The 48,620-nt window shown below is 70.9% G+C and carries 59 protein-coding genes (1 of these 59 running past the window's edge); 56 read left to right on the top strand and 3 right to left on the bottom strand.

Annotated features, from left to right (window positions below; translation table 11 throughout):
• Positions 1–261 precede the first annotated feature (261 nt).
• The 16 genes from AC3RKB_RS01375 to tuf all read left to right on the top strand — a co-directional run bounded on the left by AC3RKB_RS01375 (position 262) and on the right by tuf (position 17,925).
• Positions 262–936, top strand: a complete 675-nt coding sequence (locus AC3RKB_RS01375; RefSeq protein WP_491434184.1) for a hypothetical protein — start codon at positions 262–264, stop codon at positions 934–936.
• Between the two features lie 90 nt (positions 937–1,026).
• On the top strand, positions 1,027–2,127 hold the full coding sequence (locus AC3RKB_RS01370) for a hypothetical protein (protein WP_491434183.1): 1,101 nt from the start codon (positions 1,027–1,029) through the stop codon (positions 2,125–2,127).
• 120 nt (positions 2,128–2,247) lie between these two features.
• Positions 2,248–3,372, top strand: a complete 1,125-nt coding sequence (locus tag AC3RKB_RS01365; protein ID WP_491434182.1) for an RDD family protein — start codon at positions 2,248–2,250, stop codon at positions 3,370–3,372.
• Positions 3,369–7,850 (top strand): type VII secretion EssC family protein, encoded by a 4,482-nt coding sequence (locus AC3RKB_RS01360; protein WP_491434181.1) that lies wholly within the window; start codon positions 3,369–3,371, stop codon positions 7,848–7,850. The genes AC3RKB_RS01365 and AC3RKB_RS01360 overlap by 4 nt, the downstream gene beginning before the upstream one ends.
• Positions 7,851–7,929: 79 nt before the next feature.
• The gene (locus AC3RKB_RS01355; protein ID WP_491434180.1) at positions 7,930–8,235 is read left to right on the top strand and encodes a hypothetical protein; all 306 of its coding nucleotides are present in this window, start codon (positions 7,930–7,932) and stop codon (positions 8,233–8,235) included.
• Between the two features lie 7 nt (positions 8,236–8,242).
• The gene (locus AC3RKB_RS01350) at positions 8,243–9,505 is read left to right on the top strand and encodes a hypothetical protein (protein WP_491434179.1); all 1,263 of its coding nucleotides are present in this window, start codon (positions 8,243–8,245) and stop codon (positions 9,503–9,505) included.
• On the top strand, positions 9,502–10,122 hold the full coding sequence (locus AC3RKB_RS01345; RefSeq protein WP_491434178.1) for a hypothetical protein: 621 nt from the start codon (positions 9,502–9,504) through the stop codon (positions 10,120–10,122). Before AC3RKB_RS01350 ends, AC3RKB_RS01345 begins: the two co-directional genes overlap by 4 nt.
• Positions 10,119–10,679: a hypothetical protein gene (locus AC3RKB_RS01340; RefSeq protein WP_491434177.1), complete on the top strand. Its 561-nt coding sequence runs from the start codon at positions 10,119–10,121 to the stop codon at positions 10,677–10,679. Before AC3RKB_RS01345 ends, AC3RKB_RS01340 begins: the two co-directional genes overlap by 4 nt.
• Positions 10,676–11,566: a hypothetical protein gene (locus AC3RKB_RS01335; RefSeq protein ID WP_491434176.1), complete on the top strand. Its 891-nt coding sequence runs from the start codon at positions 10,676–10,678 to the stop codon at positions 11,564–11,566. The genes AC3RKB_RS01340 and AC3RKB_RS01335 overlap by 4 nt, the downstream gene beginning before the upstream one ends.
• A gap of 108 nt (positions 11,567–11,674) precedes the next feature.
• Positions 11,675–11,965, top strand: coding sequence for a WXG100 family type VII secretion target (locus tag AC3RKB_RS01330; RefSeq protein ID WP_229724797.1), 291 nt, complete (start codon positions 11,675–11,677; stop codon positions 11,963–11,965).
• An 83-nt stretch (positions 11,966–12,048) separates the two neighbouring features.
• Entirely contained in the window at positions 12,049–12,525 is a 477-nt protein-coding gene (locus AC3RKB_RS01325; protein ID WP_491434175.1) for a DUF6121 family protein, read from the top strand.
• Positions 12,526–12,599: 74 nt separating this feature from the next.
• Complete coding sequence (locus AC3RKB_RS01320; RefSeq protein WP_491434174.1) at positions 12,600–13,247, top strand: spermidine/putrescine ABC transporter substrate-binding protein; 648 nt, start codon at positions 12,600–12,602, stop codon at positions 13,245–13,247.
• A gap of 316 nt (positions 13,248–13,563) precedes the next feature.
• Positions 13,564–13,938, top strand: a complete 375-nt coding sequence (rpsL, locus tag AC3RKB_RS01315) for a 30S ribosomal protein S12 (protein WP_022889720.1) — start codon at positions 13,564–13,566, stop codon at positions 13,936–13,938.
• Positions 13,938–14,408, top strand: a complete 471-nt coding sequence (rpsG, locus tag AC3RKB_RS01310) for a 30S ribosomal protein S7 (protein ID WP_121477586.1) — start codon at positions 13,938–13,940, stop codon at positions 14,406–14,408. The genes rpsL and rpsG overlap by 1 nt, the downstream gene beginning before the upstream one ends.
• A 95-nt stretch (positions 14,409–14,503) precedes the next feature.
• Positions 14,504–16,618 carry an elongation factor G gene (gene fusA / locus AC3RKB_RS01305; protein WP_491434173.1) on the top strand — a complete coding sequence of 705 codons (2,115 nt, stop codon included), beginning with the start codon at positions 14,504–14,506 and terminating at the stop codon, positions 16,616–16,618.
• 113 nt (positions 16,619–16,731) lie between these two features.
• Positions 16,732–17,925 (top strand): elongation factor Tu, encoded by a 1,194-nt coding sequence (gene tuf, locus AC3RKB_RS01300; protein ID WP_491434171.1) that lies wholly within the window; start codon positions 16,732–16,734, stop codon positions 17,923–17,925.
• Between the two features lie 65 nt (positions 17,926–17,990).
• On the opposite strand, the gene AC3RKB_RS01295 is transcribed toward tuf, so the two are convergent.
• Complete coding sequence (locus AC3RKB_RS01295; protein ID WP_491434169.1) at positions 17,991–18,467, bottom strand: OsmC family protein; 477 nt, start codon at positions 18,465–18,467, stop codon at positions 17,991–17,993.
• Between the two features lie 505 nt (positions 18,468–18,972).
• On the opposite strand from AC3RKB_RS01295, the gene rpsJ reads away from it, so the two are divergent.
• From rpsJ to map, 23 genes are all read left to right on the top strand, one after another.
• Complete coding sequence (gene rpsJ / locus AC3RKB_RS01290) at positions 18,973–19,281, top strand: 30S ribosomal protein S10 (RefSeq protein WP_017201594.1); 309 nt, start codon at positions 18,973–18,975, stop codon at positions 19,279–19,281.
• 8 nt (positions 19,282–19,289) lie between these two features.
• Entirely contained in the window at positions 19,290–19,946 is a 657-nt protein-coding gene (gene rplC / locus AC3RKB_RS01285) for a 50S ribosomal protein L3 (RefSeq protein ID WP_491434168.1), read from the top strand.
• A gap of 3 nt (positions 19,947–19,949) precedes the next feature.
• Positions 19,950–20,609: a 50S ribosomal protein L4 gene (gene rplD, locus AC3RKB_RS01280; protein WP_491434167.1), complete on the top strand. Its 660-nt coding sequence runs from the start codon at positions 19,950–19,952 to the stop codon at positions 20,607–20,609.
• The gene (rplW, locus tag AC3RKB_RS01275; RefSeq protein WP_491434166.1) at positions 20,606–20,908 is read left to right on the top strand and encodes a 50S ribosomal protein L23; all 303 of its coding nucleotides are present in this window, start codon (positions 20,606–20,608) and stop codon (positions 20,906–20,908) included. The genes rplD and rplW overlap by 4 nt, the downstream gene beginning before the upstream one ends.
• Positions 20,909–20,927: 19 nt before the next feature.
• Positions 20,928–21,767 (top strand): 50S ribosomal protein L2, encoded by an 840-nt coding sequence (rplB, locus tag AC3RKB_RS01270; protein ID WP_491434165.1) that lies wholly within the window; start codon positions 20,928–20,930, stop codon positions 21,765–21,767.
• A 12-nt stretch (positions 21,768–21,779) separates the two neighbouring features.
• Complete coding sequence (rpsS, locus tag AC3RKB_RS01265; protein ID WP_135063327.1) at positions 21,780–22,061, top strand: 30S ribosomal protein S19; 282 nt, start codon at positions 21,780–21,782, stop codon at positions 22,059–22,061.
• 25 nt (positions 22,062–22,086) lie between these two features.
• Positions 22,087–22,452 carry a 50S ribosomal protein L22 gene (gene rplV / locus AC3RKB_RS01260; protein WP_092668524.1) on the top strand — a complete coding sequence of 122 codons (366 nt, stop codon included), beginning with the start codon at positions 22,087–22,089 and terminating at the stop codon, positions 22,450–22,452.
• Positions 22,452–23,201: a 30S ribosomal protein S3 gene (rpsC, locus tag AC3RKB_RS01255; RefSeq protein ID WP_491434164.1), complete on the top strand. Its 750-nt coding sequence runs from the start codon at positions 22,452–22,454 to the stop codon at positions 23,199–23,201. Before rplV ends, rpsC begins: the two co-directional genes overlap by 1 nt.
• Before the next feature lie 2 nt (positions 23,202–23,203).
• Positions 23,204–23,623 (top strand): 50S ribosomal protein L16, encoded by a 420-nt coding sequence (rplP, locus tag AC3RKB_RS01250; RefSeq protein ID WP_491434163.1) that lies wholly within the window; start codon positions 23,204–23,206, stop codon positions 23,621–23,623.
• A complete protein-coding gene (gene rpmC, locus AC3RKB_RS01245; protein ID WP_491434162.1) occupies positions 23,623–23,946 on the top strand; it encodes a 50S ribosomal protein L29 in 324 nt (107 codons plus the stop codon). Before rplP ends, rpmC begins: the two co-directional genes overlap by 1 nt.
• A gap of 2 nt (positions 23,947–23,948) precedes the next feature.
• Positions 23,949–24,263 (top strand): 30S ribosomal protein S17, encoded by a 315-nt coding sequence (gene rpsQ, locus AC3RKB_RS01240; RefSeq protein WP_491434161.1) that lies wholly within the window; start codon positions 23,949–23,951, stop codon positions 24,261–24,263.
• 33 nt (positions 24,264–24,296) lie between these two features.
• Entirely contained in the window at positions 24,297–24,665 is a 369-nt protein-coding gene (gene rplN / locus AC3RKB_RS01235) for a 50S ribosomal protein L14 (RefSeq protein WP_129233339.1), read from the top strand.
• 2 nt (positions 24,666–24,667) lie between these two features.
• Positions 24,668–25,027, top strand: coding sequence for a 50S ribosomal protein L24 (rplX, locus tag AC3RKB_RS01230; protein ID WP_491434160.1), 360 nt, complete (start codon positions 24,668–24,670; stop codon positions 25,025–25,027).
• Positions 25,027–25,617, top strand: coding sequence for a 50S ribosomal protein L5 (rplE, locus tag AC3RKB_RS01225; RefSeq protein ID WP_491434159.1), 591 nt, complete (start codon positions 25,027–25,029; stop codon positions 25,615–25,617). Before rplX ends, rplE begins: the two co-directional genes overlap by 1 nt.
• A 157-nt stretch (positions 25,618–25,774) precedes the next feature.
• Positions 25,775–26,173 (top strand): 30S ribosomal protein S8, encoded by a 399-nt coding sequence (rpsH, locus tag AC3RKB_RS01220; protein WP_491434158.1) that lies wholly within the window; start codon positions 25,775–25,777, stop codon positions 26,171–26,173.
• Positions 26,174–26,177: 4 nt separating this feature from the next.
• Entirely contained in the window at positions 26,178–26,714 is a 537-nt protein-coding gene (rplF, locus tag AC3RKB_RS01215; RefSeq protein ID WP_491434157.1) for a 50S ribosomal protein L6, read from the top strand.
• A 2-nt stretch (positions 26,715–26,716) separates the two neighbouring features.
• On the top strand, positions 26,717–27,076 hold the full coding sequence (gene rplR / locus AC3RKB_RS01210; RefSeq protein WP_491434155.1) for a 50S ribosomal protein L18: 360 nt from the start codon (positions 26,717–26,719) through the stop codon (positions 27,074–27,076).
• Positions 27,073–27,786 (top strand): 30S ribosomal protein S5, encoded by a 714-nt coding sequence (gene rpsE, locus AC3RKB_RS01205; protein ID WP_491434154.1) that lies wholly within the window; start codon positions 27,073–27,075, stop codon positions 27,784–27,786. Before rplR ends, rpsE begins: the two co-directional genes overlap by 4 nt.
• Entirely contained in the window at positions 27,786–27,971 is a 186-nt protein-coding gene (gene rpmD, locus AC3RKB_RS01200) for a 50S ribosomal protein L30 (RefSeq protein WP_491434153.1), read from the top strand. Before rpsE ends, rpmD begins: the two co-directional genes overlap by 1 nt.
• A complete protein-coding gene (gene rplO, locus AC3RKB_RS01195; RefSeq protein WP_491434152.1) occupies positions 27,971–28,624 on the top strand; it encodes a 50S ribosomal protein L15 in 654 nt (217 codons plus the stop codon). The genes rpmD and rplO overlap by 1 nt, the downstream gene beginning before the upstream one ends.
• Positions 28,625–28,739: 115 nt before the next feature.
• Positions 28,740–30,062, top strand: a complete 1,323-nt coding sequence (gene secY / locus AC3RKB_RS01190) for a preprotein translocase subunit SecY (protein WP_491434151.1) — start codon at positions 28,740–28,742, stop codon at positions 30,060–30,062.
• Positions 30,059–30,694 (top strand): adenylate kinase, encoded by a 636-nt coding sequence (locus AC3RKB_RS01185; RefSeq protein WP_491434150.1) that lies wholly within the window; start codon positions 30,059–30,061, stop codon positions 30,692–30,694. Before secY ends, AC3RKB_RS01185 begins: the two co-directional genes overlap by 4 nt.
• Positions 30,695–30,709: 15 nt before the next feature.
• Positions 30,710–31,537 (top strand): type I methionyl aminopeptidase, encoded by an 828-nt coding sequence (gene map / locus AC3RKB_RS01180; protein ID WP_491434149.1) that lies wholly within the window; start codon positions 30,710–30,712, stop codon positions 31,535–31,537.
• 18 nt (positions 31,538–31,555) lie between these two features.
• On the opposite strand, the gene AC3RKB_RS01175 is transcribed toward map, so the two are convergent.
• Positions 31,556–33,433, bottom strand: a complete 1,878-nt coding sequence (locus AC3RKB_RS01175) for a BglG family transcription antiterminator (RefSeq protein ID WP_491434148.1) — start codon at positions 33,431–33,433, stop codon at positions 31,556–31,558.
• A 239-nt stretch (positions 33,434–33,672) separates the two neighbouring features.
• Here AC3RKB_RS01175 and AC3RKB_RS01170 point away from each other — a divergent pair, with 239 nt between their 5' ends.
• The 16 genes from AC3RKB_RS01170 to glmM all read left to right on the top strand — a co-directional run bounded on the left by AC3RKB_RS01170 (position 33,673) and on the right by glmM (position 46,155).
• On the top strand, positions 33,673–33,981 hold the full coding sequence (locus tag AC3RKB_RS01170) for a PTS sugar transporter subunit IIB (protein WP_491434147.1): 309 nt from the start codon (positions 33,673–33,675) through the stop codon (positions 33,979–33,981).
• Between the two features lie 91 nt (positions 33,982–34,072).
• The gene (locus tag AC3RKB_RS01165) at positions 34,073–34,339 is read left to right on the top strand and encodes an HPr family phosphocarrier protein (RefSeq protein ID WP_204395448.1); all 267 of its coding nucleotides are present in this window, start codon (positions 34,073–34,075) and stop codon (positions 34,337–34,339) included.
• A 45-nt stretch (positions 34,340–34,384) separates the two neighbouring features.
• The gene (gene ptsP / locus AC3RKB_RS01160) at positions 34,385–36,067 is read left to right on the top strand and encodes a phosphoenolpyruvate--protein phosphotransferase (protein WP_491434146.1); all 1,683 of its coding nucleotides are present in this window, start codon (positions 34,385–34,387) and stop codon (positions 36,065–36,067) included.
• Positions 36,068–36,094: 27 nt separating this feature from the next.
• Complete coding sequence (locus AC3RKB_RS01155) at positions 36,095–37,648, top strand: PTS mannitol transporter subunit IIBC (protein WP_491434145.1); 1,554 nt, start codon at positions 36,095–36,097, stop codon at positions 37,646–37,648.
• Between the two features lie 150 nt (positions 37,649–37,798).
• On the top strand, positions 37,799–38,239 hold the full coding sequence (locus tag AC3RKB_RS01150) for a PTS mannitol transporter subunit IIA (RefSeq protein ID WP_491434144.1): 441 nt from the start codon (positions 37,799–37,801) through the stop codon (positions 38,237–38,239).
• A complete protein-coding gene (locus AC3RKB_RS01145) occupies positions 38,236–39,384 on the top strand; it encodes a mannitol-1-phosphate 5-dehydrogenase (protein WP_491434143.1) in 1,149 nt (382 codons plus the stop codon). Before AC3RKB_RS01150 ends, AC3RKB_RS01145 begins: the two co-directional genes overlap by 4 nt.
• Before the next feature lie 151 nt (positions 39,385–39,535).
• Complete coding sequence (gene infA / locus AC3RKB_RS01140) at positions 39,536–39,757, top strand: translation initiation factor IF-1 (protein ID WP_011186713.1); 222 nt, start codon at positions 39,536–39,538, stop codon at positions 39,755–39,757.
• Between the two features lie 70 nt (positions 39,758–39,827).
• Complete coding sequence (rpmJ, locus tag AC3RKB_RS01135) at positions 39,828–39,941, top strand: 50S ribosomal protein L36 (protein WP_056734976.1); 114 nt, start codon at positions 39,828–39,830, stop codon at positions 39,939–39,941.
• Between the two features lie 134 nt (positions 39,942–40,075).
• Positions 40,076–40,456 carry a 30S ribosomal protein S13 gene (rpsM, locus tag AC3RKB_RS01130; RefSeq protein WP_465542605.1) on the top strand — a complete coding sequence of 127 codons (381 nt, stop codon included), beginning with the start codon at positions 40,076–40,078 and terminating at the stop codon, positions 40,454–40,456.
• A gap of 32 nt (positions 40,457–40,488) precedes the next feature.
• Complete coding sequence (gene rpsK / locus AC3RKB_RS01125; protein ID WP_092668574.1) at positions 40,489–40,887, top strand: 30S ribosomal protein S11; 399 nt, start codon at positions 40,489–40,491, stop codon at positions 40,885–40,887.
• 176 nt (positions 40,888–41,063) lie between these two features.
• Complete coding sequence (locus tag AC3RKB_RS01120; protein ID WP_491434142.1) at positions 41,064–42,050, top strand: DNA-directed RNA polymerase subunit alpha; 987 nt, start codon at positions 41,064–41,066, stop codon at positions 42,048–42,050.
• Positions 42,051–42,095: 45 nt separating this feature from the next.
• Complete coding sequence (rplQ, locus tag AC3RKB_RS01115; RefSeq protein ID WP_491434141.1) at positions 42,096–42,647, top strand: 50S ribosomal protein L17; 552 nt, start codon at positions 42,096–42,098, stop codon at positions 42,645–42,647.
• 130 nt (positions 42,648–42,777) lie between these two features.
• Complete coding sequence (locus AC3RKB_RS01110; RefSeq protein WP_491436726.1) at positions 42,778–43,665, top strand: tRNA pseudouridine synthase A; 888 nt, start codon at positions 42,778–42,780, stop codon at positions 43,663–43,665.
• A gap of 139 nt (positions 43,666–43,804) precedes the next feature.
• Positions 43,805–44,251 carry a 50S ribosomal protein L13 gene (rplM, locus tag AC3RKB_RS01105; RefSeq protein ID WP_491434140.1) on the top strand — a complete coding sequence of 149 codons (447 nt, stop codon included), beginning with the start codon at positions 43,805–43,807 and terminating at the stop codon, positions 44,249–44,251.
• Between the two features lie 39 nt (positions 44,252–44,290).
• Entirely contained in the window at positions 44,291–44,776 is a 486-nt protein-coding gene (rpsI, locus tag AC3RKB_RS01100; protein ID WP_491434139.1) for a 30S ribosomal protein S9, read from the top strand.
• Between the two features lie 17 nt (positions 44,777–44,793).
• On the top strand, positions 44,794–46,155 hold the full coding sequence (gene glmM / locus AC3RKB_RS01095; protein ID WP_491434138.1) for a phosphoglucosamine mutase: 1,362 nt from the start codon (positions 44,794–44,796) through the stop codon (positions 46,153–46,155).
• Between the two features lie 61 nt (positions 46,156–46,216).
• Here glmM and coaA read toward each other — a convergent pair whose 3' ends face one another.
• Positions 46,217–47,173 carry a type I pantothenate kinase gene (coaA, locus tag AC3RKB_RS01090; protein WP_491434137.1) on the bottom strand — a complete coding sequence of 319 codons (957 nt, stop codon included), beginning with the start codon at positions 47,171–47,173 and terminating at the stop codon, positions 46,217–46,219.
• 67 nt (positions 47,174–47,240) lie between these two features.
• Here coaA and glmS point away from each other — a divergent pair, with 67 nt between their 5' ends.
• On the top strand, positions 47,241–48,620 hold the 5' portion of the coding sequence (glmS, locus tag AC3RKB_RS01085) for a glutamine--fructose-6-phosphate transaminase (isomerizing) (protein WP_491434136.1). The gene runs 471 nt beyond the window's last position; the window shows 1,380 of its 1,851 coding nt (coding positions 1–1,380); its start codon is at positions 47,241–47,243; its stop codon lies beyond the right edge, outside the window.

Here is a 48,620-nt window from a genome sequence, read left to right as displayed (position 1 = left end):
TTTTGATTTTTGCTTTTTTTGTGGGGGATCGCTCTCTTTTCGAAACCGAGAGGTTCTTCGTGGGTGCTCGCTCCCTCCTCCCCCCCCACGCCGCACCCCGACGGGCCCCGGGATTCCCGGGGCCCGTCGGCGTATCCGCTCATCCACCACACCACCCCACGGACGACGGCGTCCCGGCCCGCACGTGCCGACACTCAGGTCGGCGGGCTAGGATCGCGGCGGTCGTCACCTTGCTCACCGATCCCGCGACCCGGAGTCCACATGCCCGAGAGTGTCCCCGTCCTGCGCCGGCCCCTGACCTGGCTCATCGTCGCCGCGGTCGTCCTCGTGATCGCCGTCGGCGCGGTCCTCGTGGCGCTGCTCGCGCCGCCGTCCGCCGGCGGATCGGCGGAGCCGACCGCGCAGTCCCGGCCCTCGCCGTCCGAGCAGCTCGCCCCGTCGCCCGTCGTCGTGCCGGAGCCCGAGCCGGTGCGCGACCCCCGCATCCCGGCCGACTGCGCCGCGATCTACACGACGGACTGGTCGGGCGAGTTCGAGCCGGACTACGTGCTCAACCCCGAGTGGTCGAGCGCCGAGGGCGCGCCGGCGCTGTTCGGCACGAGCGATGCGACCGCACTGCCCGTGCTGCAGGAGACCTCGCAGCTCACGTGCGGCTGGCTCCCGCCAGAGGCCGGCGACGGCAGCATCGGCCTCGTCACGAACGTCGCCGCCGTCGACGAGGCGCAGGCGGCCGCCGCCATCGCCGCATTCCAGGCCGCCGGCCTCGAGTGCTACGAGGAGTCGAATGGCACGCGCTGCGTCGGCGAGTGGGAGGGCGCCGCGGGATCGGCCGGCGAGTCCCAGTTCATCCGCGAGGGCCTGTGGATCGCGACCCGCTGGGACGGCCCGGCGGTCACCGGATACACGGCCGACATCATCGCCCAGCTCTTCGCCTGAGCCGCGCCGCGGCGTTCCGCGTCGAGCGTCGGGCGCGTTGCTAGAGTGAGCGCACCACGGGCAGGAGGTGCTGCCCGGAAGGAGCGGACGATGAGCAGCACGACTCCCGGATCCGACCCCGACGCGCGCGACCTCGACGGCGACGGCGTGCCCGATTCGGCGGCGGAGCAGGAGACGCCGACGCCGGCCGAGGCGCAGGCCTCGGTCGACCCGACGGCCGACGACGCCGAGCGCGTGGACCGGCTCGAGCAGCCCGTGCCCCCGCCGAGCGATGCCGCCGGAGCGCCTCCGAGCGAGCCAGTGTTCACGGGCACCGACCAGGCCGCGGCGTCCGCTCCCGCCGAGGGCGATACCGTGGTGCACGACCGTTCCGAGCTCGACGCCGCGGTCGAGCGCGCGCGTGCGGAGCACCCGCCCGTCGTGGTCGAGAGCCCCGACCCCGCCGACCGCACCGACACCACCGCGATGCAGCGCGACGAACTCCTCGCCGGGAGCCCCGAGCCCGTGCGCGCCGAGGACGTGCGGCGCGAGACGGGGGTGCCCGAGACCGTCGGCGTCGCCGGCGCGGGTGCGGCCGGAGTGGCCGCCGCGTCCGCGCCCCCGACGGCGCCCGCCCCGCCGGCGCCGCAGGCGATCTACGTGCAGGCGCCCCCGGTGCCGCGGACCCGCGGCAACCGCGGCTTCGGCGTCCTCGTCGGACTCATCGCCACGGCGGCGTTCGCGTTCTTGTACGCGGGCGTCTCCTACCTCGCGATCAACGGCTACGGGGCCGGCCGGGGCGACGGTATCGGCGTGTTCACCGAGTTCCTCGCACAGCCCGTGTTCTGGATCCCCGTCATCTTCTTCTTCCTGGCCTTCGCCGTGCTCGCGCTCATCCTCAACCGCGCGGCGTGGTGGACCTGGGCCGTGTTCGGCCTCCTCGTCGGCGTGGTCGTCTACCTGTCCTACATCGGCGGCGCACTGCTCACGGTCGCCGCCTGGCAGTTCACGCCGGCCGACGCGGCCGACTTCGTCGCCCAGCGCTGGCTGGACCCGTTCGCCATCATCGCGTTCGTCGTCGCGCGCGAGCTGCCGATCTGGTTCGGCGGCTGGATCGCGGCGCGCGGTCGCACGGTCGGTGAGCGGAACCGGCAGGCGCGCGAGGAGTACGAGCGGCAGCTCGCGGCGGGACCGCAGCCGATCACGCGCTGAGGCGCGGCATCCGGTTCGCTACGCTCGAACACCGGGCGCGCATGGTGAGCGCTCCCCATCGACGTGGCACACCCGGCCTGCTTGGGTGGCTCCCTGACCCTGCATACCCGAGGAGCGCTGTTGAGCATCACGATGCACGCCGACGACCCGATCCACGGGGTCGGTCCCGACGGGCGGCCCGACTCGGCCTACGCCGAGGCGCTCGGGCTCGTTCCTGCGCCGTCGGGGCGCCGATCGGCGGCGTTCGCGCTCGATGCGGCCGCCTGGGCGGTCGCCTCCCTGCCGGCGATCCTCGGCTGGGTGCAGCTCGTGCCGGCCGTGCTCGCCGGCGGCGGGCAGCTGCGGGCGGCGGATGTCGCGGCGCTCGCCGGCCCGCTCATGCTCGTCGCCGTCGGCCAGGGCCTGGTCGCCGTGCTCGGGATCACGCAGCTCGCGCTGCACGGGCGGCGCGGCGTCACGATCGGCAAGGCGGCCTTCGGCCTCCGTTCGGTCGGCGTCGCCACGTTCGCGCGGCCCGGCTTCTGGCGCGTGGTGCTGCGCGCCCTCGTGCTGTGGGCGTCGCAGGTCGTGCTCCCCGTGGCCGGACCGGCACTGTGCTTCGCGTCGGGGCTGTGGGATCCGGAGGGACGGGGGAGGAGCTGGCTCGACCGCGTGGGCCGGTGCTGGGTCGTCGACGTGCGGCGCGGGCTCGACCCGTTCGACGCGAAGGCGCTCCGCCATGCCCGCCGCCGGGTCGAGGCCGAACCCTTCGCCGAGCGGCCGGCCCTGCCGTCGCTCGCGACCGACCGTGCGATCGACGAGCGCACGTTCATCCCGGCCGCCCGGTCGAGCTGGGGCGTGGTCGCCGCGCCGGCCGGCGCTCCGGCGCCCGCGCCGACCCCCGCTCCGACTCCCGCCCCCGCGCCGACCTCGGCCACGCTCGTGTTCGCCGACGGCGCCCGGCTCGCGGCATCCGGCACCACCCTGCTCGGGCGCAGCCCCGCACTCGCCGAGGGCGACCCCGGCGACGCCGCGCTGCTGCCGCTGGTCGACGCCTCGATGGGCCTGTCGAAGACGCACGCCGCGGTCGAGGTCGACGCGCGCGGCGTGCGCGTGACCGATCGGTGGTCGAGCAACGGCACCGAAGTCGTCGGCCCCGACGGCGCGGTGCAGGTGCTCGAGCCGGGCGTGCCCCACGCCGTCCCGGTCGGCGCGTCGGTGCGCTTGGGCGGCATCGAGTTCCGGGTCGAGGAGGTCGGCGCGTGAAGCTCAAGCTCGGCCTGCGCCGCCAGAGCGGCCCCGGTGTCGACGTGGTTGTGACCGCCGACGCCACCGCGACCGTGGGCGACGTGGCCCGCGCCGTCGCCGAGACCGACCCCGCCGCGGCGCACCTGCCGCGCCACGACGGCCCGCTCACGCTGGCCGTCGCGCCGCCGACCTCGTCGGAGCCCGTCGTGCTCGATCCCGGCACGCTGGCGGCCGACGCGCCGATCGGCTCCGGGTTCAACGCGGCCGTCGTCTCGCCGGCGGCCCGCACGGCAGCCGGCGACGCGCCAGTCGCGACCATGCACGTGCACTCGGGCCCCGACGCGGGCCGCGAGTTCCCGCTGCGCCGGGGCCACGGGGTGATCGGCCGTGCGGCCGACGCCGACGTGGTGCTCGCCGACCCGCTCGTGTCGAAGCGGCACGCACGGGTCGAGGTCGACCAGGCGGTCGAGGTCGTCGACCTCAACTCCGCGAACGGCCTGCTCGTCGACGGCGGCCCCGTCGCCCGCGTGCGGGCGCTCCCAGGGGTGCGCGTCACGATCGGCGACACGGTCGTCTCGTTCAGCATGCTCGCGGGCACGGATGCCGCGTCCGACCCGGTGCTCGAGCGCGGCGGCGCGCTCATGTTCAACCGGTCGCCGCGCGTCGAGGCGCGCTACCCCGGCACGGCCCATCCGGAGCCGCGGGTGCCGAGCGAGGAGAACCCGCGCCTGTTCCCGTGGCCGATGATCGCGTCGCCCGTGCTGATGGGGCTCGGCATCTTCGCGATCACGCAGCGTCCGGCGTCGCTGCTCATCGTCGCGCTCACGCCGATCATGCTGCTCGCCAACTACCTGGGCCAGCGCATGGGCAGCGGCAAGAAGCTGCAGCGCGAGATCGAGACCTTCGAGGTGCAGCTCGAGCAGCTCGAGGAGACCCTCGAGCGCGAGCGTCGCGTCGAGCGCGAGCGCCGGCACGAGGAGACCCCGCCGGTCGCGACGGTCTACGAGCAGGCGATGCGGCTCGGTCCGCTGCTGTGGACGCGGCGTCCCGAGCACTGGAACTTCCTCGCGCTGCGCCTCGGGGTGGGTCGCGCGCGCTCCCGCAACTCCGTGCGCGACTCCGACGGCTCCATGCCCGGCATCCCGAAGTACGCCCGGCAGGTCGACCTGCTGCGCGAGCGATACCGCGAGATCGACGACGTGCCCGTCATGGAGGTGCTCTCGAGCTCGGGCGCGCTCGGCATCGCCGGTCCGGCGAACCTCGCCGCCGACGCGCTGCGCGGCGTGGCCGTGCAGCTGTTCGGACTGCACGCCCCGAACGACGTGGTCGCCGCGGCGATCGTCGACCCCGCCTGGAGCCGCGAGCTCGACTGGCTCAAGTGGCTGCCGCACACCTCGGGCGAGCGCAACCCCGTCGCCGGCGCGGCCCTGGCCGACAGCCCCTCGGCGGGCGCCGCCCTGCTGAGCGCCCTCGAGGAGCTGATCCTCGCCCGCCTCCACGCGGCGCCCGTGCGCCGCGGTCCGCTCGCCGACGACGACACCTCGATGGCCCGCGGGTCGAGGGTGGGCGCCCCCGGCGGAATCCGCGAGGAGGCCCGCCCCGACTCGGCGCTCGTGCTCATCGTCTCGGCCGACGCGCCCGTCGACCGTCCGCGCCTCGTCCAGCTCATCGAGCGTGGCGCCGAGGTCGGCATCCACGCCGTGTTCGTCGCGCCGACGGTCGCGTCGCTGCCGGCGGCCTGCCGGACCTACGTCGACGTCACCGACGGGCTCGACCACGCATGCGTCGGCGTCGTGCGATCGGGCGTCGAGTACACGGAGGTCGCGGTCGAGGGCGTCTCCATGCGGTACGCAGAGGTGTTCGCGCGCCGGCTCGCCCCGGTCGTCGACGCGAGCACCGTGGTCGAGGACTCCAGCGACCTGCCGCGCAGCGTCTCGATGCTCTCGCTCATCGGCGACGACATGGCCCGCGACGCCGAGAGCGTCGTCGAGCGCTGGCGTCAGAACGCGTCGATCATCGACCGGTCGGGCGCGACGCTGCCGCGACTCAAGCGCGCCGGCTCGCTCAAGGCGTTCGTCGGGCAGGGCAGCCCCGACGCGATGACGCTCGACCTCCGCACGCAGGGCCCGCACGCCCTCGTCGGCGGTACCACGGGCGCCGGCAAGTCCGAGTTCCTGCAGGCGTGGGTGCTCGGGATGGCGGCCGAGTACAGCCCCGACCGCGTCACGTTCCTCTTCGTCGACTACAAGGGCGGCTCGGCGTTCGCCGACTGCGTCGAGCTCCCGCACTGCGTCGGGCTCGTCACCGACCTCAGCCCGCACCTCGTGCGCCGCGCGCTCACGAGCCTGCGGGCCGAGCTGCACCATCGCGAGCACCTGTTCAACCGCAAGAAGGCCAAGGACCTCCTCGAGCTCGAGAAGCGGCAGGATCCCGAGACCCCGCCCGCGCTGGTGATCGTGATCGACGAGTTCGCGGCGCTCGCGGGCGACGTGCCCGAGTTCGTCGACGGCGTCGTCGACATCGCCCAGCGCGGCCGCTCGCTCGGCATCCACCTCATCATGGCGACCCAGCGTCCGGCCGGCGTCATCAAGGACAACCTGCGCGCGAACACCAACCTGCGCGTCGCGCTGCGCATGGCCGACGAGTCCGACTCCCGCGACGTCGTCGGCGACGCGGTCGCGGCGGGCTTCGACCCGTCGATCCCGGGGCGCGGCATCGCGAAGACCGGTCCGGGGCGGCTCGTGCCGTTCCAGTCCGCCTACGCGGGCGGATGGACGAGCGACGAGCCCGAGACCGCCGACGTGCGCCTCGCCGAGCTCCGGTTCGGCTCCACGGTCGTCTGGGAGCGCGATGGCGGGCCCGACCGCGACGCGCTCGACGGCGACCCGGGACCGAACGACCAGAAGCGGATGGTCGACGCCTTCATCCGGGCGGCGGGCGCCGCCGCCATCCCGCCGCCCCGGCGCCCCTGGCTCGACGACCTCGCCGCCACGGTCGCGATCGAGGACCTGCCCATGCGCGGCGACGGTGAGATCGTCTTCGGTCTCGCCGACATCCCGGAGCGCCAGCTGCAGGCGCCCCTGTCGTTCGCACCCGACCGCGACGGCGCGATGCTGGTCTACGGCACGAGCGGCGCGGGGAAGTCGACGCTGCTGCGCACCCTCGCCGTGTCGATCGGCATGCGGCCCGAGGTCGGCCCGGCCGAGGTGTACGGGCTCGACTTCGGGTCGGGGGCGCTCCGCTCGCTCGAGGCGCTGCCCCACGTCGGCTCGATCGTCGCGGGCGACGATCCCGAACGCGTCCAGCGACTGCTGCGCACGCTCGACGAGCTCCTCGACCGCCGCGGGCGCGCGTTCAGCGCCGCGAACGCCGCGAGCCTGTCCGAGTACCGCGAACTCACCGGCATCCGGGAAGCCCGCGTGCTGCTGCTCATCGACGGCTTCGCGCAGTTCAAGGCCGACTGGGACTCGACGACCGTGCGCATGCCGTTCTACAACGTCGTCATGCGCATGCTCGCCGAGGGCCGGCCGCTCGGCGTGCACGTCGTCGCGACCGCCGACCGCGCCGGGGCCGTGCCGACCGCGGTGAGCGCCAACGTGACCCGGCGCATCGTGCTCCGGCTCTCCGACGAGAGCGGCTACCAGGTGCTCGGCGTCCCGAAGGACGTGCTCGACGAGCGCTCGGCGCCCGGGCGCGCGATCGTCGACGGGCTCGAGACGCAGGTCGGCGTGCTCGGCGGCACCGCGAACGTCGCCGAGCAGACGAAGGCGCTCGAGGCGCTCGCGGCACGGCTCCGCGGGGCGGGCGTGCTCGAGGCGGCGCCCGTCCGCGCGCTGCCGGCGTCGTTCGACCTCGCGCAGCTGCCGCCGTCGGTCGCGGGCGAACCCGCGCTCGGCCTCTCCGACGACACGCTCGCGCCGATCGGCTTCGAGCCGGTCGGCACGTTCGCGATCACGGGTCCGCCGCAGAGCGGCAAGACCACCGCGATGCGCGCGGTCATCGACGCGGTGCGCCGACACGACCCCGACGTGAAGCTGTTCCACCTCGCCGGGCGCCGCGCCGCGCTGACCGAGCATGCCGACTGGATGCGCAGCGCGACCAGCGTCGAGGAGGTCAAGGCGCTCGCGCGCGAGCTCGTCGACGTGATCGGCGACCCCGCGGTGCCCGGCCGCTACCTCATCGCGGTCGAGAACGTCACCCAGTTCGCCGATTCCGACGCCGAACGCCCCCTCAAGGAGCTGTTCCAGGCCGTCAACCGCAGCGAGCACTTCCTGGTGGGCGATGCGGATGTCGCGAACCTCTCGAGCGGCTTCGGCTTCGTCGGCGACTTCAAGGCGGGCCGACGCGGGGTCGCCCTGCGACCCGACGCGTACGACGGCGACGCGGTGTTCAAGACGCCGTTCCCGAAGGTCAAGCGCTCGGACTTCCCCGAGGGACGCGGCTTCTTCGTGCAGAACGGGCGCGCGACGCTCGTGCAGCTGCCGCAGGTCGGATGACCGGGCGGCCGGTGGGGAGCGCTCCCCATGTCGCGGCGGGGCCGACCGCCGTTAGCGTGACGGGGTCGAGAGGAGAACGATGAGCGACCAGGTGCTGATCCCGCTCGCGTCGATGGCCGAACTGGACCAGGCGCTGAAGGACATCGTGATCGAGTTCGAGGACGCCGGCTCGCGCACGGACTCCCTGCTCGACGCCATCGGGCGCCCGTTCGGGCGCACGGGCCTGCGACACGCGGCCGACGAGTTCGAGGGCGCGTGGGACGACAAGCGCGAGACCCTCAGGGGCCACCTCGTCGAGCTGCAGGAGCAGGTCGCGGGGGTCACGGACGCCTGGGAGCAGCTCGACCTCGAGCTGAAGTCCAGCCTCGAGCAGAACGGAGGCTGAGCCCGCCATGGGGAACACCGCCTACTTCCACCGCAGCATGCCCGAGTCGCCCAAGGGTCGCGACATCGACCGCATCGCCGACACCGGCTCGACGATCGTCGCGCGCGGCGACCAGATCGAGAGCCTGGGCGAGCGGATGCTGCGTGCCGCCGACACCCTGAAGATGATGGTCGACGGCCAGGTCGGGAAGGGCCTCTCGCTCGACGCCGTGCGCGAGCAGGGCGAGGAGGTGCACGCCGACCTGAAGAAGGCCGGCGAACGGTACTCGCCGAGCGGCACCGCGCTCAAGGCGTACGGGCAGGTCGTGGCCGAGGTCGCTCCCGGGCTGAACCGGGCCGCGGGCGAGTGCGAGTCGCTCTGGGAGGCCGTGCGCTCGCGTGCGTCCGACGTCGACGAGGCCGAGCAGACGCCCGAGGGGAGCGACGGCAGCACCGACGCGCGCGACACGGCCACCGCGGCGGCCGACTCGTCGCTCGCGACCGCGAAGGAGGAATGGGAGGAGGCCGCGCGCCGCTTCGACGGGTACTACGACACGTGGGATGCCGCGTACGACACCGCGCTCGCGGGCCTCCAGGGCGCCAACGAGGACGGCGTCGAGGATGGCTTCTGGGACGACGTGCTGCCCTTCGTCGAGGCGCTCGTCACCGTGCTCGAGTACGTCGGCATCGCGCTCGTGCTGGCGGCCCTCATCGTCGGCGGCCCGCTCATCGCGGCCCTCGCGACGATCGTCGCGATCCTCACGCTGCTCGGCACCGTCGTGCTCTTCGCCAAGGGCCGCAAGGACGGCAAGGACCTGACGATGGCGATCATCGGCGTCATCCCGTTCGGCAAGCTCGGCAAGCTCGCCGACCTCGGCTCGATCGCGAGCACGGGCTCGCGGTTCCCGCGCCTGTCCGGGTTCCGGAACATGATGCTCGCCGGTGAGGACTTCGCCGCGCTCCGCACGCACCTCGGCCGCATCGACGACCTCGCCCGGGCCGACTGGGGCAGCGCGGGCGTCGGCTTCGACGCCGCCACCGGCGGTTCCCGCTTGATCCAGCGGCTGATCTCGGGCGCGCCCTACATGCGGCAGCAGACGCAGTTCACCAACGGGGCCGACATGTTCTTCGGCCGCCTGCTCGGGGTCGGCGACTCCGCGACGAACGCCGGCGCGTGGGACCTCCACTGGGGATACCGGCAGGCGCAGGTCACCGCCTACTCCGTGTACGACTGGGCGAGCGACCAGGTGAGCACGTTCCAGCAGAACCGGACCGTAGACTCGTGGCGATGATCCCGAGCCTGCGCGACGAGCTGACCGGTGCATCGCGACCCGGACTCCCGCCGTTCGTGCTGCTGCTCCCGCGGGGCTGGGTCTCGGTCGCGCCCACGCGCGAGGCGTTCGCCGACCTCACCGCCCGGACCTCCGCGGTCCTCCGGTCCGCGCATCGGCCCGACCTCGACGTGCAGTTCCAGTCGATGCTCGACCGTGCCGCCGACGAGTTCCTCCGGCGCGAGCCGGTCCGCCTGATCTACCCGGCCGACGTCCCCGCCGACGAGCTCTTCCCGCTGTCGATCACCGCGGTCCGGCTCTCCGCGCCGGGCGGCGGCCCGCTCGACCCGCACGTGGCCGCGCTCCGGCGCGACCGGGGCGCGCGGACCCTCGGCGACGACGGCGTGATCCTCCGCTGGGAGGAGGAGCACGCGCATCGCGTGCCGGGCGGCGAGGTCGCGGTCCGCTCGTTCGACTACCTCGTCGCCGTGCCCGGGACCGAGCGGCGCGAGGCGCTGCTGTTCAGCGCGGTGATCCCGTCGGCCGCAGCAGGCGAGCGCCTCGACGACGAGACCGTGCGCGCCGCGGGCGTGCTCGCCGACGCGATCCTGTCGACCTTCCGCTGGAGCGGCGCATGAGGTTCGAGCTCGTCTACCCGGGCGACACGTGGTCGATCATGCCGGGCCCTGACGCCGAAGCCGACGGGCTCTGGCTGGCCGAGCAGCGCGCGGCGTACGCCCACGGGCCGCTCGCCGCCTACGGCGACGAGCTCGAGGCGGCGGCCCGGGAGGCGCTCGGCCGACGGCGCGCCGGGATCGACACGTCGCTGTACTTCCGGCCGACGACCATGCCGATGACCGGCGTGCTGCACGCGACGCTGCGGGCGCTGCCCGAGGGCGTCGACGCCGAGGCGATCGCGTCGGAGTCGATGGACTGGATGCTCCCGGAGGAGGAACTCCTCGGCGACCCCGTCGTCGAGGAGTTCGAGACCGAGTCGGTGCCGCACGGCTACCGCATCGCCTACGTGACGGAGCGACCCGACGGCGCGGGCGCGACGCTCGCGGGCATCTCGTACGGACTCGTGCTCCCCGGGCTCCTCGGCCTGGTCTTCTCCGAGCCCGCCCATCGGGAGGTGATCGGCACCATGCAGCGGTTCGCCGACCCGGTGGTGGGCTCGCTGCGGGTGGTCGCGTGACGGTCGACGGCCCGGCCGCGGCCTGGGCGGGCGCCGCACGCGGCGCCGACGTCGAGTATCGGCTGAGCGGGCTCGACCGAGCCGCCGTCGCCGCCGTCCCGCGGTACGCCGAGCAGGTCGACGCGCGCGTCGCCGCGACGGTGGCCGCCCTCCGCGCGTCACGCGCCGGCGGCCTCGCCGACCTCGGGAAGCGCGACGGCAGCGCGGCCGCCGAGCTCGGACGGTCGGGCGGGCGCACCGCCGCACTCATCGGCGGCGTGCTCGCGGCCTGCTTCGCTGCGGCGTTCCACCTCGGCCGCGCGGTGTTCGACGCCGTCGACGTGCTGCCGTGGATCACCGGCCTCGTCTGGGCCGCAGCCGTGCTCATCGCCCTCGCACTCCTGCCGCTGCGGCGCGACGCCGCGCCGACCACGGGCGTGATGGCGACCGTGTGGAGCGCCGCTGCGCTGTGCCTCGCCGCGCTCGCGATGAGCGCCGTGCTCGGCGGCGTCACCCTGGCCACCGTCGGCATGTTCGCCGTCGCGGTCGCCGGTCTCCTCGCGCTCGCGGGCGTCGCTGCGGCGGCCACGGTCGTCGCGCTGGGCGCCTCGCCCGAGCAGCGCGCGGCGACGCGGCGCCGCATGGAGCGGTTCGCCGAGACCCAGGCCGAGGCCGGCAACGAGATCCTCGCCGAGGCGATCGCGCAGCTCGGTGCCGCATGGGCCGAGGTCGACCCGGCCGAGCGCGAACGCGTCGAGACCGACCTCGCGGCCGCGTACCGCCTCCTCGAGGAGCGCGGGATCCCCGCGCCGCGCCGCGCGGCGCTCCCCGGCGAACTCGTCCTCACCCTGACCGCGGTCGCCGCCTCGCCAGGGCTCGAGGCCGCGCTCGCGTCGCGCCCGCGCTGAGCGCAGCGTGGGGAGCGCTCCCCATGTCCCCGTCGCGGCGCCGTCCGTAGGCTGGGGACACCGGCTCGCAGTCGCGGGCGACGATCCCGAACGAAGGAAGGTTCCACGATGGCCGCAGATTTCGGCGCCTCGTACGGCGAGATGGAGGCGATGGCGAGCAAGCTGTCCGACGCGCGCGACGACATCCAGTCGCAGCTCGACCAGCTGAAGAGCTCCGTCGACAACCTGCTCGGCAACGACTTCAAGACCCAGCACGCGTCCGGCAAGTTCGGCCAGGGCTACGAGGAGCTCACCACCGGCCTGAAGTCGGCCGTCGACGGCATCGGCGAGATGGGCGAGGCGCTGCGCGGCATGATGCAGGCGATCCAGGACCTCGACCAGCAGCTCGCCGGGCGCTGACCCCGAGCGAGGCACGACGGCGGGGCGGGACCACGAGGGTCCCGCCCCGCCGTCCGTCGTCTGCGGCGGCGTACGCTCGGAGGATGGCGTCGAACTCGGCCTCCGCGTGGACCGTCGCGGGATTCGCGGCCGCGCTGCACCTCGCGCTCATCGTCGCGGCGTTCGGGTTCGTGAGCCTGCTGGCCGAGGCCGATCCGATCGCCGATCCGGCGGCGGGGCGCCTCGTCGGTCCCATCACGGTCGGCGTCTCGGTGCTCGCCCTGCTCCTGCTGCTCGGGTTCGGGCTCACGCGCGGAGTGCGCCCGTGGAGCCTCGCCGGGCTCGCCCTGCTCGTCACCTGGGCCGCCGGGGTGCTCGCCGCGACCGTCGCGTACGCGGCATCCACCGGCACGATCCTCGCCGCCCTGCTGTTCGCCCTGTCGTTCATGACGGCCGGGTTCGGCGTGATCATCCCCGTCACGGGCGCGCTCGTCGCGCTCCTCGCCGCCGTCACCGCGCGGGCGCAGCAGGGCGGCGTCGAGCGCCCGCGCTGGCCGTGGGAGCGCGACGACGGGGAGTGACGCGACGCGGCGCATCGTGACATCCGTTCACCGCCTGCGCCCGGCCGAGGCGACCCGGCACTAGGGTGAACCGCGTGGAGGGATCGGTCGAGGCCCGTGTCAGCCACGAGGTCGACCGCTGGCTCGCGTGGCTGCCGCGCTGGCGTCCGGGCACGCACCGCGGTCGCGTGCGCCTCTGCACGCGGTGCTTCGGCTCGCCGATCCTCGCCGCCGCCGGCCTCGACGTCGACGTGCCGCACCCCGTGCAGCACGCCTTCTCGATGCGCATGAAGGGCATCATCGACGCCGCCGTCGACGATTACACGGCCCGCAACCTGCCCATGCTGCACCGCGAGATCCGGCTCGCCGAGGAACGCAAGGCGCGACGGCCGTATCGCGCGGGGGAGGGCCTCGACCCGGAGTTCCTGGGACTCGACCTGGACCCCGAGCCCGTGCCCGACCAGCCGTTCCTCTTCACGCTGCAGGGCCTCGAGGCCGATGCCGCGGCCGAGTCCGCCGAACCGGCGCCCCGACCGTTCACGCCGCAGGAGAAGGAGGCGCTGCGCGAGGAGGTGCGCATGGCCGACGAGTTCGCCAAGCAGCTCGGCCGCCGCATCTGCGTCGAACTCGCCCAGCACCGCGCCCGCATCGCCGCCGCGGTCGAGCGTCACGTCGAGCCGCAGGTTGCCGAGATGCTCGCCGACCTCGACCGCGAACTCGACGCGCCGGGCTGGCCGAACTAGGCTCGGCCGCGGTCGGGCGGGGCGGGCCGGCGTTCGCTCACGGCGTGCCCTCCGGGCCGGCGCCCATTTGACCGGGTGATGGCGCCGCATTACCATTGAGCGGGTGTGCGCCTTGCCGCGCGCTCGCACCATGCCCGCGGAGTTCCGCGGACGGGGAGCGGGTTCGGGCAGTCCGCACGCAGGGCGTCGGCTCGACATGACCCGGCCGCCCCCACGGCATACCCACCACCAACAGGCTCCGCCGCTCGGCGGTGCCGGTGGGTCGTGATGTGAAATCCATCAGAGCTGTCACCGTGCAGCACAACAAGGAGAAGCAGTGCCAACCATTCAGCAGTTGGTCCGCAAGGGTCGCTCGCCCAAGGTCACCAAGACCAAGGCGCCCGCCCTGAAGGCCAACCCCCAGCAGCGCGGCGTGTGCACGCGTGTGTACACCACCACCCCGAAGAAGCCGAACTCGGCCCTGCGCAAGGTCGCCCGCGTGAAGCTCTCGAACGGCACCGAGGTGACCGCCTACATCCCCGGTGAGGGCCACAACCTGCAGGAGCACTCGATGGTGCTCGTCCGCGGCGGTCGTGTGAAGGACCTCCCCGGTGTGCGCTACAAGATCATCCGCGGCGCGCTCGACACGCAGGCCGTGAAGAACCGCAAGCAGGCTCGTAGCCGCTACGGCGCGAAGATGGAGAAGAAGTAATGCCTCGCAAGGGTCCCGCTCCGAAGCGCCCCGTCGTCGCCGACCCGGTCTACGGTTCGCCGGTCGTCAGCCAGCTCGTCAACAAGATCCTCATCGACGGCAAGAAGGACCTCGCGCAGCGCATCGTCTACGAGGCGCTCGAGAACGTCGCGAACAAGTCCGGCCAGGACGCCGTCGCGGTCCTGAAGAAGGCCCTCGACAACGTGCGCCCCACGCTCGAGGTCCGGTCGCGCCGCGTCGGCGGCTCGACCTACCAGGTCCCCGTCGAGGTCAAGCCCCACCGCGCGAACACCCTGGCGCTGCGCTGGCTCACCAGCTACGCCAAGGCCCGCCGCGAGAAGACCATGACCGAGCGTCTCACCAACGAGATCCTCGACGCGTCGAACGGCCTCGGTGCCGCGGTCAAGCGCCGCGAGGACACCCACAAGATGGCCGAGTCGAACCGCGCCTTCGCCCACTACCGCTGGTAGCGGGCCGAGCGGATGCCGCGGGCCGACGTGCTCGCGGCGGCCACGCGGCATCCGCTCACCCCCCAACTCACCTTCCCGATCAACGGAGGAACCCCGTGGCACTTGACGTGCTCACCGACCTGAGCAAGGTCCGCAACATCGGCATCATGGCGCACATCGATGCCGGCAAGACCACCACCACCGAGCGCATCCTGTTCTACACGGGCGTCAACCACAAGATCGGCGAGACGCACGACGGCGCCTCGACCACCGACTGGATGGAGCAGGAGAAGGAGCGCGGCATCACGATCACGTCGGCCGCCGTCACCTGCTTCTGGAACAAGAACCAGGTCAACATCATCGACACGCCCGGCCACGTCGACTTCACCGTCGAGGTGGAGCGCTCGCTGCGCGTGCTCGACGGCGCGGTCGCCGTCTTCGACGGCAAGGAGGGCGTCGAGCCCCAGTCCGAGACCGTGTGGCGCCAGGCCGACAAGTACAACGTCCCCCGCATCTGCTTCGTCAACAAGATGGACAAGCTCGGCGCGGACTTCTACTTCACGGTCGACACGATCGTCAAGCGCCTCGGTGCCAAGCCGCTCGTGCTGCAGCTGCCGATCGGCGCCGAGAACGACTTCATCGGCGTCATCGACCTCATCGAGATGCGGGCCCTCGTGTGGCCCGGCGACGCCAAGGGCGACGTGACAATGGGCGCCAAGTACGAGGTGCAGGAGATCCCGGCCGACCTCAAGGACAAGGCCGAGGAGTACCGCCAGCAGCTGCTCGAGACCGTCGCCGAGACCGACGACGCGCTGCTCGAGAAGTTCTTCGGCGGCGAGGAGCTCACGGTCGCCGAGATCAAGGGCGCCATCCGCAAGCTCACGGTCAACTCCGAGATCTACCCCGTGCTCTGCGGCTCGGCGTTCAAGAACCGCGGCGTGCAGCCCATGCTCGACGCGGTCGTCGACTTCCTGCCGTCGCCGCTCGACGTGCCGGCCGTCGAAGGACGCAACCCGCGCAACGAGGACGAGGTCATCGAGCGCCACCCCGACGCGAACGACCCCTTCGCGGCGCTCGCGTTCAAGGTCGCGGTGCACCCGTTCTTCGGTCGCCTCACCTACATCCGCGTGTACTCGGGTCACCTCGACTCCGGCGGCCAGGTCATCAACTCGACCAAGGGCAAGAAGGAGCGCATCGGGAAGATCTTCCAGATGCACGCCAACAAGGAGAACCCGGTCGACTCGGTCACCGCGGGCAACATCTACGCCGTCATCGGCCTCAAGGACACGACCACGGGCGACACGCTGTGCGACCCCGACAACCAGGTCGTGCTCGAGTCGATGACGTTCCCGGCCCCGGTCATCGAGGTCGCGATCGAGCCGAAGACCAAGGCCGACCAGGAGAAGCTCGGCACGGCGATCCAGAAGCTCGCCGAGGAGGACCCCACCTTCCGCACCGAGCTCAACCAGGAGACCGGCCAGACGGTCATCAAGGGCATGGGCGAGCTGCACCTCGACATCCTCGTCGACCGCATGAAGCGCGAGTTCAAGGTCGAGGCCAACGTCGGCAAGCCGCAGGTGGCCTACCGCGAGACGATCAAGCGCGCGGTCGAGAAGCACGACTACACGCACAAGAAGCAGACGGGCGGCTCGGGCCAGTTCGCGAAGATCCAGTTCGCGCTGGAGCCCCTCGAGCTCGAGGGCGACAAGACGTACGAGTTCGAGAACAAGGTCACGGGTGGCCGCGTTCCGCGCGAGTACATCCCCTCGGTCGACGCCGGCTTCCAGGACGCGATGCAGTACGGCATCCTGGCCGGCTACCCGATGGTCGGCGTCAAGGGCATCCTGCTCGACGGCGCGGCCCACGACGTCGACTCCTCGGAGATGGCGTTCAAGATCGCCGGTTCGATGGGCTTCAAGGAGGCCGCTCGGAAGGCGAACCCCGTCCTGCTCGAGCCGCTGATGGCCGTCGAGGTCCGTACTCCCGAGGAGTACATGGGCGACGTCATCGGCGACCTGAACTCGCGTCGCGGCCAGATCCAGTCCATGGAGGACGCTGCCGGCGTGAAGGTCGTGCGTGCGCACGTCCCGCTCTCGGAGATGTTCGGCTACATCGGCGACCTGCGGTCCAAGACCTCGGGCCGCGCCGTGTACTCGATGGAGTTCGAGAGCTACGCGGAGGTCCCGAAGGCCGTGGCCGACGAGATCGTCCAGAAGAACAAGGGCGAGTAGCGCCCGAACGCACGAGCCGACAGGTTCGCGTAACATAACAACACAACCCCCGTAGCTCACCGGTCGCAATCCGGCGCCCGGTGCTGCTACACGGATCCTGAGGAGGACCCACAGTGGCTAAGGCCAAGTTCGAGCGGACCAAGCCGCACGTCAACATCGGTACGATCGGTCACGTCGACCACGGCAAGACGACGCTCACCGCGGCGATCTCGAAGGTGCTCGCCGACAAGTACCCGTCGGCCACCAACGTGCAGCGCGACTTCGCGTCGATCGACTCGGCTCCCGAGGAGCGCCAGCGCGGCATCACGATCAACATCTCGCACGTCGAGTACGAGACGCCGAAGCGCCACTACGCGCACGTCGACGCCCCGGGTCACGCCGACTACATCAAGAACATGATCACCGGTGCGGCTCAGATGGACGGCGCGATCCTCGTGGTCGCGGCGACCGACGGCCCCATGGCGCAGACGCGTGAGCACGTGCTGCTCGCCAAGCAGGTCGGCGTGCCCTACCTGCTCGTCGCGCTGAACAAGGCCGACATGGTCGACGACGAGGAGATCCTCGAGCTCGTCGAGCTCGAGGTCCGCGAGCTCCTCTCCTCGCAGGGCTTCCCCGGCGACGACGCTCCGGTCATCCGCGTCTCGGGCCTCAAGGCGCTCGAGGGCGACGAGAAGTGGACCCAGTCGATCCTCGACCTCATGGAGGCCGTCGACGAGTCGATCCCCGACCCGGTGCGCGACAAGGACAAGCCGTTCCTCATGCCCATCGAGGACGTCTTCACCATCACCGGTCGTGGCACGGTCGTCACGGGCCGCGCCGAGCGCGGCACGCTGAAGATCAACTCCGAGGTCGAGATCGTCGGCATCCGCCCGACGCAGAAGACCACGGTCACGGGCATCGAGATGTTCCACAAGCAGCTCGACGAGGCCTGGGCCGGCGAGAACTGCGGTCTCCTGCTCCGCGGCACCAAGCGCGAGGACGTCGAGCGCGGCCAGGTCGTCGTGGCCCCCGGCTCGGTCACCCCGCACACGAACTTCGAGGGCACCGCGTACATCCTCTCCAAGGAGGAGGGCGGGCGTCACAACCCGTTCTACGCGAACTACCGCCCGCAGTTCTACTTCCGCACCACCGACGTCACCGGCGTCATCACGCTGCCCGAGGGCACCGAGATGGTCATGCCCGGCGACACCACCGACATGACGGTCGAGCTCATCCAGCCGATCGCCATGGAGGAGGGCCTCGGCTTCGCCATCCGCGAGGGTGGCCGCACGGTCGGCGCCGGTACCGTCACGAAGATCATCAAGTAGTCTTCGCGATCGCGACATCGTGAGGGGGTCGGGCCTTCGGGCCCGGCCCCCTTCGTCGTCCCTGCTCAGTGCGCGTCGACGCGGGTGCCGTCGATGTCGGTGGCGACGTCGATCGCGCCCTCGACGCTGCGTCCGACGGTGCAGCCCTTCTCGATCGCCCGCGCCATGATGCCGACGAGCTTCTCGCGGTCCTCCTGGTCGAGGGACGACAGGTCGACGATGACCTCCTCGGCGATCTCCTGGTAGCGGTTGGACTCGCCGTCGGACCGGCCGTGCGCCCACACGGTCATGGCGTACTCGTCGCCGAGCCGCCGCGCGGCCACCCGATCGACGCTGAGCCCCACGCACCCGGCCAGCGCGAGCTTCAGGAGCTCGCCGGGCGAGAAGTGCTCGCCCTCGAGTTCGGCGCCGCCGATCTGCACGGTCGCGCCCCGTTCGTTCAGGCCCTCGTAGCGCCTCGGCCCGATCCTCGTGACCGAGACGCTGCCCGGTCCGATCCGCTCGCTCACGGCATGCGGGTGCTCGGTCGTCTGGTCGGTCATCGCGTCCTCCGATCGCCTCGGTCGTGCGTCGATTCCATCATCCCAGCGGATGGCGCGACATCCCGTTGACTGTGAGGATGCGGTGAGCACGACGGCCGCGACACGCCCGGGTTGCACGCGTCCCGCGCGTGTGGCAAACTCTTCTAGTTCAACATTTCGAACGGCGTGCCCTGCTGCGTGCCGTTCGAATCACTGCCAGGCAGTGCATAGCCACCCGGAGCGTGCTCCGGGGGTCAGGCTAGGCCGCGGGCAGCAGAACGCACACACCGACCTCCATTTCGAGCATGGGTCCGCCATGCCCGTTTCGCGAGTGCGACACGCCCGAGCGCGGGGGTCGGTGGGGCTCGAAGGTCGAGCGTGTCGAGGTCACCGCAGCGCGGGGTGGTTTCGACAGGCTCGATCACCGGCCTTTGACAGAAGAACAGTGGTGCTTCACACGAAGTGGCTACGCGGCGTCCGATGCCCTCGGAAGGGGTAAGACGCCTTGACAGAGAGAGAGTCAGCAATGGCGGGACAGAAGATCCGCATTCGACTGAAGTCGTATGACCACGAGGTCATCGACACCTCGGCGCGCAAGATCGTCGACACGGTGACCCGCGCGGGCGCCACGGTCGTCGGCCCCGTGCCGCTTCCGACCGAGAAGAACGTGGTGTGCGTCATCCGTTCGCCCCACAAGTACAAGGACAGCCGCGAGCACTTCGAGATGCGCACCCACAAGCGCCTCATCGACATCGTGGACCCGACGCCCAAGGCCGTCGACTCGCTCATGCGTCTCGACCTCCCGGCCGACGTCAACATCGAGATCAAGCTCTGAGGTACGACATGTCCACCACTGCCAAGAACGTGAAGGGCCTGCTCGGCACCAAGCTCGGCATGACCCAGGTGTGGGACGAGAACAACAAGCTCATCCCGGTCACCGTCATCGAGATCGCCCCCAACGTGGTCACCCAGCTCCGCATCGCCGAGAAGGACGGCTACTCGGCCGTCCAGATCGCCGCGGGCGCGATCGACCCGCGCAAGGTCACCAAGCCGCTCACCGGCCACTTCGACGCCGCCGGCGTGACCCCGCGCCGCCACGTCACCGAGGTCCGCACCGCGGATGCCGCCGAGTACGCGCTCGGCCAGGAGCTCACCGTTGACGGCACCTTCGAGGCCGGCCAGCTCGTCGACGTCGTCGGCACGAGCAAGGGCAAGGGCTTCGCCGGTGTCATGAAGCGCCACAACTTCGCGGGCGTCTCCGCCTCGCACGGTTCCCACCGCAACCACCGCAAGCCCGGTTCGATCGGCGCGTCGTCGACCCCGAGCCGCGTCTTCAAGGGCATGCGCATGGCCGGCCGCATGGGCGGCGAGCGCGTCACCGTCCTGAACCTCCGCGTGCACGCCGTCGACGCCGAGAAGGGCCTGCTGCTCGTCAAGGGCGCGGTTCCCGGTGCTCGCGGCCGTCTCGTGTTCGTCCGCAACGCTGTGAAGGGGGCGTAGTCCATGGCTACCGCCAACACCATCGACGTCCTCGACGTCGCCGGCAAGAAGTCCGGCTCGATCGAGCTGCCCGCCGAGCTCTTCGACGTGCAGACCAACGTCCCGCTGATCCACCAGGTCGTCGTCGCCCAGCTCGCCGCCGCGCGCCAGGGCACGCACAAGACCAAGACCCGCGGCGAGGTCTCCGGCGCCGGCCGCAAGCCCTTCAAGCAGAAGGGCACGGGCCGCGCCCGCCAGGGCTCGATCCGCGCGCCGCACATGACCGGCGGTGGCGTCGTCCACGGCCCGCAGCCGCGCGACTACTCGCAGCGCACCCCCAAGAAGATGATCGCCGCCGCCCTGCTCGGCGCGCTCTCCGACCGCGCTCGCGGCGGCCGCGTCCACGCGGTCGAGGCGTTCGCCGCCGGTGACGTCGCGAAGACCAAGGACGCCGTGGCGCTGCTCGCCGGCATCGCGCCGGCCAAGCACTTCCTGGTCGTGCTCACCCGCGACGAGGAGCTCTCGGAGCGCGCGGTGCGCAACATCGAGACCGTGCACGTGCTGCCGGTCGACCAGCTGAACGCCTACGACGTGCTCGTCTCCGACGACATCGTCTTCAGCCAGGCCGCGCTCGAGGCGTTCATCGCCGCCAAGCAGGCCAAGAAGGAAGAGGTCTCCGCATGAGCGCCGCGCACAACAAGGACCCCCGCGACATCATCGTCGCGCCGGTGGTCTCGGAGAAGAGCTACAACCTGATCGACGAGGGCAAGTACACGTTCATCGTGGACCCCCGTGCGAACAAGACCGAGATCAAGCTCGCGATCGAGAAGATCTTCAACGTCCAGGTCGCCTCGATCAACACCCTGAACCGTCAGGGCAAGACGCGTCGCACGCGCTTCGGCACCGGCAAGCGCAAGGACACCAAGCGCGCGATCGTCACCCTCAAGTCCGGCTCGATCGACATCTTCACGGCTGTCGGCTAAGGAGCAGAGGAAACTCACTATGGCTATTCGCAAGTACAAGCCCACGACCCCGGGTCGTCGCGGTTCGTCGGTCGCCGACTTCGCGGAGATCACGCGCTCGACGCCCGAGAAGTCGCTGCTCCGCCCGCTGTCGAAGTCCGGTGGCCGCAACAACCAGGGCCGCATCACCACCCGCCACGTCGGCGGCGGCCACAAGCGCCAGTACCGCGTCATCGACTTCCGTCGGAACGACAAGGACGGCGTGCCCGCCAAGGTCGCGCACATCGAGTACGACCCGAACCGCACCGCGCGCATCGCGCTGCTGCACTTCGTGGACGGCACCAAGCGCTACATCCTGGCGCCGAACAAGCTCCAGCAGGGCGACCCGATCGAGTCGGGCCCCAGCGCCGACATCAAGCCCGGCAACAACCTGCCGCTGCGCAACATCCCGACCGGTACCGTCGTGCACGCGATCGAGCTGCGCCCCGGTGGCGGCGCCAAGCTCGCACGCTCGGCCGGTGCGTCCGTCCGCCTCGTGGCGAAGGACGGCCCCTACGCGCAGCTCCGCCTGCCGTCGGGCGAGATCCGCAACGTCGACGCGCGCTGCCGCGCGACCGTCGGCGAGGTCGGCAACGCCGAGCAGTCGAACATCAACTGGGGCAAGGCCGGCCGCAAGCGCTGGAAGGGCGTCCGCCCGACCGTCCGCGGTGTCGCGATGAACCCGATCGACCACCCGCACGGTGGTGGTGAGGGCAAGACCTCCGGTGGTCGTCACCCGGTGAGCCCGTGGGGTCAGCCCGAGGGCCGCACCCGTCGCCCCAACAAGGAGAGCGACAAGCTCATCGTCCGCCGCCGTACCGTCGGCAAGAAGCGCAAGTAGGAGTTCAGGAAGATGCCTCGCAGCCTCAAGAAGGGCCCCTTCGTCGACGAGCACCTGCTCCGCAAGGTCGTCTCGCAGAACGAAGCCGGCAGCAAGAACGTCATCAAGACCTGGTCGCGTCGCTCGATGATCATCCCGGCCATGCTCGGGCACACGATCGCCGTGCACGACGGCCGCAAGCACATCCCGGTGTTCGTCACCGAGACCATGGTGGGCCACAAGCTCGGCGAGTTCGCGCCCACCCGCACCTTCCGTGGACACGTGAAGGACGACAAGAAGGGCCGCCGCCGCTAGTCGCGGTGGTGTGAAGGAGGAAGAAATGGTGGAGTCGATCGCCCGCGTGCGACACATCCGCGTCACCCCCATGAAGGCTCGCCGCGTCGTCAACCTGATCCGCGGCAAGCAGGCTCAGGAGGCGCTCGCCATCCTGAAGTTCGCACCCCAGGGTGCGAGCGAGCCGGTGTACAAGCTCGTCGCCTCGGCCATCGCGAACGCTCGCGTCAAGGCCGACGCCACGAACACCTACCTGGACGAGCAGGACCTGTACGTGAAGACGGCATTCGTCGACGAGGGCACCACCCTCAAGCGATTCCAGCCGCGCGCGCAGGGCCGTGCCTTCCGCATCAACAAGCGCACGAGCCACATCACCATCGTGCTCGGCACGCCCGAGGAGGGTACGAAGTAATGGGTCAGAAGGTCAACCCGTACGGCTTCCGTCTCGGCATCACCACCGACCACGTGTCGCGGTGGTTCTCCGACTCGACGAAGCCCGGACAGCGCTACGCCGACTACCTCGCCGAGGACGTCAAGATCCGTCGCCTGCTCCAGACGTCGCTCGACCGCGCGGGTGTCTCGCGCATCGAGATCGAGCGCACCCGCGACCGCGTCCGCGTGGACATCCACACGGCGCGTCCCGGTATCGTGATCGGCCGCCGCGGCGCCGAGGCCGAGCGCATCCGCGCCGACCTCGAGAAGCTCAGCGGCAAGCAGATCCAGCTCAACATCCTCGAGGTCAAGAACCCCGAGGCCGACGCCCAGCTCGTCGCCCAGGGCATCGCCGAGCAGCTCTCCGCTCGCGTGGCGTTCCGCCGCGCGATGCGCAAGGGCCTGCAGGGCGCGCAGCGCGCCGGCGCCAAGGGCGTCCGGATCCAGGTGTCGGGCCGTCTCGGCGGCGCCGAGATGAGCCGCTCGGAGTTCTACCGCGAGGGCCGTGTGCCGCTGCACACGCTCCGCGCGAACATCGACTACGGCTTCTACGAGGCCAAGACCACCTTCGGCCGCATCGGCGTGAAGGTCTGGATCTACAAGGGCGACATCACCAACAAGGAGCTCGCGCGCGAGCAGGCTTCGCAGAAGCCGTCGCGCGATCGCAGCGACCGTCCCCGCCGTGCGCCCCGTTCGCAGGAGCCGGCGGCCGCAGGAGTTGAGGCATAACCATGTTGATTCCCCGTCGAGTCAAGTACCGCAAGCAGCACCACCCCGGCCGTTCGGGCCACGCCACCGGCGGCACGAAGGTCTCCTTCGGCGAGTTCGGCATCCAGGCCCTGACCCCCGCCTACGTGACCAACCGTCAGATCGAGTCCGCTCGTATCGCGATGACGCGTCACATCAAGCGTGGCGGCAAGGTGTGGATCAACATCTACCCCGACCGTCCGCTCACGAAGAAGCCGGCCGAGACCCGAATGGGTTCCGGTAAGGGCTCGCCCGAGTGGTGGGTCGCCAACGTCAAGCCGGGTCGCGTCCTCTTCGAGGTCTCGGGCGTCTCCGAGGAACTCGCTCGCGAGGCCATGACCCGTGCCATCCACAAGCTGCCCCTCAAGGCACGCATCATCAAGCGCGAGGAGGGCGACGCATAATGGCCGTCGGTTCCAAGGAGCTCGCTATCGTCGAGCTCGACACCTTCGAGGACGATCGTCTCGTCGACGAGCTGAAGAAGGCCAAGGAGGAGCTGTTCAACCTGCGCTTCCAGTCGGCCACGGGTCAGCTCGAGAGCCACGGCCGCCTCAAGGCCGTCAAGCGCGACATCGCCCGCATCTACACGGTCATCCGTGAGCGCGAGCTCGGCATCCGTGCGACGCCGGCTCCGGTCGAGGCGCCCGCCGCGCCCGCCAAGAAGACGAAGAAGGCCAAGGCCGCGGCTGACGCCCCGGCTGAGGCCGCAGAGACGAAGGAGGCCTAGTCATGGCAACCGCCAAGGAAACGACGGGCCACGAGTCGGCCGAGAACGACGTCAAGGACGCCGGCGCCCGCGGCTACCGCAAGGTCCGCCGCGGCTACGTCGTCAGCGACAAGATGGACAAGACCATCGTCGTCGAGGTCGAGGACCGCGTGAAGCACCCGCTCTACGGCAAGGTCATCCGCCGCACGTCCAAGGTCAAGGCGCACGACGAGCAGAACACCGCCGGCATCGGCGACCTCGTCGTGATCTCCGAGACCCGCCCGCTCAGCGCCACCAAGCGGTGGCGCCTCGTCGAGATCGTCGAGAAGGCCAAGTAAGCCCCTGGGCTTGCCTCTCAGAAGGAGTACGAAGTGATTCAGCAGGAATCCCGGCTCAAGGTCGCCGACAACACGGGTGCCAAGGAGCTGCTCACCATCCGCGTGCTCGGTGGCTCCAGCCGCCGCTACGCGGGCCTCGGCGACGTCATCGTCGCCACCGTCAAGGACGCGATCCCCGGCGGCAACGTGAAGAAGGGCGACGTGGTCAAGGCCGTCATCGTCCGCACCGTGAAGGAGACCCGTCGTCCCGACGGCTCCTACATCAAGTTCGACGAGAACGCCGCGGTGATCCTCAAGAACGACGGTGACCCTCGTGGCACCCGCATCTTCGGGCCGGTCGGCCGGGAGCTTCGCGACAAGAAGTTCATGAAGATCATCTCGCTGGCGCCGGAGGTGCTGTAACCATGGCGAACATCAAGAAGGGCGACCTGGTCCAGGTCATCTCGGGCCGCAGCCAGGCCCGCGGCGGAGACCGCGGCAAGCAGGGCAAGGTCATCGAGGTGCTCGTCGACCAGAACCGCGTCGTCGTCGAGGGCGTGAACTACGTCACGAAGCACGTGCGCGTCGGCCAGACGCAGCGCGGTTCGAAGACCGGCGGCATCGAGACCCACGAGGCCCCGATCCACGTGTCGAACGTGGCGCTCGTCGACCCCGAGACGAAGAAGCCGACCCGCGTCGGCTTCCGCCTCGAGAAGGTCACCAAGGACGGCGTCGAGAAGACCGTCCGCGTCCGCTACGCGAAGAAGTCAGGTAAGGACCTGTAATGACCGACACCGCAACTGCCGCGCCGGCTGGCAAGATCCAGCCGCGCCTCAAGCAGAAGTACAAGAACGAGATCTCGAAGGCCCTCACCGAGGCGAACGGCTACGCCAACCCGCACCAGGTGCCGGGTCTCGTGAAGATCGTGGTCAACATGGGCGTCGGCGAGGCCGCGCGCGACGGCAAGGTCATCGACGGCGCGATCGCCGACCTGACCAAGATCACCGGCCAGAAGCCGCAGGTCACCAAGGCCCGCAAGTCGATCGCTCAGTTCAAGCTCCGCGAGGGCCAGCCCATCGGCGCCCACGTGACGCTCCGCGGCGACCGCATGTGGGAGTTCCTCGACCGCCTGCTCTCGCTCGCGCTGCCCCGCATCCGCGACTTCCGCGGGCTGTCGGACCAGCAGTTCGACGGCAACGGCAACTACACCTTCGGTCTCACGGAGCAGTCCGTGTTCCACGAGATCGACCAGGACAAGATCGACCGCGTCCGCGGCATGGACATCACCGTGGTGACCACCGCCAAGACCGACGACGAGGGTCGCGCGCTGCTCAAGGCGCTCGGCTTCCCGTTCAAGTCGAACGAGTCCGCGTAGTAGACTCTACGAGTTTGTGCCCGCTGGCCGGGCCCGGAGTGATCCGAGGTCCGGCCGGCACCGGCATCCGGCGGCCCGCAACCGCGAGTCGCCACCACCACAGGTCAGTCCCCGTGTAACGGGTCCTGAAACCTGGTGAACGTAAGGAAACACCGTCATGACGATGACCGACCCGGTCGCTGACATGCTGACGCGCCTGCGCAACGCCAACTCGGCGCACCACGACTCCGTGTCGATGCCCAACTCGAAGCTCAAGGCGCACATCGCCGAGATCCTGAAGAACGAGGGCTACATCGCGGGCTTCGAGGTGACCGACGCGCGCGTCGGCAAGACGCTGACCCTGCAGCTCAAGTTCGGCCCCAACCGCGAGCGTTCGATCGCGGGCATCAAGCGCGTGTCGAAGCCCGGCCTGCGCGTCTACGCGAAGTCGACCGAGATCCCCAAGGTGCTCGGCGGCCTCGGCGTCGCGATCCTGTCCACTTCCAGCGGTCTGCTCACCGACCGCCAGGCCGAGAAGAAGGGCGTGGGTGGGGAAGTCCTCGCCTACGTGTGGTAGATCCATGTCACGAATCGGACGACTCCCCATCGACATCCCCGCCGGGGTCGACGTGAAGGTCGACGGCCGCGCCGTCACCGTGAAGGGCCCGAAGGGCGAGCTCGCGCTCACCGTCGCGCAGCCCATCGAGGTGCAGATCGAGGACAACCAGGTCCTCGTCAGCCGGCCCGACGACGAGCGCTCGTCGCGCTCGCTGCACGGCCTCACCCGCACCCTCATCGCGAACAACATCGTCGGCGTGACGCAGGGCTACTCCAAGGGCCTCGAGATCGTCGGCACCGGGTACCGCGTCGCGCAGAAGGGCAGCGCGGTCGAGTTCGCGCTCGGCTTCTCGCACCCCGTGACCGTCGAGCCGCCGGCAGGCATCACCCTGACCGTCGAGGGCAACAACAAGATCACGGTCGCTGGCATCGACAAGCAGGCCGTCGGCGAGACCGCCGCCAACATCCGCAAGATCAAGAAGCCCGAGCCGTACAAGGGCAAGGGCATCCGCTACGCCGGCGAGGTCGTGCGTCGCAAGGCCGGAAAGAGTGGTAAGTAATCATGGCCGTGAAGACCAAGACGGCAGCGCGTTCGCGCCGCCACAGCCGCCTTCGCAAGAAGGTCGTCGGCACCGAGCTGCGTCCGCGCCTCGTCGTGACCCGCTCGGCCCGCCACGTGTTCGTCCAGGTCGTGGACGACAGCAAGGGCCGCACCGTGGCCTCCGCGTCGACCATGGAGGCCGACCTCCGCGCGTTCGACGGTGACAAGACCGCCAAGGCCAAGAAGGTCGGCGAGCTCGTCGCCGAGCGCGCCAAGCAGGCGGGGATCGACTCGGTCGTGTTCGACCGCGGCGGCAACAAGTACGCCGGTCGTGTCGCAGCGATCGCCGACGGAGCGCGAGAGGCAGGGCTGAACCTGTGAGCACTGCACCTACTGAGAACAAGGGCACTGTGAAGGAGACCGAGGTGACTTCAGAGGCACCCGTCGAGACGGCAGCATCCTCCGAGCCGCCGCGCAACGAGCGCGAGGGCCGCCGTGGCGGCCGCGACCGCGGCCAGGGCCGTGACCGTCGCGACCGCGACGCCGAGAAGAGCCAGTTCCTCGAGCGCGTCGTCACGATCAACCGCGTGTCGAAGGTCGTCAAGGGCGGTCGTCGCTTCAGCTTCACGGCGCTGGTCGTCGTGGGCGACGGCAACGGACTCGTCGGCGTCGGCTACGGCAAGGCGCGCGAGGTCCCGACCGCCATCTCGAAGGGCGTCGAGGAGGCGAAGAAGAACTTCTTCCGCGTTCCCCGCGTCGGCTCGTCGATCCCGCACCCCGTGCAGGGCGAGGCGGCCGCCGGTGTGGTGCTCCTGCGCCCGGCCGGCCCCGGTACCGGTGTCATCGCCGGTGGTCCGGTGCGCGCCGTACTCGAGTGCGCCGGCATCCACGACGTGCTGAGCAAGTCGCTCGGCTCGTCGAACACCATCAACATCGTGCACGCCACGGTCGAGGCGCTCAAGCAGCTCGAGGAGCCGCGCGCCGTCGCCGCCCGTCGTGGCCTGGACTACGACGAGGTCGCCCCGGCCCGTCTGCTGCGTGCCGAGGCCCAGGCGGCCGAGGCTGCCGCAGCAGCGAAGGCAGGTGCCTGATGGCCAAGCAGCTCAAGGTGACCCAGATCAAGTCCAAGGTGAGCGAGAAGCAGAACCAGCGCGACACGCTCCGCAGCCTGGGGCTCAAGCGCATCGGCGACTCCGTCGTCCGCGAGGACACGCCGCAGAACCGCGGTTACGTGAAGACGGTCGCCCACCTCGTGAACGTTGAGGAGATCGACTAATGGCTGAAGAGAAGAAGGCCGCCGAGGAGACCCCGAAGAAGGCTCCCGCGAAGAAGGCGCCGGCCAAGGCCGCCGCCGAGAAGGCCCCCGCGAAGAAGGCGCCGGCCAAGGCCGCCGCCGCGAAGGCCGACGACGCCGCTGCCGAGAAGGCGCCGGCGAAGAAGGCCCCCGCCAAGAAGGCTCCCGCGAAGAAGGCCGAGGCCGACGTCGTGCGCGAGCCCGTGCTCAAGGTGCACCACCTGCGCCCGGCGCCCGGTGCCAAGAAGGACAAGACCCGCGTCGGACGCGGTGAGGGTTCGAAGGGCAAGACGGCCGGTCGCGGCACCAAGGGTTCGAAGGCCCGCAACAACATCCGCCCCGGCTTCGAGGGCGGCCAGCTTCCGTACCACATGCGTGCGCCGAAGCTCCGCGGCTTCAAGAACCCGTTCCGCGTCGAGTACCAGGTGGTCAACCTGGACAAGCTCGCCGAGCTCTACCCGCAGGGCGGCGACGTGACCGTCGACGACCTGGTGGCCAAGGGTGCCGTCCGCAAGAACGAGCGCGTCAAGGTGCTCGGCAACGGCGACATCCAGGTGAAGCTCACGGTCGCGGTCGACAAGGTCTCCGGCTCCGCCGAGCAGAAGATCGTCGCCGCGGGCGGCTCGGTCAAGTAAGGCCGGCTGCACACACGGAATTCGAGCCTGTCGGGACCTCGCGTATGATTCACGGGGGTCTCGACAGGCTCGAGCCGCATTCAGACTGACTGCGGCGTCAGTAACAGGAGGACGAGTGTTCAACGCCATCGGGCGGATCTTCCGCACCCCCGACCTTCGCCGGAAGATCGGGTTCACGCTGGGCATCATCGCCCTGTTCCGACTCGGCTCGTTCATCCCGGCGCCGTTCGTGGACTTCGGCAACGTCCAGCAGTGCCTCGCGGCGAACCAGGGTGCCTCCGGCCTGTACGAGCTCGTGAACCTGTTCTCGGGCGGCGCGCTCCTCCAGCTCTCGGTCTTCGCGCTGGGCATCATGCCGTACATCACGGCGTCGATCATCGTGCAGCTGCTGCGCGTGGTCATCCCGCACTTCGAGACCCTCTACAAGGAGGGCCAGGCGGGTCAGGGCAAGCTCACCCAGTACACCCGCTACCTCACCATCGCGCTCGGCGTCCTCCAGTCGACGACGCTCATCACGGTGGCCCGCTCCGGCGCCCTGTTCCCCGCGAACTCCGACCCGTCGTGCACGCAGCTCATCACCAACGACGCGTGGTACGCCATCCTGCTCATGGTCGTCACCATGACCGCGGGCACCGGCCTCATCATGTGGCTCGGCGAGCTCATCACCGAGCGCGGCATCGGCAACGGGATGTCGCTGCTCATCTTCACCTCGATCGCCGCGACCTTCCCCGGCTCGCTGTGGGCCATCGGCATCTCGCGCGGCTGGGACGTCTTCGCGGTCGTGCTCGCGATCGGCCTGCTGATCGTGCTCGCCGTCGTCTTCGTCGAGCAGTCGCAGCGCCGCATCCCGGTGCAGTACGCCAAGCGCATGGTCGGTCGCCGCACCTACGGCGGCAACAACACTTACATCCCGATCAAGGTCAACATGGCCGGCGTCGTGCCCGTCATCTTCGCCTCGTCGCTGCTGTACCTGCCCGCGCTCATCGCGCAGTTCAACCAGCCCGCCGCCGGCGAGGAGCCGCAGGCCTGGGTCGTGTGGATCACGAACAACCTCACGCAGGGCAACAGCCCGCTTTACATGCTCATCTACTTCCTCCTCATCGTGGGCTTCACGTACTTCTACGTGGCGATCACGTTCAACCCCGACGAGGTCGCGGAGAACATGAAGAAGTACGGCGGCTTCATCCCCGGCATCCGCGCGGGCCGCCCGACGGCCGAGTACCTCGACTACGTGCTCACCCGCGTGACGCTGCCCGGCTCGCTCTACCTCGGACTCGTGGCGCTCCTGCCGCTGATCTTCTTCGCCGCGGTCGGTGCCGACCAGAACTTCCCCTTCGGCGGCGCGTCGATCCTCATCATCGTCGGCGTCGGACTCGAGACCGTGAAGCAGATCGACGCGCAGCTCCAGCAGCGCCACTACGAAGGACTCCTCCGATGACCTCTGCCGCGTCCGCCCGCTTCCTCATCGTCGGCCCGCAGGGCTCGGGCAAGGGCACGCAGGGCGTGCTCGTCGCCGAGGCCTTCGGCGTCCCGCAGGTCGCCACCGGCGACATCTTCCGCGAGAACGTCAAGGGCGGCACCGAGCTGGGTAAGCAGGTCCAGGCGATCATCGAGGCCGGTCACCTCGTGCCCGACGAGCTGACCAGCGAGCTGGTGCGCGACCGGCTCGCCCAGCCCGACGCCGCGCACGGCTTCCTGCTCGACGGCTACCCGCGCAACCGCGGCCAGGTCGACCACCTCGACGCGTTCCTCGACGGTCGGGGCGAGTCGCTCGACGCCGTCATCGAGCTCGAGGTGCCCCGCGAGGAGAGCATCGCACGACTGCGCCAGCGCGCCATCGACCAGGGCCGCACCGACGACACCGAGGAGGTCATCGCCAATCGCCTCGCGATCTACGAGCGCGAGACCGCGCCCATCCTCGACGTGTACCGCGAGCGCGACCTGGTGCTCGACGTCGACGGCGTCGGCACGCTCGACGAGGTGACCGAGCGGATCTTCGCGGCACTGGCCCAGCGCGGGCTCGTCCCGAACGGGTCCGGCGACGCCGCGCCGAGCGCGGGCGCGGCCTAGCCCCGGGACGCTCGGGTGTTCCGGCGCCTCCCGTTGCGGTCGCCCGCCGAGCTGCGGGCGATGATCCCGGCGGGTGAGGCGACGGCCGCGGCTCTGGCCGCGGTCCGCGAACGGCTCCGGGTCGGCGCGACGCCGCTCGAGCTCGACGCGGTCGCCGACGCCGTCATCCGAGGTCGCGGCGGGCGCTCGAACTTCCGGCTCGAGCCCGGCTACGCGCACACGCTGTGCGTGTCGGTCGACGATGACGTCGTGCACGGCATCCCGGGGGAGCGGGCCCTCCGCCCCGGAGACATCGTGTCGGTCGACGGCGGTGCCGAGGTCGGCGGATGGAACGGCGACGCGGCCTTCACGGTCGTGCTGCCCGACCCGGCCCGGCCCGATGTGGTGCGGGCGCGCGAGGACCTCGCCGAGGCCGCCGACCTGGCGCTCTGGGCCGGCATCGCCCGGCTCGCCACCGCCCGCCACCTGAACGAGGTCGGCGAGGCGATCGAGGCGTCGGTGACGGCGTCGGGCCCGTACGGCATCCTCGAGGGATACGGGGGGCACGGCATCGGGCGCGCCATGCACGAGGAGCCCACCGTCTACAACCACGCGGTCCGAGGTCGCGGACCGCGCGTGGCGCCGGGCCTCGTGGTGGCGATCGAACCGATGATCACGTCCGGATCCCCCGAGACGTTCGTGCGGGACGACGGCTGGACCGTCACGACCGCTGACGGCAGCGACGGCGCCCACGCCGAGCACAGCGTCGCCGTGCACCGCGACGGCATCTGGGTGCTCACCGCGCCCGACGGGGGCGCCGCGGGCCTGGCGCCGTTCGGCGTCCGTCCCGCGCCGATCGCGTGAGCCCGCGCCGCGCCCGAGTCAGGGCGCCATGATGCCCGAGAGCTCGGCGAGCAGGCCCGGATAGTCGAGCGCGCCGCGCACCAGGCGCCGCACGTTCTCGGGCTCCGAGAACGCCTCGACGAACTGGTCGAACACGGCTTGGAACTCGGCCCGGCCCCCCTCGGCGAACGCGATGAGCGCGACGACGTGCACGTTCGCCCCACCCCACTCGATGGGGTGCTCGTCGATCGCGATGGCGATCGCGCTGCGCGAGGCGCTCATGGTCATCGCGTGCGGCACCGCGAGGAGGTCGGTGAAGGCCGTCGACGACATCCGCTCGCGCTCGAGGGCGCCCGCCACGTACGCGTCGTCGATGACGCCCGCGGAGATGAGCCGGTCGCCGAGCAGCCGGATGACGTCCTCGCGCTCGCGACCGCCGACGCCGCGCACGAACAGGTCGGGGCCGATGGTGCGCGAGAGCGTCGAGGCGAGGCGGGCGCGCCGCCGGCCGCGGCGGAGGCGGGCGACCTCGGTGCGGACGCGTTCGAGGTCGTCCTCGGTGGGCAGCGGCGACACCGTCACGACGTGGGGGAGTGCGGCGCGAGGAGGCAGCACGGCGACGACGAGATCGGCGTCGGGCGCGGCGGTCGCGACGTCCGCTTCGGGGGTCCCCGGCTCGCCGACGACGAGCTCGACCTCGTCGCCGAGCCGTCCGCGCAGGCGCTCGACGAGCAGGGCCCGGGCGTCGTGGTACTCGGGGGCGACGACCGCGACCCGCACGACCTCGCCGCGGGCCCGCGTGCGTTCGAGCTGCGCGCCGAGGTGCATCGCGAGGTAGGCGATCTCGTCGTCGTTGACGGTGATGCCCTCGAGCCGGGCGAGCTCGCTGGCCAGGTAGACCGCGAGATCGTAGATGAGGGGGTACGCGGCCTTGATCGACGCCGTGAGCGGGTTGCGCGAGTAGCTGTGCTCGGCGGCGCGCGCCGCGAGGTTGTCGACGTGCAGGGCCAGGCGCTCGATGAACTCGTCGTCGCCGAGCTCGACGAGCCAGTCCCGCGAGATGCGCTCGACGATCTCGCGCAGCACCCCGGCACGCGTCGCGCCCGACCGGCGGGTCGCCGCGCGCGTGCCGATCAGCCGGGCGAGGTGGGTGAGCTCGGCCGGCGGCAGGCCCACACCGAACTCGCGGCGCACGAGCTCGTCGACGAGGCCCGAGAGCCCGTCGTCGGGTCCGGGCGTGCCGGCGGCGGACGTCGCGGCGAGGGTCCGGTCGCGCGCGACCCGGTCGAGGGCGATCGCCACGTGCAGCAGTACGTCGTCGAGCGCGTACTCGTTCGGCGCGTAGCCGGCCTCGTCGAGCCCGACGAGCAGCGCCCGCCGGAAGCCGTCCATCGGCGCGAACCCCTCGCGCAGCGACGACAGGTCCCGGATGCCACGCCGCCCCTCCTCGCGGACGAGCGAGCCGACGAGCCGGCGCATCGCCGACTCGGGGCCGGCGAGCCGCACGGTGCTGCCGTCGCGCTCGAGCGCGAGGCCCGTGCCCTGCAGCCGCGCGCGGACCCGGCCGAGGTCGGCCTCGATCGTCGACTCGCTCACGTGCGCGGCGGCCGCCGCCTCGTGCACGTCGAGGCCGTCGGGCGCATCGGCGAGGTCGCGGATGAGGCGGGCGCGGCGTCCGTCGGGTGTCGTGGCGTCGGAGGCGGCCGGGGCGGCCTGCAGCCGCTCGGCCCAGGCGCGCCGGTCGAGGCGGTAGCCGTCGGGGCCGGACTCCACGACCGCCTCGCCGCCGCGGTTCGCCTGGGCCGCGTACGTGCGCACGGTGCGATCCGACACCCCGAGACGCTCCGCGAGGCGGGACGCCGTCACCCAGTCGTCGTCGGCGAGGGCTCCGACGAGGCGCTCCCACTTCTCCGGCACGTCAGCTCGCTCCCGTTCTCGCGATCTCCCGATCGCCGCCGCGGCGCTCTTGCCCGGCGGGTGCCGTCCAGTCAACCACTCCGCGACCGGTTCCGGCCCCGTCCCCAGCGCATCTTCCGGGGGTGCGGAAGCAGGTCTGTTGGCGCGGGCCGACCCGCCCGGAGCAGACTCGGAACGATCGCGGCATCCGTCGTGACCGATCAAAGAGGACCGGGCGAAGCCGGGCGAGGAGGCAGGCGATGCGGATCGTCGTCGTGTGCGGAGCGGGTGCGTCGAGCACCTTCGCCGCGCTGCGGATCCGCCGGGCCGCCGAGGCGCGCGGACTCGACGTCGACGTGCAGGCCGCAGGCGAGCAGACGCTCGCCGAGGCGCTCGCCGGCGCCGACGCCCTGCTCGTGGGCACGCACCTCGCCGAGCGGCTGACGTCACTCGCGGAGGCCGCGGCCGCGGCCTCCGTGCCGCTCGCGGTGCTGCCCGGGGAGACCCGCACGCTCGACGGCGATGCGGCGCTCGACGTCGCGATCGAGATCGCCGGAGCACGATCATGAACGCCCCCACGCCGCGCAACCCCGTTCCCTGCGCGCGCACACGGGTCTATGGTGAAGGCGGGAACGGACGCCAGCGACGGAGGCCGGAGACATGGTGGAGCGCACTGTTCGAGTCGGATCGACCCACGGGCTGCACGCGCGGCCCGCGAAGCTGTTCACCCAGGCCGCTGCGGCATCGGGATCGAGTGTCACCATCGCGAAGAACGGCGGTGCGCCCGTCAATGCGGCGAGCATCCTCGCCGTCATCGCGCAGGGCATCGACTTCGGCGACGAGGTCACCGTGGCGGTCGACGGGGGCGACGAGCAGCGCGTGCTCGACGAGCTCGTCGAGCTGCTCAGCACCGATCACGACGAGTAGCCCGCGGCATCCGTCGCCCATCGAATCGAATCGGAGGGGCGAGTGATGGAGTTCAGAGGCACGGGGATCGGCCAGGGTGTGGCCGTCGGACCGGTCGTGCGCATGGCCGAGCGGCTGCCGGAGCCGGTGGACCGGCCGAGCCACCTCGACCCCGCACGCGAGGAGGAGCGCGCCCGCGCGTCGCTCTCGGTCGTGGCCGAGGACCTGCAGCGCAAGGGCGCCCAGGCCGGCGGCGCCGCCCAGGACGTGCTCGAGGCCCAGGCCATGATGGCCGAGGACCCGACGCTCATGGACGACATCGTGACGCGGCTCGCGAGCGGCAAGACCGCCGAGCGCGCGGTCTTCGAGGCGTTCGCCGCGTTCCGCGACCTGCTCGCCTCCATGGGCGGGTACATGGGCGAGCGCGCGGCCGACCTCGACGACGTGTCGCAGCGCGTGGTCGCGCACCTGCTCAAGGTGCCGGCGCCCGGCGTGCCGAACCCCGGACACCCGTTCGTGCTCGTCGCGCGCGACCTCGCGCCGGCCGACACGGCGCTCCTCGACCTCGGCCAGGTGCTCGGCCTCGTCACCATCGACGGCGGACCGACCTCGCACACCGCGATCCTCGCCCGCGAGAAGTCGATCGTCGCGGTCGTCGGCGCGGCCGACGCCGCGAGCCTCGCCGACGGCGACACCGTCATCGTCGACGCCGCGAACGACCTGGTCGTGCAGGGGCCGTCGCCCGACGCGGTCGCCGCAACGCAGGAGCGCATCGCCGAACGCGCCGCTCGCGCCGCCGCGCCCATCACGCCGGGCGCGCTCGCCGACGGAACGCCCGTGCCGCTGCTGGCCAACCTCGGCTCGGCCGACGGCGCCGCCGAGGCGCTCGAGCTCGGCGCCGAGGGCGTGGGCCTGTTCCGCACCGAGTTCCTCTTCCTCGACGCGAACAGCGCGCCGTCCGTCACCGAGCAGCAGGCGCAGTACACCCGCATGCTCACCGCCTTCGCGGGCAAGAAGGTCGTCGTGCGCGTGCTCGACGCCGGCGCCGACAAGCCGCTGTCGTTCCTCAACGACGCGCACGAGGAGAACCCGGCGCTCGGGCTGCGTGGCATCCGCGCGCTGCGGCACTCAGAGGTGATCCTGCGCGAGCAGCTCACCGCGCTCGCCGCCGCCGACGCCGCGACCGACGCCGACCTGTGGGTCATGGCGCCGATGATCGCGACCGTCGAGGAGACCCGCTACTTCACGCAGCTGTGCGACGAGCTCGGCATCAAGGTCGCCGGCGTCATGGTCGAGACCCCGTCGGCCGCGCTCATCGCCGGGCACATCCTCAAGGTCGCCGACTTCGCGTCGATCGGCACGAACGACCTCACCCAGTACACGATGGCCGCCGACCGGCTGCTCGGCACGGTCGCCAACCTGCAGGACGCGTGGCACCCGTCGGTGCTCCACCTCGTCAAGCACGTCGGCGACGCGGGCCGGGCCGACGGCCGCCCCGTCGGCATCTGCGGCGAGGCCGCCGCCGATCCGCTGCTCGCCGTGGTGCTCGTCGGCCTCGGCGCCACGAGCCTGTCGATGTCACCGTCGGCACTCGCAGACGTCCGCGCCTCCCTCGCGCGGTACACCCGGGAGGATGCCGAGCGCATCGCCCGGGCAGCCCTGGTCGCAGAGGGAGCGGCCGAGGCGAAGCAGGCGGCACGAGATGCCGCCGAATCCGCACCCACCCCCACCGGCACGCCCGTGCCGTGATCCGGTAACAGACACAGGAGGCCCACCATGACGACGACGTCTGCTGAGGCGAAGCGACCCGGGGGAGCCCGCGTCCACGTCCAGCGATTCGGCACCTTCCTCAGCGGCATGATCATGCCGAACATCCCCGCGCTCATCGCGTGGGGCATCTTCACCGCGTTCTTCATCGGCGTCGGTTGGACGCCGAACGCGGACCTCGCGACGATCGTCGGTCCGTTCATCCACTACCTGCTGCCGATCCTGATCGGCTACACCGGCGGCTCGATGATCTACGGCATCCGCGGCGGCGTGGTCGGCGGCATCGCGACCTTCGGGGCGATCGCCGGGTCCGACCTGCTGATCGCCCAGGTGAACGCGACCCTGCCCGAGGACAACCAGCTCGGACAGATCCACATGTTCATCGGCGCGATGATCCTCGGCCCGCTCGCCGCCTGGACCATGAAGCGGCTCGACTCGATCTGGGAGGGCAAGGTCCGGGCGGGCTTCGAGATGCTCGTGAACATGTTCTCGGCCGGCATCTGGGGCTTCGTCATGGCCGTCGTCGGGTTCTACCCCGTGGCGTGGCTCGTGAACGGCATCATGAACGCCCTCTCGAGCGCGGTGGCCTGGCTCGTCGAGACGAACCTGCTTCCGCTGACCAGCATCATCATCGAGCCGGCCAAGGTGCTGTTCCTGAACAACGCCATCAACCACGGCGTGCTCACCCCGCTCGGCCTCTCGCAGGCGGCCGAGGAGGGCTCGTCGATCCTGTTCCTGCTCGAGGCGAACCCCGGCCCGGGCGTCGGCCTGCTGCTGGCGTTCACGTTCTTCGGCATCGGCGCGGCGAGGGCGTCGGCACCGGGTGCGGCCATCATCCAGTTCTTCGGCGGCATCCACGAGGTGTACTTCCCGTTCGCGCTGATGAAGCCGATCCTGATCCTGGCGCTCATCGCGGGCGGCATGACCGGCGTCAGCACGAACATGGTGCTGGACGGCGCCCTGCGGGCTCCGGCCGCGCCAGGGAGCATCATCGCGGTCCTCCTCCAGACCGCGCCGGGCGCCTACTTCGCCGTGATCCTCTCGGTGATCCTGTCGGCGGGCGTGACGTTCGCCATCTCGGCGGTCATCCTGCGGGCGTCGCGCAAGCGCGACCTCGAGGCGATGGCGGTCTCCGACGACGCGTTCGGCGCCGCGATCACGCAGACCGAGGCGGCCAAGGGCAAGAGCTCCGACGCCCTCGCGAACCTGCGCGGCGGCGCGGCGACCCAGGCCGACGGGCGCGGCGGCCCCGCGACCGGCACGATGCGGGAGATCAAGAACGTCGTGTTCGCCTGCGACGCCGGCATGGGCTCGTCCGCGATGGGCGCGAGCGTCCTCCGGAACAAGATCAAGAAGGCGGGCATCGAGGACGTCACGGTCGTGAACAAGGCGATCGCGGCCCTCGACTCGTCGGTGGATCTCGTCATCACGCAGAACCAGCTGACGGACCGGGCACGCCATCAGACGCCCGACGCCGTCCACGTCTCGGTCGACAACTTCATGAACTCGCCGAGGTACGACGAGGTCGTCGACCTGATCAAGGCGCAGCACGAGGAGAAGTGACGAGCACGACGCCGACCGGATGAATCGAGCCCGGGTCACGACCGCACCTGACGGTCGCGACCCGGGCGGTCGCGTCATCCACCCCGTCGAGGGACCGAACGGGAACAACGACAGCCGAACCACGAGCACGACCAGGAAGAGGGAGCTCCCATGACCGACCAGATCCTGCCCGCCGAGAACGTCCGGATCGTGCCGGGCAGCGCCGGACGCGACGATGCCATCCGTGCGGCGGGCCGCATCCTCGTGGACGCGGGGGCCGTCGACGCGTCGTACATCGAGTCGATGCTCGAGCGCGAGGCGACCGTGTCGACGTACATGGGCAACTGGCTCGCCATCCCGCACGGCACGAACGAGGCGAAGGACCTGATCCGCCGTTCGGCGATGTCGCTCCTGCGCTACGAGGAGCCCATCGACTGGGGCGGGGAGCCGGCGCGCTTCGTCGTCGGCATCGCGGGCCTCGAGAACGAGCACCTCGAGATCCTGTCGAAGATCGCGATCGTGTTCTCCGACGAGGAGCAGGTCGACCGGCTCCTCGCCGCGGGCAGCGCGGAGGAACTCATCGGCGTCCTCGCGGAGGTGAACGAGTCGTGAAGGCGGTCCACTTCGGCGCGGGCAACATCGGGCGCGGGTTCATCGGCCTGCTGCTGCACGACGCGGGCTACGAGGTGGTGTTCGCCGACGTCAACGCCGAGCTCATCGACGCGCTCGCGGCATCCGACCGCTACACCGTGCACGAGGTCGGCGAGGGTGCGCGCGACCTCGTCGTCGACCGGTACCGGGCGATCAACAGCCAGGCGGATGGCGCGGCCCTCGCCGCCGAGCTCGCCGACGCCGACGTGCTCACCACCGCGGTCGGGCCCAACGTGCTGCGCTTCATCGCGCCGCACGTGCTCCAGGCGCTGCGCGACCGCTCGCCGGGCGCCGCGCCGCTGGCCGTCATGGCGTGCGAGAACGCGATCGACGCGACGAGCATGCTGCGCGCCGAGACCGAGCACCTTGCGGGACCCGACGAGTGGCTCGAGCTCGAGCGCCGCGCGGTGTTCGCGAACACCGCCGTCGACCGCATCGTGCCGGGCCAGCCCGAGGGGGCCGGCCTCGACGTGACGGTCGAGGTCTTCTCGGAGTGGGCGATCGAGCGGCCGCCGTTCGGGGAGGCGCCGCCGCCGATCCCGGGAGCGCACTTCGTCGACCGGCTCGGTCCGTACATCGAGCGCAAGCTCTTCACGGTGAACACCGGGCACGCCTCGACGGCCTACTTCGGCTTCCTCGCCGGCCACGCGACGATCGCCGAGGCGCTCGCCGATGCGGCGGTCGCCGAGCGGGTCGAGCGTGTGCTCCAGGAGACCTCGGCGCTCATCGTCGCCAAGCACGGCTTCACCGAGGAGGAGCAGGCCTCGTACCGCGCGACGATCCTCGGCCGCTTCCGCAACGAGGCGTTGCCCGACACGGTCGAGCGCGTCGGGCGCCAGCCCATCCGCAAGCTCGGCCGTCGCGAGCGATTCATCGCACCGGCCGCCGAGCTCGCCGAGCGAGGGCTCCCGTACGACGGACTGCTCGCCGCGGTCGGGGCCGCGCTGGGGTTCGACGTGCCGTCCGACCCCGAGAGCGTCGAGCTGCAGGAGCGGCTGCGGACCGATGCGGCCGCCGCGTTCGTGCACGAGGTGTGCGAGATCCGGGAGGGCCATCCGCTGCATGACCGTCTCGTCGAGACGGTGGCCCGGAGGACGGCGAGCTGACGCGCAGGCCGACTGGCGAATCGCGGCCGGTTCGCCTATAGTTGACCCTTGGTGTTTTGCACGCCCGCTTCGGCATGCCCGATGGGCCCTGTCGAGGTCGTGCATCATCATCGCACGACCGAATACCCAAACTCCAAGCGATAGTGAGGCTATGGCCAAGAAAGACGGCGTCATCGAGATCGAAGGCTCGGTCATCGAGGCTCTCCCGAACGCGATGTTCCGGGTCGAGTTGACCAACGGGCACAAGGTGCTCGCCCACATCTCCGGAAAGATGCGCCAGCACTACATCCGCATCCTCCCCGAGGACCGCGTGATCGTGGAGCTGAGCCCGTACGACCTGACCCGCGGCCGCATCGTCTACCGCTACAAGTAAGGGCTGTTCGGAAAGTAACGACCCGCGGCACCCCGCGGGTACGAGGACAGCGAAAAAAGGAACCACGACTGTGAAGGTCAACCCCAGCGTCAAGCGCATCTGCGACAAGTGCAAGGTCATCCGCCGCCACGGCCGCGTCATGGTGATCTGCGAGAACCCGCGCCACAAGCAGCGCCAGGGCTAGTCCCGCGCCGACGCGAACTGAATACGGCACTTCCATGAACCCGAGCCCGTGAGGGCGAGGGGGACACCCTCGGACGGAGGCCGAGGCACCGGAAGTGCTCCACACCTCCACTCACTCAACAGGAGAACGCCACCATGGCACGTCTGGCAGGAGTCGACATCCCGCGCGAGAAGCGCGTGGAGATCGCACTGACCTACATCTACGGCGTGGGTCGCACCCGCGCGCTCGAGACACTGAAGGCCACCGGCATCAGCGGCGACATCCGCGTGAAGGACCTCAGCGACGAGCAGCTCGTCGCCCTGCGCGACCACATCGAGGGCACCTACAAGGTCGAGGGCGACCTCCGCCGCGAGGTGGCCGCCGACATCCGCCGCAAGGTCGAGATCGGTTCCTACGAGGGCATCCGCCACCGCCGCGGCCTCCCGGTCCGCGGTCAGCGCACCAAGACCAATGCTCGTACCCGCAAGGGCCCGAAGCGCACCGTCGCCGGCAAGAAGAAGCCCGGCCGCAAGTAACCGCTCGCGCCAAGATCTAGGAGATTTCGAACATGGCAGCACCCAAGGCGGCGACTCGCAAGCCGCGCAAGAAGGAAAAGAAGAACATCGCCGTGGGCCAGGCCCACATCAAGTCGACGTTCAACAACACGATCGTCTCGATCACCGACACCACCGGTGCCGTGATCAGCTGGGCCTCCTCGGGCGGCGTCGGCTTCAAGGGCTCGCGCAAGTCGACCCCGTTCGCCGCGCAGCTGGCCGCCGAGTCGGCCGCCCGCCAGGCGCAGGAGCACGGCATGAAGAAGGTCGACGTCTTCGTCAAGGGCCCGGGCTCGGGCCGCGAGACCGCGATCCGCTCGCTCCAGGCCGCGGGCCTCGAGGTCGGCAGCATCAACGACGTGACGCCCCAGGCGCACAACGGCTGCCGCCCGCCCAAGCGTCGCCGCGTCTAGCACTCCGTTCCCGGTGATCGAGTAGGCCGCAGGCCGTATCGAGATCGCGAGGTCTCGATACGCGCCCGGCTGCGCCGGGCGCTACTCGACCACCGGACCACGTTCTCTCTCACAACTCAAGATCCTCGTACTCGCAGGTGTCATATAGCGGACACCCTGCCGAAAGGAATCACAACGTGCTGATCGCACAGCGTCCGACGCTCACCGAAGAGAACATCTCGGAGTTCCGTTCGCGTTTCGTGATCGAGCCCCTCGAGCCGGGCTTCGGTTACACCCTGGGGAACTCGCTCCGTCGCACCCTCCTCTCCTCGATCCCCGGCGCCGCCGTGACGAGCATCCGCATCGACGGCGTGCTCCACGAGTTCACGACCGTCCCGGGCGTGAAGGAGGATGTCACCGAGATCATCCTCAACATCAAGAACCTGGTCGTCTCCAGCGAGCACGACGAGCCCATCACCGCCTACCTGCGCAAGCAGGGCGCCGGTGAGGTCACCGCCGCCGACATCTCCGCTCCGGCGGGCGTCGAGGTGCACAACCCCGACCTCGTGATCGCGACGCTGAACGACTCGGCGAAGTTCGAGCTCGAGCTCACGATCGAGCGCGGCCGCGGCTACGTCTCGGCCTCGCAGAACCGCAACGAGTACTCCGAGGCCGGCCAGATCCCGGTCGACTCGATCTACTCGCCGGTGCTCAAGGTCACGTACCGCGTCGAGGCCACCCGTGCCGGCGAGCGCACCGACTTCGACCGCCTCGTGGTCGACGTCGAGACCAAGCCGGCGATCTCGCCGCGCGACGCGATCGCGTCGGCCGGTCGCACGCTCACCGAGCTGTTCGGCCTCGCGCGCGAGCTCAACAGCGCCGCCGAGGGCATCGAGATCGGCCCCGCGCCGGTCGACGCCGTCCTCTCGAGCGAGCTCTCGATCCCGATCGAGGACCTCGACCTGTCGGTCCGTTCGTACAACTGCCTCAAGCGCGAGGGCATCAACACGGTGTCCGAGCTCGTCGCCCTGTCGGAGTCGCAGCTGATGAACATCCGCAACTTCGGCCAGAAGTCGGTCGACGAGGTCAAGGACAAGCTCACCGAGATGGGCCTGTCGCTGAAGGACTCGGTCCCCGGCTTCGACGGCGCCCACTTCTACACGGGCTTCGACGACGAGAACTAGCAGGCCACGGGCCGCACCAACCCCCCACCACTGGAGACAACAACCATGCCGAAGCCCACGAAGGGCCCCCGCCTCGGAGGCGGACCCGCGCACGAGCGCCTGCTGCTCGCGAACCTCGCCGCCGCGCTGTACACGCACGAGCGGATCACGACCACCGAGACCAAGGCCAAGCGCCTGCGTCCGCTGGCCGAGCGCCTGATCACGTTCGCCAAGCGCGGCGACCTGCACGCGCGCCGTCGCGTGCTCGCCGTCATCGGCGACAAGTCGGTCGTGCACAAGCTGTTCACCGAGATCGCGCCGCAGGTCGCCGACCGTGAGGGCGGCTACACCCGCATCACCAAGATCGGCAACCGCAAGGGCGACAACGCGCCCATGGCGGTCATCGAGCTCGTCCTCGAGCCCGTGACCCCGAAGAAGCGCGCCGCCAAGCCGGCCGCCGAGGCCGCCCCCGCCGCGCCCGCGGAGGAGCCGGCCGCCGAGGAGACCCCCGAGGAGGTCGTGACCGAGGCCGAGGCTGCGGTCGACGAGGCCGCGGGCTCCGAGGCGTCCGAGGAGTCGGCCGAGCAGGCCGAGAACGAGGAGGCGGCGGCGAAGTAGCCGACGCGCCGTCCTGCACGAGGGGCCCCGATGCGATCGCATCGGGGCCCCTCGTCGCATCTAGGCTGTTCGGGTGGGCGATGCGGTGACGGAGCGGGGCGACGAGACGACGGATGCCGCGGCATCCGTCGTGCGCCTGCGCCTCGACCTCGCCTACCAGGGCACCGACTTCTCGGGCTGGAGCCGGCAGCCCGGGCTCCGCACCGTGCAGGGCGTGCTCGAGTCGGCGCTCGCGACGCTCTTCCGGCGCGAGGGCGCGGTCCCTCGGCTCGTGGTCGCGGGGCGCACCGACGCGGGCGTGCACGCGTCGGGACAGGTGGCGCATCTCGACGTCGACGCCGAGGCCCTCGCCGCCGTGACGCGCCCCCGGCGCGCCGATGCCTCGAGCGGTCGCGCCGCCGACCCCGGGGCGGTGCTCGTCCGTCGGCTCCGCGGCATCCTCGGTGCGCACGACGCCGACGTGGTGGTCAGGTCGGCGCGCGTCGCGCCCGACGGGTTCGACGCGCGGTTCTCGGCGATCTGGCGCCGCTACGAGTACCGCGTCGCCGACGCCTCCGCCGAGCACGATCCGCTCCAGCGGCACCGCACCGTCTGGTATCCGCGCGAGCTCGACGCCGAGGCGATGGGAGTGGCCGCGCAGACGCTCGTGGGGCTCGCCGACTTCGCGGCCTTCTGCAAGCCGCGCGAGGAGGCCACGACGATCCGCACGCTCCAGTCCTACCGCTGGCGGCGCGTCGGCGACGGCGTGCTCGTCGCGTCGCTCCAGGCCGACGCGTTCTGCCACTCGATGGTGCGCGCACTCGTCGGCGCATGCCTGGCGGTGGGGGAGGGGCGTCTCGACGTCGCGGGCCCGGCCGCCCTCCTGCAGGAGCGCACGCGCACGAGCGCGTTCAAGGTGCTGCCCGCGAAGGGCCTGACCCTCACCGAGGTGGGCTACCCGCCCGACGAGGAGCTCGCGGAACGGGCGCTGCAGACCCGGGCACGCCGTGAATTGCACGTCGACGGGGTCGTCGGCTAAGCTTTCCCTTTGGTGCCGCCGTCTGCGTCGGCACCCGATGTTGAGCCCTCCACCGGGGCCGTTCGAACCGCATCGCGGGGCGAACACCCACCGGAGCGGGATTCACGAACCACTCACTCGATCAGAAAGCAGCACTACTGTGACGCGCACCTACACTCCGAAGGCGAACGAGATCCAGCGCGACTGGGTCGTCATCGACGCCACCGACGTCGTGCTCGGCCGCCTGGCCAGCCACTCGGCCGCCCTCCTCCGCGGCAAGCACAAGGCGATCTTCGCCAACCACGTCGACACCGGCGACTTCGTCATCATCGTCAACGCCGACAAGGTCGCCCTGACCGGCCAGAAGCTCGAGCAGAAGAAGGCGTACCGCCACTCCGGCTACCCGGGCGGCCTCAAGGCCGTCGGCTACGCCGAGCTCCTCGAGAAGAACCCCGTCCGCGCCGTCGAGAAGGCGATCCGCGGCATGCTTCCCAAGAACTCGCTCGGTCGTGCCCAGCTCAAGAAGCTCAAGGTCTACGCCGGCCCGGAGCACCCGCACGCGGCTCAGCAGCCGAAGCCGTACACCCTCACCCAGGTCGCCCAGTAAGCCCCGGCGCCGACGCGAAAAGGATTCAGAGACACCACCATGGCGAAGATCGCAGACCAGATCGACCAGGCTCCCGAGAGCTACACGACCGAGAGCGCGCCCGCCGCGGCTCCGGCCACCCCCCGCCCCGTGCTCAACGTCTCGGGCGCGGCCGTCGGTCGTCGCAAGCAGGCCATCGCGCGCGTGCGCGTCGTGCCCGGCGCCGGCACCATCACGGTCAACGGCCGTGAGTTCGCGGACTACTTCCCGAACAAGCTGCACCAGCAGCTGATCACCGACCCCTTCACGGTGCTCGAGCTCTCGGGCTCGTACGACGTGATCGCCCGCATCACGGGCGGCGGCCCCTCGGGCCAGGCGGGCGCGCTGCGCCTCGCCATCGCGCGTGCGCTCAACGAGATCGACCGCGAGAACAACCGTCCCACCCTGAAGAAGTCCGGCTTCCTCACGCGCGACGCTCGCGTCATCGAGCGCAAGAAGGCCGGTCTCAAGAAGGCTCGCAAGGCGCCGCAGTTCTCGAAGCGCTGAGCGCGAGCACAGCTTCGATGCCTCGGATCTTCGGAACCGACGGGGTCCGGGGCCTGGCCAACCGTGAACTCACGGCTGACCTGGCCCTGGGCCTCGCCCAGGCGGCGGCCGCCGTGCTCACGCAGGGCCGGCACGCCGACGAGCTCCGCGCCGCCGGTCGCCGACCGGTGGCGGTCGTGGCACGCGACCCGCGCGTGTCCGGCGAGTTCCTCACGGCGGCCGTGTCGGCGGGGCTCGCGAGCTCGGGTGTCGACGTGCTCGACGCCGGGGTCATCCCCACGCCCGCGACGGCGTTCCTCATCGACAGCATCGCCGCCGACTTCGGCGTGATGGTGTCGGCGTCGCACAACCCCGCTCCCGACAACGGGATCAAGTTCTTCTCGTTCGGCGGCACGAAGCTCCCTGACGAGGTCGAGGACCGCATCGAGTCCTACCTCGGCAAGCAGAAGCTCGCCCCGACCGGCGGCGGCGTCGGCCGCATCCGCCGCTTCGCCGACGCCGAGGACCGTTACGTGGTCCACCTGCTCGGCACCCTGCCGCACCGTCTCGACGGCCTGAAGGTCGTGCTCGACTGCGCCCACGGCGCCGCGGCCGGCGTCTCGCCCGAGACGTTCCGCGACGCCGGCGCCGAGGTGATCGTCATCGGCGCCGATCCCGACGGCATGAACATCAACGACGGCGTCGGCTCGACCCACCTCGAGCCGCTCCGGCAGGCGGTCCTCGAGAACGGCGCCGACATCGGCATCGCGCACGACGGCGACGCCGACCGCTGCCTCGCGGTCGACGCCGAGGGCAACGTGGTCGACGGCGACCGCATCATGGCGATCCTCGCGGTGTCGATGCAGGATCGCGGCGCGCTCACCGACGACACGCTCGTCGTCACCGTGATGTCGAACCTCGGCCTGAAGCGTGCGATGGCCGAACGCGGCATCCGGGTGGTCGAGACCAAGGTCGGCGACCGCTACGTGCTGGAGGCGCTGACGGCCGGCGGGTACGCGCTCGGCGGCGAGCAGTCGGGCCACGTGATCATGACCGAGTTCGCCACGACCGGCGATGGCGTGCTGACCGGCCTCCACCTCGTGGCCGAGATGGCGCGCACCGGGCGGTCGCTGGCCGACCTCGCGTCGGTCATGACGGTCTACCCGCAGGTGCTCGTGAACGTTCGCGGCGTCGACCACCACGCGCTCGGCGCCGACGCCGAGATCGCCGCGGCCGTCGAGCGTGCCGAGGCCGAGCTCGGCGAGACCGGTCGGGTGCTGCTGCGCCCGTCGGGCACCGAGCCGATGGTCCGGGTCATGGTCGAGGCCGCCGACCAGGACGCCGCCGAGGCGCACGCGAACCGACTCGCCGACGTGGTCCGCGAGCGCCTGGCGAACTGACCGTTCTCGCGGCGTCGCGTCGCGACGGGCGCGGAGGCCGCGGCATCCGCTCGCCCGAGCCTCAGAGTTTGCGCAGCAGCACGCTCGAGACGGCGTGGTCGGCCCCCTTGCGGAGCACCAGCGTCGCGCGCGAGCGCGTGGGGCGGATGTTCTGCAGCAGGTTCGGCTCGTTGATCGCCTGCCAGATCGAGCGTGCCCGCGCCCGCGCCTCGTCTTCGGTGAGGCTCGCGTAGCGGTGGAAGTACGAGCGTGGATTCGCGAACGCGCCGCGCTGCAGCTTCAGGAAGCGCTCCTCGTACCAGCGCGCGATGTCGCTCGTGCGCGCGTCGACGTAGATCGTGAAGTCGAACAGATCGCTCACGGCCAGCCGGTGGCCGGGCCCGGGGGGCTGGAGCACGTTGAGGCCCTCGACGATGAGCACGTCGGGGCGGCGCACCGTGATCTGCGCGTCGGAGACGATGTCGTAGGCGAGGTGCGAGTAGAACGGCGAGCGCACCTCGGGCGCGCCGGACTTCACGGCGCTCACGAAGCGCAGCAGCGCGCGCCGGTCGTACGACTCGGGGAACCCCTTGCGGGCCATGAGCCCGCGCCGCTCGAGCTCGGCGTTGGGGAAGAGGAATCCGTCGGTGGTCACGAGCTCGACGCGCGGGGTGTGCTCCCAGCGGGCGAGGAGCTCGCGCAACAGGCGCGCGATCGTCGACTTGCCCACGGCGACCGAGCCCGCGACGCCGATCACGAACGGCGTCGACTCGGAGCGCTCGCGGAGGAACGTGCTCGTGACCTCGTGCAGCGCCTTGGTGCCGCCCACGTAGAGGTTGAGCAGCCGGCTGAGCGGCAGGTAGACCTCGGCGACCTCGTTGAGGTCGAGCGGCTCGCCGAGGCCGCGGAGCTGCACGATCTCGGTCTCGCGGAGCGGCGACGGCATCGACGGGGCGAGCGCCGCCCAGTCGGCCCGGCCGAGCTCGATGAAGGGCGAGACGTTGGCCGTGTGCGTCGACTGGCTCTGCGGATCGGGCACCGGCACAGTCTAGTGGGGCCCCGCGCTCGTGGCGTTCCCCCAAGAAGGCCCCGTTAGGATCGAGCGCATGTGTGGAATCGTCGGGTACGTCGGAGAGCGCAACAGCCTCGACGTCCTCATGGGTGGACTGCGTCGGCTCGAGTACCGGGGCTACGACTCGGCGGGTGTCGCCGTCGTCGACGCCGACGGCGAGCTCGAGTTCGCCAAGCGCGCCGGCAAGCTCCAAGTGCTCGCCGACGAACTCGAGCGTCACCCGATCCACCGCGGGGGCACGGGCATCGGCCACACCCGATGGGCGACCCACGGCGGCCCGACCGACCGCAACGCGCATCCGCACCTCGCCGACCGGGGCCGGCTCGCACTCATCCACAACGGCATCATCGAGAACTTCTCGGAACTGAAGGAGGAGCTGCTCGCCGACGGCTTCACGTTCGAGTCCGAGACCGACACCGAGGTGGCCGCGGTCCTCCTCGGCCGTGAGTACCGCGCGGCAGGGAACCTTCGCGAGGCGTTCCGTCGCACGGTGTCGCGCCTCGAGGGGGCGTTCACCCTGCTCGCCGTGCATCGGGACGAGCCCGGCATCGTGGTCGGCGCTCGCCGCAACTCGCCGCTCGTGATCGGCCTCGGCGACGGCGAGAACTTCCTGGGGTCGGATGTCGCGGCCTTCGTGGAGTACACCAAGCGCGCCGTCGCGATCGGCCAGGACCAGATCGTCGCGATCACGGCCGACGGCGTGACCGTCACCGACTTCGAGGGGCAGCCCGTCGAGGTCGAGCCGTTCGAGATCGCATGGGACGCCTCGGCCGCCGAGAAGGGCGGCTGGTCGTCGTTCATGCGCAAGGAGGTCGCCGAGGAGCCCGAGGCGGTCGCGAACACGCTGCGCGGCCGGATCGTGGACGGCGCGGTGGCGATTCCCGAGCTCGACGGGCTCGGCGACGAGGCGCTGCGCGACATCCGCCGCATCACGGTGGTCGCGTGCGGTACGGCCGCCTTCGCGGGCATGGTCGCCAAGTACGCCATCGAGCAGTGGGCACGGGTCCCGGTCGAGGTCGAGCTCAGCCATGAGTTCCGCTACCGCGACCCGGTGATCGACGACGGCACGCTCATCGTCTCGATCAGCCAGTCGGGCGAGACGATGGACACCCTCATGGCCGTCAAGTACGCGCGCGAGCAGGGCGCGAAGACGCTGTCGGTCTGCAACACGCAGGGGGCGACGATCCCGCGCGAGTCCGATGCTGTGGTCTACACCCACGCGGGTCCGGAGGTCGCCGTCGCCTCGACGAAGGCGTTCGTCGCGCAGATCACCGCGCTCTACCTCTTCGGCCTCCACCTCGCGCGCGTTCGGGGCACGCTCACCGAGGCGCAGCTCGCGGCCCAGGTCGCCGAGCTGCAGGCGATCCCCGAGAAGATCGCGACGGTCCTCGAGCAGGGCGAGCGCGTGGGCGAG

The sequence above is a fragment of the Agromyces capsici genome (genome assembly GCF_058349965.1).
The sequence above is the reverse complement of the archived record's forward strand: the minus strand, read 5'-3'. Positions and strand labels throughout refer to the sequence as shown.

Excerpts from the sequence above, each read along its gene's own strand:
- AC3RKB_RS01375 (WP_491434184.1), top strand. The coding sequence starts at position 262 with ATGCCCGAGAGTGTCCCCGTCCTGCGCCGGCCCCTGACCTGGCTCATC.
- AC3RKB_RS01370 (WP_491434183.1), top strand. The coding sequence starts at position 1,027 with ATGAGCAGCACGACTCCCGGATCCGACCCCGACGCGCGCGACCTCGAC.
- AC3RKB_RS01355 (WP_491434180.1), top strand. The coding sequence starts at position 7,930 with ATGAGCGACCAGGTGCTGATCCCGCTCGCGTCGATGGCCGAACTGGAC.
- AC3RKB_RS01350 (WP_491434179.1), top strand. The coding sequence starts at position 8,243 with ATGGGGAACACCGCCTACTTCCACCGCAGCATGCCCGAGTCGCCCAAG.
- AC3RKB_RS01345 (WP_491434178.1), top strand. The coding sequence starts at position 9,502 with ATGATCCCGAGCCTGCGCGACGAGCTGACCGGTGCATCGCGACCCGGA.
- AC3RKB_RS01340 (WP_491434177.1), top strand. The coding sequence starts at position 10,119 with ATGAGGTTCGAGCTCGTCTACCCGGGCGACACGTGGTCGATCATGCCG.
- AC3RKB_RS01330 (WP_229724797.1), top strand. The coding sequence starts at position 11,675 with ATGGCCGCAGATTTCGGCGCCTCGTACGGCGAGATGGAGGCGATGGCG.
- AC3RKB_RS01325 (WP_491434175.1), top strand. The coding sequence starts at position 12,049 with ATGGCGTCGAACTCGGCCTCCGCGTGGACCGTCGCGGGATTCGCGGCC.
- rpsG (WP_121477586.1), top strand. The coding sequence starts at position 13,938 with ATGCCTCGCAAGGGTCCCGCTCCGAAGCGCCCCGTCGTCGCCGACCCG.
- AC3RKB_RS01295 (WP_491434169.1), bottom strand. The coding sequence starts at position 18,467 with ATGACCGACCAGACGACCGAGCACCCGCATGCCGTGAGCGAGCGGATC.
- rpsJ (WP_017201594.1), top strand. The coding sequence starts at position 18,973 with ATGGCGGGACAGAAGATCCGCATTCGACTGAAGTCGTATGACCACGAG.
- rplC (WP_491434168.1), top strand. The coding sequence starts at position 19,290 with ATGTCCACCACTGCCAAGAACGTGAAGGGCCTGCTCGGCACCAAGCTC.
- rplD (WP_491434167.1), top strand. The coding sequence starts at position 19,950 with ATGGCTACCGCCAACACCATCGACGTCCTCGACGTCGCCGGCAAGAAG.
- rplW (WP_491434166.1), top strand. The coding sequence starts at position 20,606 with ATGAGCGCCGCGCACAACAAGGACCCCCGCGACATCATCGTCGCGCCG.
- rplB (WP_491434165.1), top strand. The coding sequence starts at position 20,928 with ATGGCTATTCGCAAGTACAAGCCCACGACCCCGGGTCGTCGCGGTTCG.
- rpsS (WP_135063327.1), top strand. The coding sequence starts at position 21,780 with ATGCCTCGCAGCCTCAAGAAGGGCCCCTTCGTCGACGAGCACCTGCTC.
- rplV (WP_092668524.1), top strand. The coding sequence starts at position 22,087 with ATGGTGGAGTCGATCGCCCGCGTGCGACACATCCGCGTCACCCCCATG.
- rpsC (WP_491434164.1), top strand. The coding sequence starts at position 22,452 with ATGGGTCAGAAGGTCAACCCGTACGGCTTCCGTCTCGGCATCACCACC.
- rplP (WP_491434163.1), top strand. The coding sequence starts at position 23,204 with ATGTTGATTCCCCGTCGAGTCAAGTACCGCAAGCAGCACCACCCCGGC.
- rpmC (WP_491434162.1), top strand. The coding sequence starts at position 23,623 with ATGGCCGTCGGTTCCAAGGAGCTCGCTATCGTCGAGCTCGACACCTTC.
- rpsQ (WP_491434161.1), top strand. The coding sequence starts at position 23,949 with ATGGCAACCGCCAAGGAAACGACGGGCCACGAGTCGGCCGAGAACGAC.
- rplX (WP_491434160.1), top strand. The coding sequence starts at position 24,668 with ATGGCGAACATCAAGAAGGGCGACCTGGTCCAGGTCATCTCGGGCCGC.
- rplE (WP_491434159.1), top strand. The coding sequence starts at position 25,027 with ATGACCGACACCGCAACTGCCGCGCCGGCTGGCAAGATCCAGCCGCGC.
- rpsH (WP_491434158.1), top strand. The coding sequence starts at position 25,775 with ATGACGATGACCGACCCGGTCGCTGACATGCTGACGCGCCTGCGCAAC.
- rplF (WP_491434157.1), top strand. The coding sequence starts at position 26,178 with ATGTCACGAATCGGACGACTCCCCATCGACATCCCCGCCGGGGTCGAC.
- rplR (WP_491434155.1), top strand. The coding sequence starts at position 26,717 with ATGGCCGTGAAGACCAAGACGGCAGCGCGTTCGCGCCGCCACAGCCGC.
- rpmD (WP_491434153.1), top strand. The coding sequence starts at position 27,786 with ATGGCCAAGCAGCTCAAGGTGACCCAGATCAAGTCCAAGGTGAGCGAG.
- rplO (WP_491434152.1), top strand. The coding sequence starts at position 27,971 with ATGGCTGAAGAGAAGAAGGCCGCCGAGGAGACCCCGAAGAAGGCTCCC.
- AC3RKB_RS01185 (WP_491434150.1), top strand. The coding sequence starts at position 30,059 with ATGACCTCTGCCGCGTCCGCCCGCTTCCTCATCGTCGGCCCGCAGGGC.
- AC3RKB_RS01170 (WP_491434147.1), top strand. The coding sequence starts at position 33,673 with ATGCGGATCGTCGTCGTGTGCGGAGCGGGTGCGTCGAGCACCTTCGCC.
- AC3RKB_RS01165 (WP_204395448.1), top strand. The coding sequence starts at position 34,073 with ATGGTGGAGCGCACTGTTCGAGTCGGATCGACCCACGGGCTGCACGCG.
- ptsP (WP_491434146.1), top strand. The coding sequence starts at position 34,385 with ATGGAGTTCAGAGGCACGGGGATCGGCCAGGGTGTGGCCGTCGGACCG.
- AC3RKB_RS01155 (WP_491434145.1), top strand. The coding sequence starts at position 36,095 with ATGACGACGACGTCTGCTGAGGCGAAGCGACCCGGGGGAGCCCGCGTC.
- AC3RKB_RS01150 (WP_491434144.1), top strand. The coding sequence starts at position 37,799 with ATGACCGACCAGATCCTGCCCGCCGAGAACGTCCGGATCGTGCCGGGC.
- infA (WP_011186713.1), top strand. The coding sequence starts at position 39,536 with ATGGCCAAGAAAGACGGCGTCATCGAGATCGAAGGCTCGGTCATCGAG.
- rpsM (WP_465542605.1), top strand. The coding sequence starts at position 40,076 with ATGGCACGTCTGGCAGGAGTCGACATCCCGCGCGAGAAGCGCGTGGAG.
- rpsK (WP_092668574.1), top strand. The coding sequence starts at position 40,489 with ATGGCAGCACCCAAGGCGGCGACTCGCAAGCCGCGCAAGAAGGAAAAG.
- rplQ (WP_491434141.1), top strand. The coding sequence starts at position 42,096 with ATGCCGAAGCCCACGAAGGGCCCCCGCCTCGGAGGCGGACCCGCGCAC.
- rpsI (WP_491434139.1), top strand. The coding sequence starts at position 44,291 with ATGGCGAAGATCGCAGACCAGATCGACCAGGCTCCCGAGAGCTACACG.
- glmM (WP_491434138.1), top strand. The coding sequence starts at position 44,794 with ATGCCTCGGATCTTCGGAACCGACGGGGTCCGGGGCCTGGCCAACCGT.